This is a genomic window from Ancylomarina subtilis (assembly GCF_004217115.1).
Taxonomy (GTDB): Bacteria; Bacteroidota; Bacteroidia; order Bacteroidales; family Marinifilaceae; genus Ancylomarina; species Ancylomarina subtilis.
On sequence record NZ_SHKN01000001.1, the window covers coordinates 1 to 57,671 of the forward strand.

Here is a 57,671-nt window from a genome sequence, read left to right on the forward strand (position 1 = left end):
AATTTAAAACTATAAAAGACAGGCAAGCAAGGCTCAATTAATACCGCACCCCTAACAAAAGCTAAATTGCAGCGGGGGATATATAGTTTGCATAATATCTGCGTTTTATTAACTTTATGTTCGCTTTGATAAGGCGGTCGTTTTATATCCCGCCGACAACTTAGCAAGCCCGTTAGCACACATTAAAATGAAACAATTAATTCTTATACTAATAGTGGTGTCTCTCTCGTCATTGAATTCATATTCTCAGACTAATGTTATTGCTGACAATGATGATAACTTTTATAAGAAAGCATTTAGTGTGTACTTGGATAGTTTGGAAAGTTATTTCGCTCCAATCATAAAATTAGATTCTAAAGAACTTGATTCTGATTGGCACAGATTAAAAATCAAAAAAGATGAAGCAATAACTTATTTCTTAAAAGACACATTCAATAGCTACAAAGTCGAACTTTTTGACAGTGATACTTTAATTTCAATTCTCGATTCACCAGACAAGAAAATCATTTTGACAGAGATTACACCAATTAAGATTAAAAAGGATAAACTAGAAATAGACTTTATTGACTTTGAAGTGAGCTTTGTAAAAGACAGTCTGTCTGAAAGAATTGTGAGTGGTTGTTCTCTTGAATACCGATTTGATTGTGATTTAAATGAGTTTGTTTTATTTGAATCTGCTTTTTGGTTTATTGATGAATAACGTGTGCTAACAAAAGTAAGCGTTGCACATCCCCTTAATATTTTCTATTAAGGGGATATTTATTGTATTTAGCTTTCTATACTTGCGTTTTACGGTGCTGTATTTTATACAAATCAGTTCTAGATCTTAAATTATTTAGGGCTTAAAAGAGATCTAAATAAGCCGATTGTGTTGATTAAAATAGAAAAATAGTTATTTGCCTGATTTGCCATAGTTTCTGCCTTTTTTGTGACAAATTTCAATAGTTTTTTCAGGTTATAAGCCGTAGCTGACATGTGCATCACCTTATTGGCCTGCTGTATTCCTATGGTATTTATTTTACGAAGTCCCATGAATTGGGTGAGTATGCCAAAAACAGGTTCTACCGTTGATTGCCGCTTTCCTTTCATATAGCGGCCTAATTTACTTGCTACTCTCTTATTATTTCGTTCATATTCATTGACGTAGACGGTTATACCAATCTTCTTCTCAAAACCTTTTCCTATGCAATCTTGTTTGATGGGGCAATTTTTACAATCACTTCTTCTGGTTAGGTAATGGTTTTGCAGGGAGTTTTTCACCATTTTTTGTTTACGAAAGGTGACCTTTCTTCCCTGGGGACAAAGCCAGTAGTTTTCTTCCTTACAAAAGGTAAAGCCTTCGGGACCGCCCTTGTAGGTTCCGTGTTTGGGTATATAGCTAATCAAATTTTCTTTTTCTAAAAAGGCATAATTCTCACCGCTGCTGTAACCGGCATCTGCCAGTAGATTCCGCCAAAGCAGACCTTGATCTCTTAGTCTTTGTTTTAAACGTTTAGTGGCATCCTGTAGAATCTGGCTGTCCTTTTGGTCTGCATGATAAGCCTTCACATCCGTGATGACGTGACCTGCTGTATCAACGCTGATGTTGTTATGGTAGTTTAGCTTTCTGGCTTTGCCAGGCTTAACGCTAATCCGGGCATCGGGATCAGTAGGACTGTAGTGGGTTTTATTACTGGTGTATTTAGCTCCCTTATTGCTGGCTCCAGGGCGTTGATCCTGATTTTCCTGCCAGTTCTTGTTACGACTTTTCAGTGCTTGTAATTCCTGTTCACTTGCCGTTATAATTTGTTGTTGTTTAGGCGCTTTATTCCCTTTGGCTTTCCGGTCGGGACGACTTTGATAGCGTACTTTTTGCAGATGAGTTTCAAGTTCCTGTTCAGGAACCTTTAACTCGAGACTATCCATGCTGGCATTGGCTTTTATGGGAGCAGAATCCATGGCCTGGCTGTGTCCGGCCACCATGCCTTTTTCTACACACATGCTTAATACATATGTAAAAACCTGTTCAAATATAGTTTCTGGAAATAATTGTCGTGTACGGCTTACAGTACTGTGCCATGGCAGGTCTTCATCAATATCAAAGCCCAGGAAATAGAGGATGTCCAACCGCATGGAGCAATGCTCGATGAGTTGTCTGTCACTGATAATATTTTCCAGATAGCCAACCAAACAGAGTTTGTAGAAAACGATGGGATCAATACTCTTCTGTCCACATGTACCATAATAGGCATCAGTTTGCTTGTATAAGAACGATAAATCCAAAACCTCTCGTAATCTTCTATAGAAGTTGTTCTTTGGAACTCGTTTAGAGAGTTGGAAACTTGAAAACAATTTCTCTTGATAAACCTTTTTGCCTTGCATTTTTATTTGCAAGTATAAAACATGACAGTTGATTTAGAAAAAATATATTGTTAGATTTATCAACAGTTTATCAAGACTTGTGCAACAGGCACAAAAGCTAAATTTCATGGGCGTTGACGAGCAGTTCGAAAGTTTAGTACAATTAAGAAACACCAGCAAGCCAATCAAATTTGTGCTTGCTCAAAATATAAACAAATTTACTCGGCCTGCTTCTTTAGCGGTTTGATAGGACATTAGTTCTAAATCGCCCACGAAACTTAGCAAGCCCGTTATAGCCCATTATAAATGAAGCAACTAATAACTATATTAATCCTGATTTTGACTTCGATTGGTTTGCAAGCCCAAACGATTGACACATTTTTTTTGCAATATTCAATTTCAAAATACGATACGGTTGTTTACAAAAGAATAATTGAAAAATTGGATAAAAACAATTTGATTCATGTCCAAGATTATTATCCAAACGGACAGGTTCAAATGGATGCAACTTACTCAAATTTCAATAAAAAGGTAAAAGAGGAACTTCAATGTAATTACCGAACAAATACAAAACAAGGAAATTACAAAGAGTGGTCAAAGAATGGACAGCTTATTTACGATGCCAAATATAAAAATGGACTAAGAGACGGATTAGCCGTTTCATGGTACAACACTGGGATTATAGAATCTGAAAAAAACTGGAGTAATGGGCAATTAAATGGTATTTGTAAATATTGGAATGAGAAAGGCAATTTAGAGTATGAAATAACATTCAAAAATGGCATTAATCAATCCCCGGAAACAGTTTTTTACAAATACATTACTTATTTACCAGCCGATTATGCCAATGATTTATCTAAAGAATATCCTTTATTAATTTTTCTTCATGGAGGATCTGCTCGTGGAAAAGATACACTTGATTTATATAGTTCGGGACCATTTGACCAAATTTATAGAGGACGCAATTTCCCTTTTATAGTTGTTGCTCCACAATGTCCAAAACATCTTCGCTGGTCGACTGAAAACTGGTTTGAAAATTTCTATTCTGACTTGATAAAAAAATACAGGATTGATACAAACAGAGTTTATTTAACAGGAGCTAGTCTTGGTGGTTCTGGAACTTGGTATCTCGCAACAAAATATCCTGACAAATTTACTGCAATTGCCCCAATGAGTGGTTTCACCAGACACATGGATTATATTTCTAACAATGTTGAAAACTTAAAAAACATTTCTATTTGGGCTTTTCATGGAGAATCAGACAATGTTGTTCCAGTTGAAGAAACAGATTATTTGATAACCAAACTATCCGAAATAAACAACCAAATCAAATATACAAGAGAAAAAGATGTTGGTCATTCGATTCATTGGTTAGTATATCCTGAAACTGAAATATATGATTGGTTTTTAAAACATGAAAAATAACGGGCTATAACAAATTGTATATGGCAGGCGGGGGACTTAGCGGTCTGACAAGTCAGACCTTGCGCCCACTTTCCTGCGGGTCTGACAGGATTTCTCTTCGAAATCCCGCCCGACCACATACAAGTGACCGTTAGCGGCAATTATGTATACCCATATTTAAAGGGTCTACTTAATCAATTTAATAATTATTAATACAATATTATAAAATATGGAAAATGGGATAAAAGAACTTTGCAATTCTTGCAATAATAAAACAATTGACTTTTCTACTGGCATCCTATGTAAAGTAACAAAAGAAAAACCTGATTACTCTGGTAGGTGTGATAATTATGATGAGAATGCATTCCAATTACGGAAATTTGAAAATGAAAAAGAATATCGAAGTACATTTCATATTCGACAAAAAATCATTGCAATATTCTCTCTTGTGCTTGTTATAGATATTCTTTCAAAACTAATATCATACTATACTGACAATTATTATGACATTACCTATATTTTGATTTACATCATTAGTTTTTCTGTACAAGCAGGATTATTATATGGAACATATTTGGGTTTAGATAAAATTAAATCAGCATTAACATACTTGGCTATATGTGGAATTATAGTAGGTTGTTATATGACTTTCCTTATTGATAATAGCCACAGTTTTTTATTTCACACTATCTATATATCTAAACTACTCTTATATGCATATATAGTAAGGTTACTATTGTTCGATTTTGAGTTTAAGAGATTTTTTGAATATCAACATAAAAATCGCTAACAAAAGCTAAATTTCATGGGCGCTGATGAGCAGTTCGAAAGTTTAGTTCAATTAAGAAACACCAGCAAGCCACCTAGATTTGGTTTGCAAAAAATATAAACAAATATATGTGGCTTGCTTTCGTGCGATTTGAAAGGTCAGTTCTTTTAAATCGCCCAGGAAACTTAGCAAGCCCGTTAGTCAGAATTGCTATAAAACAATAGACTTATACAAAATGATTTTTTTTATAGAAACTTATAACTGAATCGAATATTTCATCTAAAATTCTAACAGAAAATGAAAAAACTAATACTCACTTTAACTACTATAATTAGTTTCAGTCTAATTAGCTTAAGTCAAGAAAGTCATTTATCCCTTATCTATGATTTTAAGGGCAACGATTTTGATTATGCAATAAAGGGAATGGTTGGTACAAATGATTCACTTTATATCATAAATAATACGCCCAATGGACAAGGTAAGTTATTTAGAATTGATGAGAATGGAGATGGGTATGAAGTCATTTGGGAATTTGATGATGTGAATTATGCACCCAACAGTCTTGTGGCAAATGATACAGTGATTTATGGAACTACTAGATTTAGTCCTAAAGGAGGTGGAACACTTTTTAAATATTCCTTAAAATCTTATTCATTCGAATTTATTACAGATTTTGATCCATTTGATGTTCGAGAAGTACAAGTCAAATATGTGACAGATAGTGTTTTGTGGTTAAGTTCTCAATTGTCATTTGTTGATGAGGGCAGCATTTTTACTATTGAAAAAGATGGGACGCAATTAAAAAAAATCTACAATGATACGGATTCTCAGAAGGGACAAAATCCAGTTGATTTTGTTTTCCATGGAGATAGCATTTACATCGCATGCTATAATGGTGGAGGGAATCCATATCCTGATGGCACTGGTTCAACTGTTTTAAGTGGGAGTTTTATACGTATCAAATCGGATGGTACCGGATACGAAAATCTAGTTAAGGGAGGAGATGGAATTGGAACCCAACCTCAATCCTTAATAATTAGGGAAGATAAGTTAATTGGACTTTTTGCTAACTCTGGAAGTAATTCGAAATTAGGGGGTCAGTTATTTCGAAGTGACTTAGATGGCTCTTCAATAGACTCATTAGGTGCACTTAAACATAGGACTCATACTAAAATGATATCCACCGATAGTTTAATCTATGGTATAAGTTCCTTACAAATATTTGGAATAAACCCTTTTGATGGAGAGATCCGGATTTTTGAGGATCTTCAAAGCGAACCTGATTTCGGTTATGATGTTGTTGCAAACCCCGCATTTTTGAACGGGAATATATTTTTAGCCACTCAACAAGGAGGACCCGACTTAGGTGGGACAATTCTTAAATGGACTAACCAAGATCCAGAAGTCAATGATACTAACACTAAGAGTAATCAAACATCAAGTGAGATAGTTTTGAATAATTTGTTTACTGATCCAGAAGGTGATCGTCTTACGTATGACTACGAGTTTGATAGTGATGCACTTAGTGTGAGTGAGTCAAATGGAAGGCTAACATTAATACCTCTTCAGTCGAGTGAAGTTAAAATCAAGATAACAGCTAATGATGGTTGGGGTGGGTACAAATCTGTTACTATAAACTTGGGGCCCGTTCTATCTGTTTTGGATAAAAAAGAAAATCCCAGCAATCTACTTATATACCCTAATCCTACAAACTCTATTTTGAATTTAGGTCTTAAAACAGTAGAATCAGTAGAGATCTTTACGATGGATGGAAAGCTTATCAAGTCCTATAATAACCCTGGAGATAAAATAAATATAAGCTCTTTGAATGATGGTGTCTATTTAGTGAGATGTCTAATTGATGGTGATTTCTATTCTCAAAAAATAATAAAAAATTAAACTGTAGGGGTAGAGTCTTTAGTCTGTAAGAATTATTGCTAAAACTCATCAAAACAGAAGAGTAATTTATATGACATATGGTTAAATATATTCATACCTATATGCTTGGTAATCTAGAAAATAGAGTCTTGGGTGAGAAGGGAAAGTGCCTAACAAAAGCTAAATTTCATGGGCGGTGGCGAGTCGCTTGAGAGTTTAGTTCAATTAATAAAGACCAGCAAGCCATATAAATTGGTTTGCTAAAAATATAAACAAAATTAAGCGGCTTGCTTATTTGGCGGTTTGATAAGATTACTCTTTGAAATCGCCCACGAAACTTAGCAAGACCGTTAGCGGTAATGTAACGATACACTACGAAACATGAATGAACTTGAACAAAATATAAAATCTTATTTTGGAGTTATTTAACAAGACGACTTAAAACGAATAAGTTCGCTATTCAACTTGTCAACAATTCAAAAGGGTGACTTCTTTTTAAAGACAGGAAGAAAGTGCGATAAACTCAGTTTTATTAAATCGGGGTATTTGAGAATTTATAGTATAACAGAAGACAAGGAAGTGACTCAATGGATTTCAACACAAGGATATTTTGTAACGGACCTTTCAAGTTTGTTATTTGGAAACCCTGTCTGCTGGACAATTCAAGCCTTGACAGATTCGGTTCTCTATATCATAAACAGAGAGGATTATAATAAAATCGGAAATTTAGTTCCTCAATGGCACGAACTTGAGAAATTGTTTATTGGAAAATGCTTTTCCATATTAGAAGATAGAATTTTTAGTCATTTATCTATGACAGCGGAGGAAAGGTATGAATACTTCTTTAAGAATAATAGAGACCTCTTTAATCAAGTTCCATTACAGTACATTGCTTCAATGCTTGGAATGACACCAGAAACATTTAGTCGGATTAGAAAGAAGCAACTTTTATGATTTCTTGATTTTTGTCGAGAGCAAAACAATTGGTGTGTGTGATATTTGTATCGTAATTCAAAAACGAAACTTATAAATTTAACCGCAATGGCAAAAGAAATCAAGACAGAAATTCTGATTCATGCAACACCTGATAAAGTCTGGACAATTCTAACAAACTTTGAAAATTATCCAAACTGGAATCCATTTATTAAATCTGTTATTGGAGAAGTGAAAGTTGGAAATAAAATCACAGTAAGAATTGAACCACCTAAAGAAAAAGGAATGACTTTGAAACCCACAGTTTTAATTTATGAAGCAAACAACGAATTGAGATGGATTGGGCGTTTGTTATTTCCAGGACTTTTTGACGGAGAACACAAATTTGAACTCATTGACAATGGAAATGGAACAATAACATTTAGACAAAGTGAAAAGTTTAAAGGTATATTCGTATGGTTTTTGAATGTTGAAAACACTAAAAAAGGGTTTGAAGAAATGAACGGAAAACTAAAAGAATTGTCGGAATAGTGATAAATATAACAAATAAACGTTCGAGTGATGGGAACCCCTGAACATATTTCGAAGAACAGGGGAGCTAACATTCGGTGGGTTGAAGCAAGCGTTATTTGAATTGCGACTTTATGGGGCAATATGATAACAGAATGGCTTGGCTGATGTTAAAATTAAAAAACAAGATTAGGGTGTGTGAGTAGGGGATTGAAAACGTTCTGTATTTTGGTCTTCTATCCGATAAAAATAAGTTTAAATATTGAAATAAAGAGATGTTAAAAGATATTGATCAAGTTATTGGGAATCTCTTAGAGTTTTATGATTTTCGAGATAAAACAATTGTCTCGGTTGGAGCCGGAGGTGGGCAGTTTATAGCTTATGCATGTGAGGCCAAACAGGTTGTTGCAATCGATCATGATAAAAATGCATTGGATGCCTTAAGTGCCAATATCAAGAGGCTGGGTTTGTCCGAAAAATTCAGCTTGATTCATTCCGATTTTACTGATGTTGGGATTAAGGGGGATGTTGTTTTTTTTGAGTTTTGTTTACACGAAATGTCTGAACCGAGACGATCGATTAATCATGCCTTTTTATTGGCTTCAGAGGTCATGATAGCTGATCATCATCCAGAATCGGATTGGGCTTATGTTGCTGATGAAGATGTCAAAGCACAAAACAGTTGGGCAGATGTTGAAGGTTTTTCTCTGAGATATGAGAGTTGTTTTGAGGCAGATCAGTATTTTGAAAATTACGATGAACTATATGAAAAAGTAAATGTTCAGGGAGAGAATTCTATCAGAAGGATAGAAAAGTATAGAGCTTGCGAGCACTTTATTATACCAATGAAGTATCAGTTTGCATTGCTTGAAAGATGAATGAGAAATCAGAAAATATAAACTGCATTTGTTTTAAATGATATTGTTTTTGAAATACACTTTCTCAAGTGAATCAGATTGAAGTTTTTCTAACGATTGCGTATGTTTGAGTCCAGTTTTATCAGACTTATGTTGGAAAGAATTCCATTTTTATAAGAAAAATTTAGAGAAATATTGTTTCTTTGACATACTGTTTTAAGAGGTCTATTGTGTGGTGAAAATAAATAGGGCTGGAATTAAACACTGTTTTAAAAAGAACTCAAAAAAAACATGAAACATGAGTAAACAAATTCTTGTTACCGGTGGTACCGGTTTTATTGGATCGCATACGGTTGTTGAACTACAGAACAATGGTTATGAGGTGGTTATTGTAGATAATCTTTCGAATTCGAAGATTGAAGTATTGGAACAGATTGAGGCAATCACAGGAGTGAGACCTAAATTCGAGGAGTTTGATTTGACGGATAAGCAGAAGGTCAATGATTTCTTTCAAAAGTATACCGACCTGGAGGCTATTATCCATTTTGCCGCTTCGAAAGCAGTTGGTGAATCGGTTGATAAACCATTGATGTATTATAATAACAACCTGAATTCATTGATGAATATCATGGCCTGCATGATTGATTATAAGGTGCCAAATTTGGTGTTCTCATCGTCGTGTACGGTTTATGGTCAGCCTGATAAGTTACCTGTAACGGAGCAAACACCTCGTAAAGAAGCAGAATCACCATACGGGAACACAAAGAGTATCTGCGAAGATATCATTCGTGATACACTGAAGGCTTATCCGGAGTTGAAGGGGATTGCCTTGAGATATTTTAATCCAATTGGGGCACACGAAACAGCAAAGATTGGCGAATTGCCACTTGGAGTGCCCAATAATTTAATCCCTTTCCTAACACAAACCGTGGCCGGTATTCGTCCCGAATTGAGTGTTTTTGGTGATGATTACAATACGCCTGACGGTTCGGCTATTCGTGATTACATTCATGTGGTGGATTTGGCTAAAGCTCATGTTGTGGCTATCGAACGTTTATTGAATGATAAGAACAAGGCCAATTGCGAGTATTTTAATGTAGGAACCGGAAATGGTGTTTCTGTATTGGAGATTATTGAATCCTTCGAAAGAGCAACGGGTGAGAAAGTGCCTCATAAGATTGTCGCACGTCGTGCTGGTGATATTGAGCAGATTTATGCCGATACGACATATGCCAACGAAGAGTTGGGTTGGAAAGCACAAAGTTCCTTAGATGAAACTTTGCTTTCAGCCTGGAAATGGCAAAAGAATATTAGTGAGTCGTAAACTCAATGATAAATAATTTCAACGCCTGTCATTTGTTTGACAGGCGTTTTTATTTTTTTGTTTTGGTATCATAATAAAAATATCTTATTAAATTTATGTGAATTTAATAAGATGAATATGTTCGTTTACTTATCTGTATTAGCCTTGCATCTTTATGTAATTATTGATGCTTTTTCTAATATGAGAGAAAGACAAGGCGTTTTTAGGTTAATATTAGCATTTATACCTCCCATAATTGGTCCACTTGTTTACCTGTTGACGCAAAAAAAGACCGATAGTTTGAATCGGAGACGATCTTATATGCAGGGAAAAAGAAGGTTTTCCTAAACATTTATATTGAGTAAAGCATGATATTTTAATAGAAAGAAAGATGGAAGAAGATAAAACAGCTATTGAAGAACTGAAAGCCTTTGCAAAAAGAACAAATAGAATAATTGATTTTAAGGATGAAACTTATAAAGCAAGTGGAATAAATCCTCGTAATCTGGTTAAACAGCATGTTATAATATCCGGATCGGATAATGATGAAGCTTATTTTGTAAATTATTGCGATATGGCGGGTATAGGAGATCGTGCCATGTATAGTGGTTTCTTTTTTCCAATTGCGTTTCCTGCATCAACACTGATTAAGGTTCGTCAGAAGAATATTCTGGATAAGGTGAATCCATTTTTCAGGAAGAGTGAATTTACAACCCAGTCGAAGCAATTTGATTCTAACGTTTTTATTGAAGAGAATGATGAACGCTCAGCAGGAAAACTGTTTTACAGCCAGAGTACACAGGCTTTAATTCTTGAAATTTTTGATTTGGATCCCAGAATTAAACTTTGTGTTAACCATATTAATGTGGATGTCGTTTCTGAACTGAAAAATAAATCCACATTGGGCGTTTATATAACAGAACAATGGTTACTTGACGAAAAACTTATTGAAAGACTCTACCAACTGATTGAGAAATTAAGAACGAAGCTGCATATTGCACATGAAATTAATTTTTGAAGCAGAGCGCTTGATATTAAGAGAATTCTTAGTGTGTCAGATGCAAAAGAATATACAAAGATGTGGTCGTGAGGCTGCATCTTTTTTTGATTATAGTCTTGATTTTCATAAATTTGATAGACTATGTATCTATATGTTGAAACGATGAAAACTTTTCTCCAAATCTTATTTCTTTTAAGTCTAAACTTATCACTTTTCGCACAAGACTGTTATACTGAGGCCACTCAGGAAAATATAAAGTCGGATTATTGTCAATTATGGCAGGAGAGAACTTTTCAAGGGACAATTGGAGAGGATAATCAACGAATAGAGATTCGTTTTGTTGAGATTGCCAAAGATTCAGAATCTCACTTTAAGTATCATGTCAAGGGGAAATCGAGAGTAAAGAATCATGTTTGCAATTTTCAGGGGACGATGCTCATCGACCAAATTATGCTACTTGATGAAGAAAGACGAGATTGTAATGAGCCAGATCTTTCCGAAGGTATTATCTATGGGACATACGTCCTGAACGAGAGTCCGGATGAAAACCATGCCGGGCAATTTACGGGTGATTTTAAAAGTATGTTTGATCAGTCGCCCTATGGATTTAAACTAAATACGGCCTGGTTTGGTCAGGATGGGTTTAATTCTTTTATGGGAACATGGGAGAGTTACATCAATACGGATTCGGGCTATTGTGCATGGAGTCTTCAAATTCCGCCATCTAAAAAAGAGAATTTGTTTAAACATTACGATGAAGAATTTTATTTGTTCAATTCCAAATATCTGAATAAAGGTTGGAAGACTTATGTGCTTGCGAACCTGAACACATTTTTAAAAGTTCCCAAAAACTTTGAAACAAATGAGACTCGGTCTGAATCAGACTTTATGGAATTCTCAGAAGATGAGATCAGCAAGGCTGTAGAAGCTGAGAATATAGTCTGGTGGAATTAACCTTTTCAATCTGCTTATCAATTAAAACAATATTGATTCGTCATGCCGCAGAAAGATTATTAAATGCCTTTCGCTATCTTTATTGAGAGTCAAAACAAAGACATCATAATTAGAAAAGAGACATTTTATGAGAAAACATATTATAGCATTCGGAGCAAGTAACAGCACAAAATCAATCAACAGAATTTTGGCACAGTATGCATCGAAAGAATTGAAAAATATAGATTTCGAATTATTGGATTTGAATGATTTTGAAATGCCAATTTATAGTGCAGACAGGGAAGATGAGTCCGGTATACCCGACTTGGCACATCAGTTTAAAGCGCTCATTCGAGATGCTGATGGTATCCTTATTTCTTTTGCAGAGCACAATGGAGCTTATTCAGCAGCCTTCAAAAATATATACGACTGGGTATCCAGAATCGAATCGAATGTGTGGGGAGATAAACCGATGCTTTTGATGGCGACCTCGCCGGGAGCCTATGGCGGAAAATCAGTTTTGGCTATAGCTATTGCAAGATACGAGCGTGCTAATACTCAACCGATTTTTAGATTTTCGTTACCTTCTTTTTATGAGAATTTTTCGAATGAAGAGGGAATTAAAGATGCTGAATTATTAAAAGAGTTTAGAATACAACTGAATCATTTTGAAAAAGCATTGTCATGAACCATTTGTCTAAAAAGAAGTGTACGCCTTGTCAGGGTGGAATCCCACCACTTGGCGAAACTGAAATCAATCCATATCTGATTAGACTTGCCAATTGGCAAGTGATTGAACAGCATCATTTATTGAAATCATTTACATTTCCTGATTTTAAATCTGCTTTAGCTTTTGTTAATCAAATTGGCGTACTGGCCGAAGAGGAAAATCACCATCCCAATATTAATTTTACCTGGGGAAAAGTTGAGGTTTCAATCTGGACCCATAAAATTGATGGATTACACGAAAATGATTTTATATTGGCAGCTAAAATAGATCGACTTTTGTAGGAGGTTTTAAATTAACACATATATAATTTTAGGCATAAAATGGTGAAACTATTTTCATACGGCACCCTTCAGTTTGAGAGGGTACAGTTAGATACATTCGGACGAATTTTAACAGGTAAAAAAGACGTGTTAAGAAGCTATACCTTATCAGAAATTAGAATTACTGATCCCAATGTCATAAAATCAAGTGGTACAGATATGCATCCTATGCTTGAATATACAGGAGATGAAAAGGATTTTGTAGAAGGAACAATATTTGAGTTGACTGATAAAGAGTTATTGATGGCCGATAGTTATGAAGTAGATGACTATAAAAGAAGTGAATTGATATTTGCATCAGGCGAATCTGGCTATGCCTACCTAAAGAAATAAGAATTTATCCTTAATAAACGTTACAATGAAATTAGATCTTTATCAGATAGATGCTTTCACGGATGAACTTTTTGCAGGGAATCCGGCCTGCGTGGTTCCCCTTAAAAATTGGTTGCCGGATGAGCTTTTATTTAAAATAGCAAAAGAAAATGCCGTACCCGAAACGGCATTTTTTATTATAAAAGAAGAAAAGGTGCATTTGCGCTGGTTTACTCCTGATGTGGAGATGGATTTATGTGGTCATGCAACTTTGGCAAGTGCTCATGTTTTGAAAGAGATTCTGAAATATCCCAAGGATGAAATCGTTTTTGAAAGCCTTAGTGGAGAATTGAAAGTCAAAGCAGAAAATGGGCTTTATACGCTTGACTTCCCAAGGAGAAAACCCGTTGAAGCGGAATTGCCACAAATTATTGAGGCGGCTTTAAATCTTCAGCCCCAAAAGGTTTTGAAGGCAAGGGATTACGTTTTGGTTTATGAAAATGAATCAGATATTCAGAATATTAAAATAGACAGGCCGATTTTCGATCAAATTAACCTCGATCCGGGTGGTGTTATTGTAACGGCAAAAGGAAATCATTGCGATTTTGTATCCCGCTTTTTTACCCCTCAGGCTTCTATCTTGGAAGATCCGGTAACGGGATCAGCGCATTGTTCATTGACCCCATACTGGAGTGAACAATTGAATAAAAAAGAGATGAATGCTAAACAAATATCAGAGCGGGGAGGGCAGTTGTTTTGTGTCGATTTAGGAGATCGTATTTTGCTTCGTGGGAGAGCTAAAACCTATTCGGTTGGTTCGCTATGGACAGAATGATAGGAGACTTCTCTTTGAAAAAATCATTAAAAACTTAAACGGCCCCAAAGCGTTATCATTCTTTGGGGCTGTTTCTTGAATTAGATGATTTGCTTAGTTTAACAAGGTTTTATTACCATCCTCGGTCAGACTATAGAATTTCCCATCTTCAATCAGCAGGGCTTGGTTGGGGATTGAATCTTCAGCCAGTGGAATGTTAACATCTATGATTCTGCCATTAAAAGAAGCACTAAGTTCATCGTTTTCGGTATGACCAACAACAATTATGGAAACCTTAAGAGCTTTAAGAATAGGAGTTAGTTCCTGCCCGGTGATTTTTTTGTATTGAGATCGATCCATAAAATAGCCACGGTACCAGAATGGACCAAAGCTTTTTAAAATTTGCTGCAGCTTGTCCTGATTATTAGGATTGCTCCCGGAAATCAAATACTGTCTCATCAGTTTGTTTATCTCCTCTGGGCTCATTCTGGAATCGATTTGTTTTTGTGAGATACCCCCATGAACAAAGAGTACATCATTTATTTTGGTCATCGAATTCTTGGATCGCAACCATTCGCCCAATACCGAATTGGGATGAAACAAGGCATTGTAATCCAGCCCTAGATTGTTGCACAGGTTTTTGTACGCACGGGCAATATACCTGTTATCCTTGTTCAGTACCATCAATTCATGATTCCCGAAGCTAATATGCACTTTCCCTCCGGCTTTGTCAGCTTCCTGCTCTAGTTTGTAAATCAGCCAAAGTGCTTCGGTTACTTTCTGACCTCTATCAAAGATATCGCCTACAAAAACAAGATGTCCCTTTCCCCAGCTCCATTTTAGTTGCTTGTCGATCACGCCATGAGCTTGCAGGTTACTTATCATTCTGTCGTACTGACCATGAATATCACCTAAAACAAATATGGGTTCTTGAGTGTTGAATTCCCATTTAGGAGTTTTGGTATTTCTGATAGTGTAGGTCGTCGTGTCCCCATCCCAACCTTTAAATTCGTTTACTCCTCTAGCGATAGTTTTGCCAGTCATGTAAGTCTTACAACTGAGAGAATCGTGTTTTAAATAATAGGCGTAAAGTCCATTCTCAGTCCAATCAACAAAAGGTCCATCGCTTAAATTGGATAAGCCCTTTTTATAAACCACAGCACCATTCTTCAGAAGTAAATGTACGATCTCATCATTATCGGCTTTTATGGCATAATTCAAGGGGGTGTAGCCTTGTGTATCCGTTAGATTGATGTCGCAGCCCTTTTTTATTAAGGCTTTTGCGATTTGTGGTAAAGCGCGTTTGGCTGCCCAGTGAATGGGGGCTAAACCCAATGAGTCTTGCTCATTTAAATTGTTAAGATGATCAATTATCTGAAGTGCACTTTCAGTCTGGCGGTTATCGATGGTTTGAATTAAATCAGATGTGTCTTGGTTTGTTGTGCACGAGATTGTGAATAAGAGGCATGAAAAGAGGAATCCTTTGTAAAGTGTTTTTAACATGTGACGGTTTTTAGTTGGTTGTTTAAGTTTAGTCACTTTAATACATTAAATGTTTAAAAAAGCGCAATGCAAGAATAATGAATCTATTTTATGATCCCTACTGTAGATCGATATTTGATTTCTGAATATTTCATCTTATATGTTTTACATGTTAATATTTTAACAAATATTCATATAACTGTTTTTTATTCTTAAAATATTGTAGTTTTGTCCTGCTGATTTAGGTTTTCAGCCTTCGGGCTGATTAAAGGGAATCCGGTGTGAATCCGGTACTGTCCCCGCAGCTGTAATTCCTGGCCCTTATGGGTGATGCTTATGGAAAATGACCACTGTTTCGTGATATCGGGATGGGAAGGTTTTCATAGGTGGGATAAGTCAGAATACCTGCCTGTTATCAGAAATTAAACATAAAACTTCGGGGAGAAAGTTGTAATTGTATGGTTTCATATGCTTACTCTGTTCTTTCCGGCAATTGAAGCATATGCAAAAGATCGTATTATTCATCTTTGTTATTCTGGTAGGCGGAGGATTTACCAGTTGTAAACACAAGATCAAGAAGCCACAGACAGAATCCACTCTGACTGCACAGAAGACAAAATCAATTAAGGCATTTAGTCCCGATATCCATTATGCCAAAGGCTTTCGGATAAAGCCCTTTGAGGGAGGGCAGATTATTGAATTGCTCAACCCATGGAAAGAAGGGGAGATTTCTCAGTGCTATTGCGTTTTGGACTCTCTATCCAAAGTCCCTGCTAATTTACCTAAAAATTGTATTAAGGTTCGTCGTCCTATTAATAAAATAGCGATTCTCTCATCGACTCATGTTGAACCTCTTAATATGCTGCATAGTCTCGATGTCGTTAGTTTGGTTAGCAATGGTAAGGTTATAAACAATGCTTATCTGAAAGAAAGAATCAAAACGGCTAAACTTACTGATTTGAAAACAACAGGCATGTCAAGACCCGATGCCGAGAGCTTGTTGGAAGGGGATCCTGATTTGGTTTTTGTTTCTGGATTCAAGAGTATCTCTCCTGAGGAAAAAAGGATGATGGATATTGGTCTTAAGCTTTGTTTTGTTTCTGAATGGATGGAAGCCTGTCCTTTGGCACGAGCCGAATGGATTAAGTTTTTTGCAGTCTTTTTGGGAAAAGATCAGGAGGCAGATCAAGCCTTTGATGAAGTTGTGAAATCATACCTCAAAGCCCGTGAATTGGCAAAACAAGTAAATAACTTACCCACAGTATTGCTGAATTACAATTTTCGTGGAACTTGGTATGTACCTGGAGGAGATAGCTATGTGGCACGATTGGTGAAGGATGCCGGGGCTGATTATTATTGGAAAAGAGAAAAGAAGACTGGCTCTTTACCTATGAGTTTCGAATGTGTTCTCGATAAGCAGCAGGATGCTGACTTTTGGCTAAATCCGGGAGCTGTCAACTCATTAAGCGAATTGAGTAATATGGATAAACGTTATTTAATGTTCGACGCTTTTAATCAGAAGCAGGTGTTTAATAATAATAAGCGATTAGGACCCGGTGGAGGTAACGATTGGTGGGAAAGTGGCGTGATGCATCCTGATATCATTCTTAAAGACATGATCTGTATTTTTCATCCCGAATTATTACCCAATCACGATTTATATTACTTCAGAAAATTATTGTAAGCTATTGCTATGTATAAACGATCGAGTATGAAATGGAAGATGCTGATGTGGCAGAGTTGTATATTAAGTGTTGTTTTATTGAGCCTGACAGCCTGTAGTGAAGGAGCTTCGACCTGGAAAAAGGAATCCTGTTTTGAAGACGATAGCATAACCTCTGATTTCAAGACAAAAGTAAAATATGCCAGGGGCTTTTCCATTAATGTTAAAGAAAGCTATAAGGAAATTACGGTTTATAATCCATGGAAGAATGATGTTGTGCTTTGTAAATATATTTTATTTCCCAAAGGCAAACCATTACCTTTTTTTGAGGCTGAAAATGTGACTTATATCCAAACACCCATAAATTCTGTGGCCGTATTTTCCAACACTCATATTGGGCCTTTGGTTGAGTTAGGGCTTGCTGATAAAATTGTGGGAATAACCCGTGCAAACAAAATTTATAATAAACGTTTATCTGTAAAGGTAAAGAATGGTGAAATTCCAAGTTTGGGAGGTGCTCACAATAAAAATATTGATATTGAAGCAATTGTTGATCTGAATCCTGAATTGATTATTCTTTCTGCTTTTAATGAGGTGAAATCAGGAGAGTCTCATTTGGATCAAATTGGTTTTAAACTGGCTTATGCTTTGAATTGGATGGAAGATACACCGCTGGCACGAGCTGAGTGGATTAAATTTGTTGCAGCCTTTTTCAATAAAGACAAGGAGGCTGATGAATTTTTCAATAAAGTAGAGGGGAATTATAATGAAATTAGGAAGCTTGCTGAAAAAGTAGAGAAAAAAGCATCTGTTTTAATGGGCTGGAGTTATAAAGGAATCTGGTACATGCCTGGTGGCCAAAATTATATGGTGAGTTATTTGCGAGATGCAGGTGCCGATTATTTTTTGTTTGCTGATAGCACAAGAGGAAATATTCCGATGAGCGTTGAAAATGTACTTGATAACTGTAACGATGCTGATATCTGGATTTATCCGGGGATATGTAAAAGCAGACAGGATATTGAAAATGCAGGAGAGGTTTTCACACAGTTTAAGGCATTTCGGGATCATGAAGTGTATAATATCTATAAAAGATCAAACGCAAGGGGGGGAAGTGATTGGTGGGAAACTGCTACAATACGTCCGGATATCGTTCTAAAGGACTTTATTAAAATTCTGCATCCCGAAATTTTGCCTCAGGATTCAACTTATTTTATATCAAAGCTACACTAGTCTATGCCTTCAAATTTTAAAATCGTATTTGTAACGGGTGCTTATGATAACACTTATGAAGTGAACAAAGCACAAAAATCGCTTAATGAGAAATTTCCTGAGATTTTTGATTTCCAGTTTTATAAACATACCAGTTTTGATGATGATGATCAATTGTTTGAGGCATGTATCAACCAATCCTTACAGGCAGATGTTGTCTTTATAACGAGTCACGGAGGTTTTACACGCTTCAATAGATTTAAGGAATTTTTCGATCGGGTTTCGTCAAAGAAAAAAATCTTCTTGGAATCAGGTATTCAGGATGAGGTAGATGAATTAAGGCACAGACTAAATATCAGTCAGGGTGAATTTGCGACTATTTATCGATATTATTCTATGAGTGGAACACAGAATTTGTGTAACCTGTTTTTGTGGATGATTAATAAATGGGAGGGAGGAAATTACCCGGTAGGGGAACCTATTGCTCCCGACTGGGATGGTATTTATAATATCAAAGGAAACGAAGAAGAGAAGAAGGCTTATCTCAAGCAAATTCAGGAGGATACAAAACCTGTAATTGGCGTTTTGTTTCATTCAACATTCTATCAAAATGGGAATGTGGCTCATGTGGAGGCTATAAAAGCCGAGATTGAAAAACAAGGAGCTATCCCCTTGCTTTGTTATACCGGAGTTTCAGCACAAAAGGAACTTGACAGAAAGGGCATTGACTATGTGATTGATGAATTGTTTATTCAGGATGGAAAACCTGTTGTTGATGCCATTATCAATACTTTAGGTTATTCACAAACCATATTGGGAAGTCCCGGAGATGGCAGTGCTGAAATGCTTGAGAAATCGGTTTACAGCAAGTTGGCTGTGCCGGTCATTCAAACTTATTCCGTTTGGTTTAGTGAGGAGGAATGGAAGGAGTCCCAACAAGGGGTAGACGGCATGACCCTGGTGTCGGGCATCTATTATCCCGAATTCGATGGTCAAATCATAGCCTATCCATCATCCTATACCCTTTTCGAAGAAGATGAATTTGGAACCAGGTATCGCTTTAAACCCATACAGGAAAGAATCGAAAAGATTTGCTCTTTGGCAAAGAACTGGGCTTCTCTTCGATATACAGCAAACGAAGATAAAAAGGTGGCAATTATTCTCCATAATATGCCTCCAAGGAACGATCAAATCGGTTGTGCCTGGGGACTGGATACGCCTGCTTCGGTTTGGCACATGATAGAATCATTAAAAGCAAATGGTATTCAAATAGAATCTTCTTTTCAGGATGGAGAGGAAATCATCAATAAAATTGTAAATGGTGTAACCAACGATACACAATGGAGTTCGCCCGAGCGGATGGTGGAGAAAAGCATTGATACTATTTCTGCTGGGAAATATCAGGAGTGGTTTCAAAAATTACCAGCTGAGGTTCAGGAAAAAATGGAACTGGATTGGGGAAAAGCGCCTGGTGAGTTTTTGGTGCATCAGGATAAGATGCCTGTTCCGGGAATTTTAAATGGGAATGTCTTTATTGGTTTGCAACCTGCCCGAGCCTATGAGGAAAAAGCGGAAGCGTGTTATCACAGCACCGATTTTGTTTGCCCTCACCAGTATGTGGCTTTCTATAAATGGGTCAAGCATATTTTTGAGGCTGATGTCATTCTGCACATTGGGACGCATGGTACGCTCGAGTGGTTGCCCGGAAAAGAAAAGGGTTTGAGCGATGCCTGTTATCCCGATATTGCCATTTCCGATTTGCCGCATTTATATCCTTACTGCATTTCGGTTGTGGGAGAAGGTATTCAGGCAAAGCGTCGTTCGGCAGCTGTCTTGAACGAACACATGATTCCATCGATGGTGGAAAGTGGAACTTACGATGAACTTTCTCAGCTTGATGAATTGCTGAAGGATTATTATCATGCCAAAGCGAATAATGAGAAGAAAGTAGAACCGGCCTCTCAGGAGATCTGGCAGATGGTAAAGGCTTTGGATTTGGATCAGGATTTAAAAATAACTGAAGAGAAAGCTTTTGCTGATTTTGAGCAATTTTTAGAAGAACTTCATATTTGGATGGAGAAAATTAAATCTTCTATCATCAAAGACGGCTTACATATTTATGGTCAGCCTGAAGAAAAGGATCGATTCCGTAATATGATTCGCTTGTTGACCAGAATTGGAAATGGAGAAGTGCCTGCTCTCAATGAAGGTATTGCCGAAGCTCTTAATTACGACTATCAATTGTTATTGGATGAGTCGGCAAAATTGTGGGAGAATGGTAAAACCAGTTTATATATTCTGGAAGAGATTACCGAAAAAGCTGTTGGTTTGATTGAAGCCTTGGGTGAAGAGAATTATCAGGCAATTGGAATTTCCTCTGTGATACAGAAAATTGGTTTCAATAAATCTGATTTAAAAAAATTAGAGCAGGTCTTGGCGTTTATCTGTGAAGAAATTGTTCCAAGATTACTGCAAACGACCGATGAGTTAAAACACTTAGTGAATGGTGTTGATGGAAAAATGGTAGATCCCGGACCAGGAGGCTGTCCATCCAGAGGAAATGCTTTGATTTTACCTACGGGGCGAAACTTTTATTCCATCAATCCTACGGCTGTGCCTACACGAGCATCCTGGAAGGTGGGACAAAAGATGGCAATGGATCTTTTGGAGCAATATAATAAAGATGAAGGAAAAGTGCCTGAGAGTATTGCTATCGTGATGTATGCAGGAGATATCATGAAAACCTATGGCGATGATATTGCTGAGATTCTTTATTTGATGGGGGTGAAACCCCTTTGGTTGGGCAATACAGCTCAGGTAAGTGGTTTGGAATTGATTCCTTTGGAAGAGCTTAATCGTCCTAGAGTTGATGTGACCTGTCGAATTTCAGGTCTATTCAGAGATACATTCCCTAATCTGATTGAAATGCTCGATGATGCTGTTAATTTGGTTGCTGCTCAGGATGAAGATATCGAAATGAACTACATCCGCAAACATGTATTGTCCGAGGTGGAGGAAATGAAGCAAAAGGGGATCGACCCTGAAATTGCAGAACAAGAAGCCCGATTGAGAGTATTTGGTTGTCCTCCGGGAACCTATGGAGGGGGTGTTGATATTTTAACCAGTTCCGGAAAGTGGGAAAACAATGAAGATTTAGCCACAATATCTACTACGTGGAGTTGTCATGCTTACGGACGTAAGGTGCATGGTGATAGCCGCCCCGATTTGTATGGAACGCGCTTGTCGAAAACTGATGTAACAGTTAAAAATGAAGTGTCGAAGGAATCTGACATTTACGATATCGATGATGAATTTATTTATCATGGCGGTCTGATTGCTGCAACCAAGAAATTTTCTGGTAAAACACCGCGATCCTATTATGGAAATTCGGCTGATCCTTCCCGAACTGAAATTGCATCGGTAGAATCGGAAACAGCAAGAGTTATGCGTGCGCGTATTTTGAACCCGAAATGGATTGATGGATTAAAACAGCATGGCTATAAAGGCGCGCAGGATGTTGCTTACATGATGGAAAATGTATTTGGTTGGGATGCAACTGCCGATGTTGTGGAAGACTGGATGTACAATAAAATTACCGATCACTATCTGTTGAATGAAGAAAACAGAAAGTGGATGGAAGAGGTAAATAAATGGGCCGCCAACAAAATGTCTGAGAGGCTGTTGGAGGCCATTCAGCGCGGAATGTGGAATGCAAGTGAAGCGTATCGGGAGCAATTGGTACAGATTTATTTGCAAACTGAAGGAGAAATTGAAAGTGGACTTTAAATAATAAAATACAATGCATACACGATATCCATTTGCCGGAATTGTTGGGCAGGAACAAATGAAAAAAGCTTTAATACTGAATGTGATTAATCCTAAAATTGGAGGCGTATTAATTCGGGGAGAGAAAGGAACAGCAAAAAGTACGGGCGTAAGAGCCTTAATCGATCTGTTACCCGACAATAGGGTGGTTGATCTTCCGGTTGGAGCAACTGAAGATCGTGTTGTTGGAACCCTTGATATAGAGCATGCTTTAAAGAATGGAGAGAAAAAGTTTGAACCAGGCATATTGGCGAAAGCCCATAACAATCTCCTTTATGTAGATGAGGTAAACCTTTTGGATGATCATATTGTGGATATCCTGCTGGATGTTGCCGCTATGGGGGTAAATGTTGTAGAGCGGGAAGGCGTTTCCTACTCTCATCCTTCTAAATTTATTTTGGTGGGTACCATGAATCCTGAAGAAGGAGATTTAAGACCTCAGTTGCTCGACAGATTTGGAATGACCATTGATGTGAAAGGAGAAAATAGCGTTGAGAAAAGGGTCGAAGTGATTAAAAGAAGATTGGCCTTCGAAGCAAATCCGGAAACGTTTATACAACAATTTAAAGAAGAGCACAAGCAGATTGTTTTACAAATCAAAGAAGCGCAGAAATTGTTACCCAAAGTGAAGATTTCAGATAAAATGCTGGAACTGACTGCGGAGATTACGCTGGATTTGGGCGTTGATGGACATAGAGCTGATATTACGATGATTAAAGTGGCTAGTACAATTGCAGCATATGAAAATGTTGATGAGGTGCAACGTGAACATATTTTGGAAGCGGCAGAATTGGTATTGCCACATAGAATGCGACGATTGCCATTTGATGATGGTTGTTTAAGCGCAAGTGCATTGGACAAATGGTTGGAAGAGAAAGTATGCTAATCGATCAGATGAGTATGGAAAATACAGGTATGCAGAACTTGTATCCCTTTACCGCCATAGTTGGACAGGAGGAGGTAAAGAGGGCTTTGTTTTTGAATCTGATTTGCCCACAAATTGGAGGTGTGCTGTTATCAGGACAGAAGGGAACGGCAAAATCGACCATTGTTCGTGCTCTGGCGGCTTTGTTACCTGACAAGGAAGTGGTGACTCTATCCTTGAATGCTACCGAAGATCGGATATTGGGAAGTATCGATTTGGAAAAGGCTTTAAAATATGGAGAGCAACATTTCGAAGCGGGAATTTTGGCCAAAGCACATAACCATATTCTCTACATCGACGAAGTGAACCTTTTGTCAGAATCTTTGGTGAATACCATATTGGATGTGGCAGCTTCAGGGGTGAATAGAGTAGAACGAGAGGGGATTTCCTATGAGCATCCGTGTCGTTTTATTTTGGTGGGTACTATGAATCCCGAAGAGGGCGGATTGAAACCTCAGCTGTTGGATCGTTTTGGTTTTTTTGTAGATGTAAATGCAAGTATCAATGTTCGTGAAAGAATTGAAATTATGACCAAGCGTTTGGCTTATGAAGCCGATTCTGAATCCTTTTGTCGAAAATATGCTGATAAAGAACAGGAATTATTAAGCCAGATTCTTCAGGCACAAAGCCAATTCGAAAGTATAGAGCTTAATGATAATATTTTGCACTTGATTGCTGATGTTTGCATGAAAGCGTCTTGTGCTGGCCATAGAGGCGATTTGGCTTTGGCTTTGGGCGCAAAAGCTTTGGCAGCCTTCAGAAATAAATCGAAGGTAGATTTAAAGGAGGTGATGGATGTGCGTGATCTGGCTTTAATACATCGCTTACGAAGTGCACAAGATGAAAAACAGGAACAGCAGGATGAAAATCAGCAAGATGAGCAAGACGAAAACCATGATTCAGCTCAAAATGAGAATCAAGATAAGAATCCCGAAAATGATTTTCCCTTAGATCAAGATCTGGAAATGGAAATCCCACCTTTTGATTTTGAAAATCCAGCTAAGGAGGAAGAAAACCAGAAAGAGGAGTTATTTGATATGGCTGAGGCTTATCAGGTTGGGAATATTCTGGAAATAGATAAAGATAAAATACAACGGTCGAAAGGGAATGGGAAGCGTAGTAAGACCAAGACCAATAGCAAATCGGGAAGGTATATAAAGGTAAAATACCCGAAAGGAAAAATTGAAGATTTGGCTTTTGATGCCACTTTGCGTGCGGCAGCTCCTTTTCAAGCTATCAGAAAAAAGAATGGACTGAAAGTCAATATTCAACAATCTGATTTTCGGGAGAAGGTCAGGGAAAAACGAATTGGGAATACCATTTTGTTTTTGGTAGATGCCAGTGGATCCATGGGCGTGCAGAAAAGAATGGTGGAAGCTAAAACAGCCGTTTTCTCCTTGTTGCAAGATGCATATAAAAAAAGAGATCGGGTAGCTTTAATGAGCTTCCGTGGGGAAGAAGCAGAAATGATTTTACCCCCAACACGAAGTATTGATTTGGCATACAGAATGCTACAAGATATAAAAACGGGAGGAAGAACCCCTTTGGCTCATGCTCTGGAGCAAATGAATACCAGTTTGAAAGCTTTGAGTTCGAAAGACAAAGAGTTGTTACCCGTAATTGTATTGCTTACCGATGGGAAGGCCAACTGGGTGGAAGGAAAGACAAATCCTCTGCAGGCAGCATACAAAAATGCAGAAAATCTGGCTAATGAATCTGCTAAAATCGTTTTAGTGGATACTGAAACAGGATTTTTGAAGCTTGGTTTGGGAAATAAACTGGCCGAAAAGATGGAGGCGGAATACATTCGTCTGGATCAATTGAAGGCAGGAGAATTAGCTCAGAAAGTGAAAGATATTTTAAATTAAAGAATACAACAATTTGCCATGATGATATTTGAGACTAAACGTGGAGATCAACTTCATTTTTATAAAAAATCACTGATACTCAATTTTGGAGGAAAGCGAAATACCATAAGCACATCGCCTTTAAATGGCGGCTATCATGAGAACCTAAGCTACATATACAACAACGATTGTAAGTTAGGTGCAGGCATGGGCTGTAAAATGAAAGCAGACACCTATGAGGAACATTTGATGGTTTTGGCCGAAGAATTGGGTTTGAAGCCTGATAAGTGTTCGGGTATGGGAACAGCAGCTTCCATGGAGAATGTTTCTATTAAAACTGAGCATCATGGCGACTTGTCGGTGACAGCAATTGCAACTGCAGGGATCGAGACCAATGGAGGACGAGTAGGTGATCCGGCCTCTTGGGATGAGTGGGCAAATCGGCACAAAAAAGTAAGTCATGGCACCATTAATATCATCCTTTTTATTGATGCGAATCTTCCTGCAGGTACGCTAACAAGAGCTTTGGTGACTTGTACAGAGGCAAAAACAGCTGCCATTCAGGAACTGATGGGAGGTAGCAATTATTCCAACGACCTGGCAACTGGTTCGGGTACCGATGGCAGTATCATCGTTGGAAATCTGGATTCGCCAATGACCTTGACCAATGCAGGGAAGCATTCAAAGCTTGGCGAAATCATCGGTTTGGCTGTAAAAGCAGCAGTAAAAGAAGCGCTTTATAAGCAAACGGGTTTGTCGTCTGAAAGTCAGCACTGTGTTTTGGCTCGCTTGAAACGATATGGCGTGAGTATCGATACCTTATGGGAACGATTTACAAAAGAGGAGAATGGAACGCTTTTAAAACCGAATTTCGTACATGAGCTTGAATCTTTAGCCAAATCTGCAGAATTGTTGGCGCCTGTGTCGGCAATTATTCATTTGATCGATCAATACAGATGGAATTTATTAAAGGCCGAAGAAACGATCTTTGCGGCGAATATGATATTATCCCCATTGGCAAATCATTTTGGAATAGATGAGAAAAAGTTAAGTGTTGGAGTAACTAATGGAGAAGTGGTTCAGGGCTTGGTTGATTATTTGACTGATTTGATGGTGAATATCTTAAAAGCACAAAACTAATATGAATCAAGGGATGTTTGATCAAGAGAAAAAAGCGTCACAGATAGCTATATACGGGAAAGGTGGAATTGGGAAATCAACCATTTCGGCCAATGTTTCCGCGGCATTAGCATCTTGTGATAAGAAGATATTGCAGGTGGGATGCGATCCCAAGCATGATTCCACCCGTTTGTTGATGAATGGGCGAGAGATTACAACCGTTTTAGATTACCTGAGGGATACCGAACCCAACGATTACAATTTAGACGATATCTTGTTTAAAGGCTATCGGGATGTGGCTTGCGTGGAAGCAGGAGGGCCAGAGCCTGGAGTAGGTTGTGCCGGAAGGGGAATCTTAAGCACTTTTAAATTGATTGAGGATTTGGGCGTAAGAGAAATGCATTTCGACTATACCATCTACGATGTGTTGGGTGATGTGGTGTGTGGTGGTTTTGCCGTACCCATACGCCGTGAATATGCCGATAGAATTTATGTGGTTACATCGGGAGAATACATGTCGATTTATGCTGCCAACAACATCCTGAAAGGTATCAAGAATTATGACCATGGTATGAAGCGGGTTGGGGGAATTATCTTCAACCAAAGAGGAATTGCTGATGAGGAAGGACGCGTGCAAAGATTTGCTAAAGCGGTGAACTTACCTGTTTGTGTTCATATTCCTCGGAGTGATGAGTTTGCGATTGCCGAACAGGAAGGAATGACCTTAACACAACGCTTCCCCAACTCACCTATCAGAGGGAAATTTGAAAACCTGGCTAATGAAATGATCCGGAATAGTGAATTGTTCGAGGCCAATCCATTAAGCGATATGGAATTGGAGGAAACCGTTTTGGGCTTTAAGGTTGAAGTTTCTAATCATGTTAATGAGGAAAAGACTCTGGCGCAAAAAAATGGAACCTACCAAACTGTAGCATCTGATTTACTGCTTGCCAAAGAGGATACTTGCAATTATAAGTCTGCGAAGAAAGTGACTGAAAGTAAAGTTGTAGAGAAAAAAGACCCTAAAAGCTTTATTTCAAAAGGTTTGTTATATAGAGAACCCCTGCATGGCTGCGCTTATAACGGAAGTATTGGTGTCACCATTCAAATAAAGGATGCCATCAGTTTATCGCACGGACCTGCCAGTTGTGTCCACATGGCGAATAATGCCATAACCAGCATTGGACGGAGAGCTCTTTTTGAGCGTGGATCGGTATTGGCAGCCAATATTATTCCTCCCCTGCAAAGCACGGATATGGATGAGAGTGTGATGGTTTTTGGTGGTATGGATTTGTTACGTAAAAAAGTAGAGAACTGTTTGCAACAAAAGCCCTCTGCAATATTTGTTACGACATCTTGTACGCCAGGAATTATAGGTGATGATCTGGATCATATCATCCAAATGGGAACCGACGCTTGTCCTGTTGTTCCCATAAAAGCTGATGGCGATATGGCTGGGGATTACATGCAAGGCGTTATTATGGCACATATCGAAATTGCCCGACATCTGATAGACAAAAGGGTGGAACCTAAGGGGAATAAGGTGAACATCATAGGAGAGCGATCGGTTGGCCGAAATGCTGAAGAGAATCATCGTATTGTGGAAGAATTGATTGCTTCATTGGGACTTGAAGTTAATTGCCGATTTGTTAAGAATACAACGGTTGATGAGATTCGTAATTTTATGATGGCTGAGTATAACATCCTTTCAAAGGATGATTATATGGGGCGCATGATGAAAGATTTTTTGGAGAAAGAGTTTGGTGCCAAATTTTTTCCACACCGTTTGCCTGTAGGATTCTTTGAAACACAACAGTGGTTAGAAGGATTGTCTGAAATATATAATAAGCAGAATCAATTTGTTGCTTTAATTGATCAGAAAAGAGAAGAATTTCAGCAACGTGTTGATGTGTTAAAACCTTATCTGAAAGGCAAGCGACTTGTTGTAGTGATGTACATGCGAAATATCGATTGGTTGTTGGAAACAGCCTTTGCTTTGGAGATGGAAGTCTTGCAAATCAATTTATTAAATTCCTGTATGGATGATCGATTTACGTCCCGATATGCTGAAGATATAAAGGTGGTTGAAAATTACGAGTTTGTAAATCAGGGTGAAGATTTATTAGAATTAAAGCCTGATATACTGCTAACCAATTACAATACTTCAACAATTAAAGGGGATTTCCTATGTGACACGATTCCCTACAGTCCAAGTTGTGGCTTTTTTAGTGGTATCGAATTAGCCAGTAGATGGAAAGAAATTTTTAGTAATCATATAAAGGAAAGTTGGAAGAACGATGGAGACCTTTTTACCAAGTATTTTGCCTGATGCCTTTTCGGGAGCTTTGTTTGCTCTTGAAGGTATAAAAGATAGTATTGTTGTATTGAATGGACCAACGGGATGCAAGTTTTATCATGCCGCCGTTTCAGGCGATCAATTGTGTCGGGGTTTTTCCTACGATCCGGTTTCAAATCCCGAACGCTACTATTTTCGACAGAACCGAATCCCCTGTACATTTCTCGACGATCATGACTTTGTGTATGGCGCGAAGGAAAAACTGGAAGGCGTCCTTAATTTTATAAAGGAGGACCAGTTTAATTATCTGGCTCTGGTGAATTCGCCGGGAGCGGCCTTAATTGGCGATGATTTGGAGGCCTATTTCAGGAATGCCTATCCTGATCTTGCGGGTGTTTGCATTGAAAATACAGGGTTTTCAGCTCCCTTTCATCAGGGCTTTAGCGATACGCTATTGCAAGTATTACAAAGTTTGGCTCCTCAACAAAAGTCCAAAACAGATCCACGAAGTGTAAATTTGGTGGGAATTTCCATTTACCACAAGTATTTCGAAGGAGAGGTTCAAGAGATGAAACGCTTGCTGTCCTTGTGTGGCATTTCAGTGAAAACAACGATGTTAGCGGGTGATTCTACAGCCCAATTGAGTCGTTTTGCCGAAGCGGAGCTGAATATTATCTTACAGCCTGAATTTGGCAAACCAGCCGCTATGTGGATGGAAAAAGAATACGGTATTCCTTACCTGGAACAGGAAACAGGTATGTGTATAGGTTTTGATGCCACTGAAAGTTTGGTACTTTCGGTTTGTAAACAATTGGGGGTAGATTTTCATGCTGCTTTGGAAGATATTAAAAGAGCCAGAGCCCGCGCTTTTGCAAATATCTACAGCTTTAACTCTTTAACAGGATTGCCTAAGGGAGCCTATTTTTCTATTAAGGCCGAAGCCTCATTCGCTTATTCAATGACTCATTTTTTGTATTCCTATTTGGGCATGTTGCCCGAGTGTATCGACTTAATTGATGTGATTCCTAATGATCCCTATCAGAAGAAGCTACTTCAGTTTTTGGAGGAGAAAGATCTGGGTGACCGACTGGGAAGTGTTGGGAAATTGGAGCTTTCCTCTTTACTTTTAGCAGATGCTAACAGCATCGCTCAGACTCAATTACAGAATGATAATTTGTTTGGAATAGAGATCAGTTTGCCTGGTTTTGGTTACACTCATGTTATTCCGCGAGCCTTAACAGGGGTGAGTGGTTGTCTGTATCTTTTAGAACAGATTATTAATGGCTTGAGGTTTATTAAGCGCTGATAATTAGAGAGTCTGTAGTGTTTGGTCACACCGTCTGAAAGGTGTCATATTAAAGGCCTATTTTACTTTATAAAGTTTAAAATTTATCTATATTTGCACCGCATTTGGTATTTCACTCCTCATTATTCAGGATTGAAATGAAAAGGGAATCCAGTTAGAATCTGGAACTATACCCGTAGCTGTAAGTTCTAAAAAAAGCTTTTTGAACGACCTATGCCACTGTTCGCTTTAAGCGGATGGGAAGGCCTCAAAAAGTAGAATAAGTCAGAAGACCTGCCTTTGCAATTAATACAAGTCATTGCTTTCGGGAAAAAGAGCAAGTGAACGAAAATAGACTCAATACAGATATTCAGGATTGTTTTTCCATAAGGGATCCTTTGTGTCATGTTGTCAAATTTTCTTTTAGCTCCCTGTTTGCATTGCATTAGTTAAAACATTTTTCATTTTATTAAACTCAAACATGAAAAGAACATTTTTAACGGCTTTTGCATTGCTTTCATTTATGAATTTTGCATCTCAAGCTAAGGATGAACCTGTTGTAGATACAACAGCAGTTCGTCATTTGAATCTAAACGAAGTACAGATTAATGCTTCACGTGTAAACGCAAAATTAAAGGATTTGCCTCAAAAAGTGGATGTGATTACCAGAAGGGTAATTGAATCAACTTCTGCGCTGGATATGGGGGAATTGCTTAAGAAGACAGCTGGTGTTGATATTATCCAATATCCTGGCGTGTCATCAGCGATTAGTATGCGAGGTTTTGCACCATCAACTTCGAATAAGTACAATGTCATTTTAATAGATGGCAGACCAGCAGGAACGACAAATATCGCTACAATTGATATGTCGAATGTTGAACGTGTTGAAATTTTAAAGGGGCCATTTTCTGCACAATATGGTTCATCTGCAATGGCAGGAGTTATAAATATTGTAACCAAAGAGAGCCATAAAGATATGAGTGGTTCGGTAGGTGTTGCTTATGGAAGTTTTAAAACGTTTAAAGGTAATCTTAGTGTAGGTGGTTCTTTGTCTGAATCGATGGATTTTGATGTGAGTTACAATTATCAAAAGCAAGGAGACGACTACAAAGTTGGTAAAAAGAACTTTTGGGGTAAAAGCGATGCTGAAAGTATTCTCGATCAGTCGACCTATGGTGAAAGAATGGAACATTCTCAGTTTGAAAGGCACAATGCCAATGCTCGTTTAGGTTTCATTTTGAATGAAAATTGGAAAATCAATATGAATCAGTCGGTGTTTATTGCCAACGGCATTGAAACGCCAGGTTCATTTTGGCACATTTATGGTATGAACTCAAAAGATATCAACCAATACAGAACCAGTGCAGATGTGTTGGGAACGATGGGGATTCATAATTTGAGTTTTTCTCCTTTTCACTCCAAAGAAGAATCTACAACCTTCAATTCAAAATATGGAAACACTGAAAGTACTCATAAGAATTATGGTTTTATTCTTCAGGATGCATTTAAATTGGGAGATCATTCTCTTGCTTTCGGTGTTGATAATAAAAATGATTTATACGAAACCAATAAGTGGAGTTTAGCTGGCGATGAAGCGGCACCATATCGTCCTAATTATTTGACTCAAACAACAGGATTGTTTGGACAGATTAATACCAAAGCAATAGATGGCAAATTAAATTTGGCAATGGGTGCTCGTTACGATCATATACAGTTTGAGCTAAAAAATAGTGAATTTTTCTTTGTAGACAACAGAAAAGAGGAATACGAAGTCTTTACTCAGAATGTAGGTGCTAAATATGAGATTATAGATGGGTTGAGCGTACACTCAGCATGGGGAAATGCATTCTTGGCTCCTGATGCTTTTCAGGTAGCAGGAGAGTATACTAAAGGATCTACTACTTATAAAGGAAATTCTAACTTGAAAGCTGAACAAAGTAATACGTTTGATATTGGTTTTGAATACAATAAGTTTGCTAAAGGAATTAAGTTTGATTTCACTTATTTCACGACCCATCATAATAACAAAATTGTTGGTAAAACAATTGACCCTGACGGAACATCTGGTACAGGTGATGAATATGAGTCGTATATAAATGCTGACAGAGCAGATATGGATGGTATTGAGATTGAAGCATCATATGACTTTGGAGCATTAGCAGATTACAACTATTCTTTAAAAATGTATGTTAATTATACACATCTTATCGATGCTACAGTTACTCAACATGTTAAAAAAGAAGATAGTACCTTTGGGAATGAGGAGAGCCCAATGAGATATGTTCGCGATAATAATGCCAATTTTGGTATTGAATTCGATAATTTAAAAGGCTTTACGACTCAATTGAATGCGCGTTACATTGGACATCGTTATGAAGATAATTACATGTATGAAGCGGATTATTCCAATTGGCCATCAGTAAGCAAAATGCCAATTAATTTTAATGGAACAGCTGTACGATCGGGATTAGAAAATGAAGATGTTCTTCGTCATCCGGAATTTATGGTGTTCGACTACTCAGCGTCATATACTTTTAAAGAAAAATATACATTTGGTTTGACCATTTCAAACCTTCTGGATGAAAATTATACCGAGAAAGATGGTTACAATATGCCGGGAAGATCGATAATAGCTAAATTGGCTTATCGATTCTAGCAACTTGTTTATTCACTTAAAAAGGGATGTTCCAATAAAGGAATATCCCTTTTTTTTAAACAGTGTGTTTGTTTTAAGTTTATTATCAGTGAGTTTTGTGGTGGATTACAAATAAGAGATTAGACTCTCTGATTTTGTTTTTTTTTATACATTTGCAACGTAATTGGTTCTCGTGAATCTGATTTTTGTCAGATAGAGATGAAAAGGGAATCCGGTGTGAGTCCGGAGCTGTTCCCGTAGCTGTAAGCTCAGAAAAAAGCTTTTTCACCACAATGCCACTGTTCGCCCAGGCGAATGGGAAGGCCGGAAAAGTTGAGTAAGTCAGAAGACCTGCCAATGCAAACTTAATTTTCAAAACATTCGGAGAAGATGTTTGGAAGACGATCGAATTTTTTATTTCTATTGGTCTATCCTGGTGTTTTCTTCTTTATCAGATATAAGATGAAGTTGAAATTTTTATTTGTGCTGTTAGGAAGCTTTGTAAGCTTATGTGGCTGGAGCCAAACTGTTGGGATCGATACGATTCAAATAAAGACCGTTGATATTTTGGCGCCTAGACTTCAGCATTTGTCTACTACTGAAAAGAAAGTGCAAATTGATTCAATTCTCATTCAGAGATATGGAGGAAGTGATTTGTCTAGCCTGCTTCAGAAAACTTCATTGGTAAATATTTCTTCAAATGGTTCATTGGGAGCTCTTTCAACAGTGGGGATGAGAGGTGCATCTGCGACTCAAACTTCAGTTAATTGGAATGGTATTCCAGTTAATTCGTTGACTACTGGTTCTGCTGACCTATCATTAATAAATGCTGGTTCTTTTGATAATGTTCAGGTGGTGTATGGTGCTACAGCATCCTTATACGGATCTGGAACTCTAGGTGGAGCTATTGAACTTTCGAATACTCCGGATTGGAAGAATAAATCTTCTGTTGGATTAATGTCTGAAATTAGCAGTTTCTCAAATTACAAAACTAAGCTTCACGGGAAATACTCAAATAAATGGATTTCCTATTCAGGACAAGCCTTTTTTCAGTACGGAAAGAATGATTTTACTTATACGGACAAATATGATTTTGGCTCACCCACTGAACGATTAAACCATAACCAGAACAGAGCTTTTGGAACCATCCAAAACTTGCATCTAAATATTAATAAAAATTACGTCGATTTGGGTGTTTGGTATCAAGTTAAAGAAAAGAATATTGCAGGTTTGATGGGGATAGGGAAACCAGTTAGTTTTCAAAAACAACGCGATTCTTCTTTTAAGGCTTTTGTGGGGTGGAAGAAGCTAATGGGTAAATTTAGAGTGGAAGCTAAATCGGCATACTTAAGTGATTATTTAAAATACACAGATAGAGGAAGTGCAAACAATACAGGCTACAAAGTTTTTTCAGAAATAGAATCAAAGCGCTGGTTAAATGATATGAACCTTAGATGGTATTTATCCGATCAGTGGAGTGTTGATGTAAATGGTAAATATAATTGGTTGAAAGGAATTACAAACAATTATATAAAGGATATCACCGAGAATGAATCACGATTAATGATTGCTGCCAAGTATACTCCGCAAATAGGAACTTTTATTTTTACTTATGGTAAGGAATGGAACTCAGAGGTAAATCCTCCTGATATGTACTCTTTAAGTTACTTAGTTCATCTTGTATCCAATCTTATAGATGTTAGAGGGAAGGCTTCGACTCATTATAGAAGACCAACTTTTAATGAGCGTTATTGGATTAATGCTGGAAACCTCAAACTGAAATCTGAAGAGGGATGGAATTACGAATTAGGTTTGGTTATGCTTAGTCAAAACGTTTTGTATGGAAGTCTTACTGTAGACTTGAATTTGTATAGGGCTCAAAATGATAATTTAATTGTTTGGAAACCGGTACATGGAACAGTTTGGAGTCCTGTAAATATTGGAAAGTCTCTTATTCAGGGAGTAGATATTGAAGCTACACATTTATTGGATGATATGAATTATAGCATAAGAACGTCTTTAAAATACGCTTATAATGATGCTTATGACAATGATAAGGAAGGTGAAAAATATCAAGAAACTCTAGGATATCGACCACATCATCTAATTAAATTTTCTTCTGATTATTTTAGAGGGAATTGGAACCTTGGAATTCTATCTACATTTCGCTCTGAAACGAATACATGGGAAGGTGATAAGGTTGATGAAAATGTACTCGTAGATATGAGTGTTGGCTATCGCTTTAACACAAAATTTGCAAATGTTAGGCTAACAGGAAGAGTAGAAAACCTGTTGGATAAATCATATGAAATTGTTAGGTTTTACCCCATGCCTGGCAGAGCTTTTCATTTTGGGGTAAATATAATTTTTTAATTAATTAACTATGAAAAAGGTTTTAAGTCTTGCGTTGGGATTATTGATTGCAAGTTTCTCATTGGTATCATGTTCTGATGATGACAATAATGAGATTCCTAGATTAAAAGGGAATTTTGTGTTAAATGAAGGAAGTACTAATGGATCAATTAGTTTAATTGATACGGAAGATAAGGTAACTCTTAACTACTTTGAGGCCGTTAATGGTATCCCATTGGGAAAATTCCCACAGTCGATGGCAATGAATGATAAATATGTATTTATTGTCGTAACCACAGATTCAGGTGCAGGTTATGTGGAAGTTGTAACAGCATCAGATTTCAAGCATTATGCGACTATTGAAGGACTTTCTTATCCAAGAGAAATTGCTATTGATGGTAATAAAGCATATTTATCGAATGGAACAGGAGTTACAGGTACTTATCCAAATCAAGTAAAACAGAATAATGAGATTCATGTTATCGATTTAAATACAATGGCCATTACTTCTGAAATAGCTGTAGGAGCAGGTCCAGAAAAAATAATCATCTCAGGTGATGAATTATATGTTGCAAATAGTGGTGGATGGTCGAATGATGATAATACAGTTTCTGTGATTGATCTTGATACTGATAAAGTGATTAAAACCATTACTGTTAAATCTTGTCCAAAGGATATGGTTAAGGATGCTAATGGAGATATTTGGGTTTATTGTTCAGGTGTAGCGGATTATTCAAGCTGGCCAAATGTAGCTTATACTAACTCTGGTATTTCTAAAATTGATGCTAATACACATGAGGTAACATCATTTGCATTAACAAGTTTAAGTACAGCAGGAATCAAAAATATTGCGATCAGCAAAGATAAGAAGACTGTTTATTATATGTCAGATGCTGTTTATGCAATGAATATTAATGATACTGCTTTACCAACAACAAAATTTATCGATGCAACATTTTACGGAATGGATGTAAACCCTAAGAATGGTAATCTTTGGATGTGTGCAGCGGTTGATGCAACAACTTCAGGTAAAGTTATTGTTTATTCAAATAAGGCTGAAAAGTTGAAAGAATTTACAGTTGGAAGCATGCCTAACTCAACAACGTTTAGCAACTAGTACAATAAAACTCATTTCAATATATTAGGGAATTTCCACAGGGAGTTCCTTTTTTTATATCCTCTAAAGGCTCATCTCTCTATTCAATTTTAGAGTTGAATAGGAGTGGTGCATCTTTCTCAAGATTATAATGACTTTTGTTATGTGTTTATAGGCTCCCTTTTTATAAATTCGAACGGTCTGGATCACGACAACCAACCGATCTGGCAAACTTAAACTCAATCAAATACCTATGAACAAAACATTTTTATTTTTCTTAATTGTACTTTTTCAAGCGACTTCGATTACGAATGTTTTCGCCTGTACAAATTTTATAGTCACCAAGGGAGCATCTAAAGATGGCTCTGTGATGGTGGTTTATACCTGTGATGGGGAGTTTCATCCCCGCTTACGAGTTGTTCCGGCAGCCGATTACAAGCCCGGTGAAATGCTTCAAATTAAAGATTGGAGTGGCAATGTACTTGGAGAAATCAAACAAGCTTTGCATACTTATGCCATTGTTGGTCCGCATATGAATGAGCATCAGGTCTCTATAGGAGAAACAACATTTGGGGGAAGAGCTGAGTTGGTTAACCCTTCGAATCTACTGCATTACTGGACCTTGATGCAACTGACTCTTAAACGATCAAAAACGGCCTTAGAAGCTGTGAAAACCTTGACTGCATTGGCAGAGGAATATGGCTATAAGAGCGAAGGGGAGTCCTTCTCGATTGCTGATCCGAATGAGGCTTGGATTCTTGAGATGATTGGCACTGGTAAAAAAGGGAAAGGTGCCATATGGGTTGCCAGAAGAATCCCTGACGGCTATGTTTCAGCACATGCCAATAAATCAAGAATTGGAGAATTTCCATTAGATGATCCCGAAAATTGTCTTTATTCGAAGAATGTGATAGACTTTGCCATCAAAAAAGGCTATTACAATCCCGAATCCGGAGAGACATTTCGATTCAATGAGGCGTATGATCCTTCTAATCCCTCAAACTTGAGATATTGCGAATCACGAGTTTGGAGTTTGTTTAACAGATGCGCACCTTCCTTGAAATTATCAACGGATTATCATCGGGGTGTTGAAGGGGCCGATCGATATCCCTTGTGGATAAAACCGGATTCAAAGCTGGATGTTGATGCCGTTTCCTATCTGATCAGAGATCATTATGAAGGAACCGAATTTGATATGACAAAGGGCATTGAAGCAGGTCCATTTGGGAGTCCTAATCGTTGCCGACCACTCGTGCTGGATGTAGATGGAAAAACCGCTGTTTGGGAACGCCCCATCTCGACTCGTAATACAGCTTTTTCTTTTATTGCTCAGTCTCGATCGTGGCTGCCTAACGAAATTGGCGGCGTTCTTTGGTATGGTTATGATGATACCTATTACACCTGTTATACGCCTGTTTACTGTTGTACTAAGGAGATACCGGATGTTTGGAGTCAGGGAAGTCTTGATAAATTCTCGTGGGATTCTGCTTGGTGGATCTTCAATTTTGTCTCTAATTTCTCTGACTTGAGGTATTCTGATATGATTCAAGATATTCAAAAGCTACAAAGAGAACTGGAGCAGAAGTTCTTTGCATATATTCCTGCTATGGATAAGGCGGCAGGCGAGTTGTATAAAGTCGACCCGAAACTGGCTGCGAATTTTCTTTCCGATTTTTCCAATGATCAACTCGAGATGGTTGCTGAAAGGTGGAAGACATTAGCTGAACATTTAATCACCAAATACAATGATGGTTACATAAAAGATGAAAATGGGAATGCTCAAACTGTTGGTTACTCTGAGGAATGGCTTAAGAAAGTTATGAAGGATAAGGCAGGTCATTTTTTACCTGTTTGGGAGAAAGAAAAAGCGGTTGAACCCAGTAATTATTAATAGCAATTAGCTGACGCAATATATCTATCTTGAAGAAGGGACTTTCACTAGAAAGTCCCTTCTTTATTTGTTGAGTAATTTAAAAATACCAAAATGTAGGGATTTTTAATATTTTGATGATAATGGGCGAGTATTTATGCTTGTATTCTAATTTTTATATTTAGATTTAATCTAAATAAAGAATCGATTAAAGCTGTGCAATAAGGAGAGAGAAAGTTTCTTTTAGAAACTTGTTTTGTGAAAAGTTCATAAGAGTAATTTTAATTGTGGCTATTATGAACTATATTTATTGGACAATGCTTTATAAATGAAGCGATTCTACTGTGGAAATATCAATCGGAATTAACTATAAACAAAGCCTATGATTTTAGGATTATTGAAGGAGCAAGGCGCAGAACAACGCGTGGCTCTCTTACCGGAAATTGTCTCAAAGCTGGTTCAAGCAAAAGTGGAGGTTTATGTAGAGAAAGATGCGGGTGTATCTGCTTTTCAAACCAACGAAGCATATGAGAACGTTGGGGCAAGTATTTTAGATCGAACTGAACTTTTAAAAAAGGCCGAGGTTCTTGTTCAGATTGGCGAACCGGGCCTCGAACTCATCAAACAATTGAATGACAAACAGATTTGGATCAGTCAGTACAATCCCCTTTGGAATACCGATTTGGTAAAAGCATTCCTTGCGAGTGGCGTAACCAGCTTTAGTATGGATTCTATTCCCAGAACAACTCGGGCTCAGTCTATGGATGTACTCTCGTCAATGGCCACGGTTGCGGGGTATAAAGCGGTGCTACAGGCAGCCAATGAGCTACCTAATTTTTTCCCCATGTTTATGACAGCTGCTGGGACCATTCGTCCGGCTACGGTTTTGATTCTTGGAGCCGGAGTTGCTGGTTTGCAAGCCATCGCTATTGCGCGTAAGTTAGGCGCTCAGGTTGAAGCTTTTGATGTTCGGGCAGCTGTTAAAGAAGAGGTGAACAGTCTTGGAGCTAAATTCGTTGAGGTCGAAGGGGCAATTGACGATTCAGCAGCGGGAGGTTATGCTGTTGAACAAACGGATGAATTCAAAAAGAAACAGCAAGAAGCCATTAACGATCATGCAGCCAAAGCTGATGTGGTGATATGTACGGCTCAAATTCCCGGAAGAAAGGCGCCACTTTTAATTCCTACCGAAGCTGTTGAACGCATGCGCCCTGGTGCTGTGATTATCGATTTGGCAGCTTCGACAGGAGGAAACTGTGAGCTGACCCGAAATAATGAGACCCTGGTTCATAAGGAAATTAAGATTATCGGACAGTCAGATTACCCATCCTTAATGCCTATTGATGCCAGTAAGATGTTTGGAAAAAATGTGTTTAATTTCTTACAACTCTTAATAAACGAAGAGGGAGGCCTAAACCTGAATTTTGAGGATGATATCGTTAAAGGAACTTGCATTACGCATCAGTCCGAGATTTTAAACGAACGTGTCAAATCAGTTGTTGAATCATAAATCAGATTAAATGGAACAAATATTAGCATACTTTTTTACATATAAGGAGGCAATCTTTATCATTGCTCTATCCATTTTTGTGGGGATTGAAGTTATTTCCCACGTCCCATCAGTTCTTCACACACCTCTCATGTCGGGGGCCAATGCCATCAGTGGCGTCATTATTATTGGCGGTATTATTTTGGTTGGTCATGCTGATACATCGACTTTGTCGCTGGAACTCATACTCGGCTTTTTCGCTGTTATTTTCGCGACACTAAATGTTGTAGGAGGATTTGTTGTAACAGACCGCATGTTGGAAATGTTTAAAAAGAAGAAAAAATAGGACGATATGGAACAAGTTATTGGAAATTTAAACGGTATTGATTTTACCCTGGGCGAATCAATACTCGAACTGAGTTATTTAATTTCAGCTCTGCTTTTTGTTTTTGGATTGAAGCTTTTATCTCATCCTGAAACGGCCAGACGGGGAAATTTTTATGCGGGATCAGGTATGGTTTTGGCCATGTTTACCACTTTGCTTTTGCATAAGGATTCGGGAGGAAACGGCATTGCATTGACCAACGTTTGGATTATTTTATCGGCATTAACCATAGGCTCAGTTATTGGCTGGGTGGTTGCCCGACGGGTTAAAATGACAGCTATGCCGCAATTGGTGTCCTTTTTTAATGCTACGGGTGGTGCGGCTTCGGCTTTGGTCGCTTTGCTCGAATTCCCAAATGCGGACATGGGGAATTATGAATCTGTTTTAGTTACCATTCTGGGTTTAATTATTGGTAGTGTTGCTTTTAGTGGTTCTATGATTGCCTACGGCAAGCTTGATGGCAAGGTGAAGGATATCACTTCCGGAATGATGACTTATATCAACTTACTTCTGTTGGTGGCTGTTGTGGCTCTTTCAGCTTATATCATGATTTCAGGTCAAACACCCGAACAACTTAAGTGGGCCATCTATTTACTATTGGGTATTTCTTTATTCTATGGGGTCATGTTTGTGATGCCGATTGGAGGGGCTGATATGCCTGTGGTGATATCTTTATTGAATAGTTTTACGGGAATCGCAGCAGCTATGGCTGGTTTTATCTACAGCAATCAGGCGATGATTTTGGGTGGTATTCTTGTTGGTGCTGCGGGTACCATTCTGACTTTATTGATGTGCAAAGCCATGAACCGCTCCTTGATGAATGTTATTATTGGAGCTTTTGGAGCAAGTGGCGCTGCGGCTGCTGATAAAGAAGGTGGTGTGATGAAGGAAATCAGTTTGAGCGATGCGTCTATTTTACTTTCCTACTCAAAATCAGTTGTAATTGTTCCCGGTTATGGACTGGCTGTTGCACAGGCACAGCATGTTTGCCATGAGCTGGAAGAGCTTTTGAGTGGGAAAGGGGTTAATGTTCGTTTTGCCATTCATCCAGTTGCGGGGCGTATGCCGGGACATATGAATGTGCTTTTAGCCGAGGCCGACGTACCTTATAACCAGTTGGTAGAAATGGATAATATCAATCCAGACATGCCAAATACCGATGTGGTGATGGTTATTGGGGCTAATGATGTGGTTAATCCGGCTGCCATTAATGATCCCGGGAGCCCAATTGCGGGAATGCCTATTATTAACGCGTATCAGGCTAAAAATATCATCGTGATGAAAAGAGGTAGAGGTAAAGGTTATGCGGGTATCGAGAATGAATTGTTCTTTGGTGAAAAAACCCGTTTGCTTTTTGGTAATGCTAAAGACAGTCTACAGAATTTAGTGAATGAAATTAAGAGTTTGTAGTTTTAATTTTCAATTATATCATTAAAATAAACCGCGATGAAACAGAAGTTATTTGTGAGTATTTTACTGAGCTTGTTTTTGACCATGCCTATACTTAAGGCCTCTGAGCCAGAGACTGAAAGTGATTTTTTTAAAGATAAGACAGAGATGAAAGAAGCAGATAAGTTAGTTGTTGTTTGGACCAGTGGCGATAAGGATGTTGCCATGAAAATGGTGTTTATGTATACTTATAATGCTAAGAAACAAGGCTGGTGGGATGACGTCACTCTTCTGGTTTGGGGCCCCTCTTCAAAACTGCTTTCCGAGGATAAGGATTTACAAGATTATGTGAATAAAATGCTTGATGCTGGTATTCATGTGATGGCTTGTAAAGCTTGTGCCGACCTGTATGGCGTTGCCGATAAGTTGCAAGCCTTAGGTGTAACAGTGAAGTATGCCGGTCAGGATCTGACGAAGTTTATTAAAGAACGGAAAGTTGTGACTTTTTAAAAAATAATTCAACTCCCGGGGCTAACGATTCCGGGAGTTTCTTTGTTTATATAATTGGATTAGATGTTCTGTATTAGGCTTTTATTGATTAATAAATATTATTGTTGTAAATTAAGGCTTCAATAATTTATTAATCACTAATAGAGTCATTATGAAAATTAACATCACACATTTGTGTATTCCCGTGTTAGCTATATTCATTTTTGCCTGCACACCCAAAGAAAAAAAAGTAGAGCGCCCTCCTAAAATTGCTCTGGAAGACTTTTTTAAGAACCCACCCAAAACCTCTTATCGAATTTCTCCGGAAGGAACAAAGTTTTCGTATCGTGGTCCATACAAGGATCGTATGAATATTTTTATTCAAGAAATTGGCAGTGAGGAAGCTGTGCAAATTACTTTTGAAACGGATCGTGATATTGCAGGTTATTTCTGGGCTAACGATAATCGTATTCTGTATCTAAAAGATAATGGAGGCGATGAGAATTTCAAATTGTATGGGGTTGATATCGACGGAAAGAACCCGGTTTGTTTTACCGATTTTGAAAATGTTCGTGTTGGCATAATCGATCGTTTGGACGATATTCCTGATGAGATTATCATTTCCATGAATAAGAGAAACCCACAAGCTTTTGATCCTTATCGTTTAAACATTGTGACGGGTGAATTGACCATGCTCTATGAAAATCCAGGGAATATTACCAGTTGGATGACTGATCATGAAGGCAAATTACGTGTTGCAACGGCTGTAACAGATATGGTGAATACCACTGTTCTTTATCGTGATACTGAAAAAGATAAGTTTAAGCCAGTGATTACGACCAGTTTTAAAGAGAGCATGTCGCCTCAGTTTTTCACCTTTGATAATAAAAAACTGTATGCCAGTTCTAATATTGGACGCGATAAGGCCGAAATTGTCATTTTTGATCCTCTTACTGGTAAGGAGACTGAAAGTTTATTTGCCAACGATATGGTGGATGTAGAAGGTTTGGCGTATTCGAAGAAACGTAAAGTGCTTACCAAGGCGATTTATACAACCGATATGGTTAAGTTTAAGTTTTTTGATAAGGAAAGCGAAGACATGTATAATCGTGTGAAGAAAGAGTTACCTGATTATGACTGTTATTTTACAAGTAGTAATACCAATGAAGATAAGTTTTTGGTTCGTACTTATAGTGACAGATCTTTGGGGGCTTATTATATCTACGATAAAAATACCGATGAATTAAAATTGATTTCAGAAGTGAGTCCATGGATGAATGAATCTCAAATGGCTCCTATGAAACCGATACAATACACCAGTCGGGATGGGAAAACCATTCATGGTTATCTGACGCTTCCTGTGGGTGTTAAAGCTAAAAATCTACCTATGGTGGTTAATCCTCATGGTGGACCTTGGGCAAGGGATAATTGGGGGTTCAACCCTGAGATTCAATTCCTGGCTAATCGGGGTTATGCTGTTTTACAGATGAACTTCCGAGGTTCGACAGGTTATGGTCGTGAATTCTGGGAGTCCTCATTCAAGCAGTGGGGCCAGAGCATGCAGGATGATATTACCGACGCTGTACAGTGGGCGATTGATAAGGGCTATGCTGATAAAGACCGTGTTGCAATTTATGGTGGTAGTTATGGTGGTTATGCCACTCTTGCAGGATTGGCTTTTACACCAGACTTATATAAGTGTGGTGTGGATTATGTCGGTGTGAGTAATATGTTTACTTTCATGAATAGTCTGCCTCCATATTGGGAGCCTTACCGTCAGATGCTTTACGAAATGGCTGGCGATCCAGTAAAGGATAGTTTGATGCTTGCTAAAGTTTCTCCGGTTTATCACGCTGATAAAATAAAAGCGGCTTTATTTGTTGCACAGGGCGCTAATGATCCAAGAGTTAATCTTGCAGAATCGGATCAAATGGTTGCTGCAATGAAGGCTCGCGGAATTGATGTGGAGTATATGGTGAAGGAAAATGAAGGCCATGGTTTTAGAAATCAGGAAAACCGATTTGATTTTTATCGCGCTATGGAAAAGTTTTTGGATACTCACCTGATGAATGAAAAACAGGACTAGTTTAATAAGAATGAAAATGCCCAAACTTAAGGTTTGGGCATTTTTTATATCTGGTGTTTTTAATTTTCTAGTAGTATAAAAAACGTTTGATCTTATGTGTTGCTGTTTTTTGGAAAGGATGTGTCTGAGCGATCACCATCTGGACCTGTGAAAACTTGTTGACTCTAGCATTTACATATTCATGCAGCTCCTTCATCAATTCATCAATTTGTTGATCGACGTAATTTTCCACATCTTTTTTAAGTGTTTTGTATTGTTGTTCCAGCTCTTCGTAATTGAAGTGAACCATAGCAACCAATTTCCCTTTTTTCTCGATAACAACAGATTCAACTACATGTTTGAAATTGTTGATGACCGACTCAATTTCTTCAGGATAAATGTTTTCACCACTGGCTCCTACAATCATATTTTTTAGTCGACTCTCAATATAGAGGTAATTGTTTTGGTCCATTCTTGCCAAGTCACCGGTTCTAAACCAACCATCCTCAGTCATAACTTCTTTGGTTTTTTCGGGATCTTTAAAGTAACCCAACATCACATTATCACCTTTGGCCCAAACTTCTCCAATTTGAGTATGAGGATCAGGATTATGGATCTTCAGTTCAATTCCAGCCAAAGCAGGGCCTGTAGATCTGTATTGGGTATGTGCAACTCCAATACCTGCAAGCAGAGGAGAGGTTTCAGTCAGCCCATAACCAATGGCGTAAGGAAACTTAGCTTCACGTAAAAATTGTTCGATTTTGTCGCCCAATTTTGCTCCGCCAATACCAAAGAAAGTCAGTTCGCCACCAAAGGTTTCCATTAATTTTTTTCCAGCTATGGCATTCAGCCTTTTTCGGAAAAATGGAATCTTATAAAGATTTCGAGTGATGGCTTTCCCATTGATTGTAGGCAGTATTTTACCCTTATAAATTTTCTCAATAATCAGAGGAACTGAAAACATGATCGTTGGTTTGACCTCCTTTAAGGCAGATATCAACAATGATGGAACAGGTGCTTTCCCCAGATAATAAATGCAGGAACCCGCTAACATGGGAATGATAAATCCCAAGGTGTTTTCGTAGGTATGCGATAGGGGCAAAATGGATAGGAAACGATCGGTTTCATCGATGGGATGAAGCTGTCGGGCACTTGTCGCATTTGAACAAATGTTTTTGTGCGAAAGCATCACACCCTTTGAACTGCCTGTTGTGCCTGATGTGTAAATGATAGCTGCCATATCATCTTCTGCAACTTGATAGGTTTTATCCGGAGTAGCAGAGGCATCATACTGAGCTGTATTATTGTTGGCGTTGATTAGTTCAAAGTTTTCAACAGCAATAGTGTAATCAAGAGTGTCAATATTCAAGTCCTTAATTTTTGCAAATAGAGCTTTTGACACAACGATTGCTTTCGATTCAGAATGCTTTAAAATGTTTTCAATTTCCATGACCGAAAAATCGGGCAGAATGGGAACAACAACAGCCCCCATAAAAGTGGTGGCATAATAGGTAATCCCCCAGTTGGGCATATTGCTGCTTAAAATCGCAACTTTGTCCCCCGGTTTAATTCCTAGCTTTTCGTAAAAAGCAATAAGGGTTTGTATTTTTGAGTTGACTTCTTTGTAGGTAATAGGTGACTGTCCTACAAGTGCCATGGCATTTGAGGAGCCAAACTTTGCAACTGTTTCCGAAAAAAGTGAAGGAAACGTTAAGTTATTATATGGTTTCATTATGCTTGATTTTTAAAGGTGTTGTGTGGCTTGGTAGGCCTTCTAATGCACAAACACAGCCTGCAATTTAATGAATTTTTGAGATACCTTGTCATTTTACCCAGTTTGCTTTTATCTGGAAATGAGGATAATCTTCAAAAAAACAGATGATGAATGCATAACCCGTTTATACATATGTTGTTCCAGATGCTTTTATGATGTGATGTATGCTTGTTTTTATTATCGAAATAAATCTATAAATAAGGCGTTTTAGAGCTCTTATACAGTGACTCGTTCACATATTTTAGTTTTCATATTAATTATGCGATATAAAAATATCTGTTATTTAACGCAACCTATTTCATCGATTTACGTCTACATTATGCAGTTAAAAGTGAAATAGTCTTCTAATGAAAAAATTACTAACAGTTTTTATCTTGATGTGTTTCTTTACATCCTGTTCTGATAAGGATGAGAGCCGTTTGGTTGTATCTGAACTGGTCAGCCGTTGGAAGTGGGTGGAATCATCAGGTGGAATTGATGGCAGAACTGAAACACCGGAGTCTACAGGCAAAGAAATTACTTTGATCTTTTCTCTAAATACTTATCAGCAATACGTAAATGACGAACTGGAACTTGAAATGACTTATCATTTGGAGGAAGCTGAGTCTATGATTTTTGGTGAAAAAAGGTTGATGATTGTTTACGAGAATGGACGGAGACAATCTTTTGACCGCTGCGATGGCAAGTTGATCTTATACGATGAGTGTTTTGATTGTTTTACCAGTACCTATATTAGGTTTTAGGTGTTTCATGAACTTAACAAACAAAACAGCCTTATTATATGCTTTCTTTGTATAATCTAAGACGTCTGTACTTAAAAGTTTAGGCGTCTTTTTTATGCCTAAAAATCAAATTCAAATTTCAATTCTTCAGACATCTAAAATTCCATTTTTTAATTTGGAAAATACGTATGTTTGTACTCAAATTTAGATATACAATGAGATATTTTTTGATGTTATTGGCCCTGATTGCGGGTTGTTTATTACCTGTTCAAGCAAGTATAAATGCTAAATTGGGATCTTTTTTGAAAGCCCCTCTTATGGCAGCCCTGGTCAATTTTATGGTGGGTGGTTTTATATTACTGATGGTTATCATTGGAACAAGAACTCCTAATAATATCATGCAGGCTGTAAAAGAAGCACCTGTTTATTCCTGGATTGGCGGTCTGATGGGCTGTATTTACGTAAGTTCTATCATATTTCTGGTTCCCCGATTGGGCGCAGCCCTGAGCTTTGGTTTGATTGTTGCCGGACAGCTGGTCTTTTCTATGATATTAGATCATTATGGCTTATTTGGCGTTCCTGTTCAACCTGTAAACTGGGGGCGTATTCTTGGTATTCTTCTCATATTTGCTGGCATATTTCTGATTCAAAAGTTTTAATTGTATTGGTTCTACTTCAACAAATTTAGATTGATCTATTTATCTTGAAAATAGTCTGTCTAAATTTTTTCGTTTCCAGAATTCAGTTAGGTTTGTTCAAAACTAAAAATTATACAGCGTTTATTCAGGAATATCGATGTCTTATATTTGCCCTATTGGCAGGTGAAATTCTAGTTGAACTTTGGTCGTTTCTTTTTATATTAGTTATATTAAAAGCTTAATCCACTTCTACACGATATGATCTCTAGATTAATCAAACACCTTTCTGAAAGTATTGATAAAGGCCGGTTTACAACTGCTCTGAATACAGTCCTTGTTTTTATTCCCGTTTTTTCAATTATTTTAATTGTGACAACACTTATTTTGAGGACACAAGAAAAGATGGAACTGAAATTGGTCAGGAATGCTGAGGAGAGTATTGTTGATACCAAGTTTAAAAGTGTTGAGTCAGCAATAAATCATGTTATCAATGATTTATTTATCCTTAAATCAGAGACACATATACAGGAATTTTTGGCTGATGCTGAACCTGACATTATAGAGGATTTATCTCAGGATATGCTTAATATCGTTAAGTATAAAAAAATATACGATCAAGTTCGTTTATTGGATGAGAATGGTATGGAGATCATTCGGGTAAACTACAATAAGGGAAATCCGACTATTGTTTCTAAAGAGAATTTGCAAAGTAAAAGCAACCGCTATTATTTTACTGAGGCAATTTGCTTGAGTGAGAATGAGGTTTTTATTTCACCACTTGATTTAAATATTGAGAATAATCAGATAGAACAGCCACTTAAACCCATGATTCGCGTTGCAACTCCTGTTTTTGATCAGGCAGGAGTTAAACGTGGGATTTTGTTATTCAATTTCTTTGGGCAAACAATCTTGGATGCTTTTGATAACTATTCAGATTTAATGGTTAACAACAAGCTAATGTTGTTGAATGCAGAAGGCTACTGGTTGAAAGGGGAATCAGCTCAGAATGAGTGGGGCTTTATGTATGAGGATAGAAAGGATATCAAATTTTCAAATCTGTATAAGGATGCCTGGAATAAGATAATGAGCAAAGAGTCTTTTCAGTTTGAAAATAATGATGGCTTATTTACATTTCAAACCATATATCCCTTAATGGGAGGACTAAAAAACGATAGTTCGGAAAAAACATTTGTGTCCAATGAATCAGACTTGCTTTCAAAAAGCTATTATTGGAAAATTGTTTCTTATGTTCCTTCTGAAATTCTTTATGCCAAGCAAAATAAACGTCGTATCTACGTTGCTTTTTTATTGGTTATAATTTCCGCAAGTCTGTTTTTAATATCATGGAAATTGGCAAAGGTTAAAGCATCCAGAAAAAAGGCTCTGCAGTTACTGAAAGTAAATAACGATACAAAAGATAAGTTTTTTTCTATAGTTGCTCATGATTTAAAAGGTCCTTTTAATGCCTTGTTGGGTTTTAGTGATTTGTTGATGAGTGAAGTAAGAGAAGAAGAAAACTCAAGTATTAATGAGTATAGTACAATAATTCATTCAACTCTGAAGAATACCTATGATTTTCTAATCAATTTATTGGATTGGTCAAGGTCGCAGACAAACGGAATTGAATATGAGCCCGAAGTGTTCTTTTTATCTGACTTAGTCGATGAAATATTTGCCTTACTTAAACTCCAGGCCGATAAAAAGGAGATCCGGATGGAGAACATCGTTTCGGATCAATTAAAGATTGTAGCAGATAAAAATATTTTAAGTGCCGTCATTCGAAATATTGTAACCAATGCTCTAAAATACAGTAATAGTGGAGATGCTGTTAAAGTTTCAGCATCAATTAAAAATCATCGCTTATTCTGCTCAATTTCCGATAATGGTGTTGGAATTGATAATGAAACCATTGATAAACTCTTCCATTTGGATTCTAACAGAAGTACATTAGGAACAGATAATGAAAAAGGGACAGGGCTGGGTTTAATTCTTTGTAGGGAACTTATAGAAAAGCACAATGGTCTAATTGGTGTTGAAAGTGAAATCGGTAAGGGCTCTAACTTTTGGTTTGATATTCCTCAGCCTATTAAATAAGTAGCTCAGTTATTGATCGAAAATGTGTTTTGAAACCACCAACGCCACAAAATCCAACTTAAGGAATAATCCCCCAATATAAGTATGATAGAACTCGAAGGCTTTTGTTTTATAAAATAACGATATATACTGTTTTGTATTGAAATTACAATACAGGCTTGCTGTTGTTGAAATTCATGAGGTTGAGTCTTGTGTGTAACACAAAAAAGAAGAGGATTTAACGGCATTGTATCATATGAATGAAAATTCGTTTATTTTTGTTCTACTAAAAATGAATAATATATGAATATGGAAATAGATTGGTTATTAGATTATAATCCTGTGTTACTGGCATTGGGAGCAACGCTTTTTACCTGGTTTGTAACAGCATTAGGTTCTGCAATGGTTTTCTTTTTCAAATCGATTAATAAGAAAGTCCTAAATTCGATGCTGGGTTTTGCTGCCGGCGTCATGATTGCAGCCAGTTTTTGGTCTTTGCTTAAGCCAGCTATTGAAATGTCTGAAGCTAATGGTACGACATCATGGATGCCTGCAGTGGTCGGATTTTTAGCAGGGGGTGCATTTTTGTTTATGGTGGATAAGATTTTACCCCATTTGCATATGGGTTTATCAACAGATAAAGCAGAGGGGATTAAAACTACCTGGCAAAGAAGTGTATTACTTGTACTTGCCATTACCTTGCATAATATTCCGGAAGGTTTAGCCGTTGGTGTTGCATTTGGAGCGCTAGCCAATAACCCGGATGCGGGTATGCTCGCAGGGGCGATTGTTTTAGCTATAGGAATTGGTTTGCAAAACTTTCCTGAGGGAGCTGCCGTTTCAATTCCTTTGCGACGAGAAGGATTTTCAAGATTAAAAGCCTTTAATTATGGGCAACTTTCGGGTATTGTTGAACCCATTGCAGGTGTTATAGGTGCGTATTTGGTATTGACAATAACGCCTTTGTTGCCTTATGCGCTTTCGTTTGCGGCAGGAGCCATGATTTTTGTAGTTGTTGAGGAATTGATACCTGAATCTCAAACGGGAAATGAGACCGATTTATCTACAATTGGAGCCATGCTTGGTTTTGCAACAATGATGTTTTTAGATGTTGCTTTGGGGTAATCGTTATACGATGTTACTATCTTGACGCTTCATTAAGGAGATATATTCTAAGACCTAATCGAATAAAATACGATTAGGTCTTTTTTTTGCTTTTCATTTTATAGATTGAATAGATTTGTCTATTTTGAAGGATCATTTTGATTATCAGATAATATTGAAACTATGAAAGGCATACAAGATTATTATCCCGATCATTTCGGACAGTGCTATGGTTGTGGACGTTTAAATGAACATGGCTATCAATTGAAAACAGCTTGGGATGGGGATGAAACACTTACTCGATTTACACCAGCGGCCTATCATACTGCAATCCCTGGTTCGGTATATGGTGGTTTGTTGGCATCTTTAATTGACTGTCATGGTACGGGATCAGCTGCCTTAGCTCTTGCAAAAGAGAAAGGTATTCAATTGAAAGATTTTAATGCGCCACGCTGTGTCACCGGATCACTTCAGGTCTCATACAATAAGCCAACGCCTATAGATAGTACGCTTGAGATTCGGGGAATCATTAAGGAAGTGAAAGGGAAAAAAGTGGTGGTTGAAATTCGTTTGTTATCAAAGGGGGAAATTTGTGTGACGGGGGAGGTGATTGCCATTCAGGTACCCGATGATTTTGGAAAATGATTATGTGTATATTCAAAAATAGAGAGGCCTTACTGAACTGTATGGCCTCTTTTTTATATGCATTATGTGGTTTTGGGTTTTGCTTTTTTTTGAGGATACTTACCCGGTAAAATAACATTGAGTAACTTTTTGCCAATCAGACCTAAAATAACAGCAAAGGTTAATCCCAAAGAACTTAATAGAAGAAATATTACTTTCTGATCTGCCATATTTTTCATGAAGAAAAGCAAGATTGATATAAGAATAATTAAGCCGCCAAAGATGAGTTTATTTCTTAGTAAAGGCGGTTTAAGACTTTTAAAACGGGTTATCCCATCGATCATGCCTGTGACAAAAGCAAGTAGCATACATAAGGGGAGTAGTGTGATACAAAACTTAATGACGACAGCTGATTCGTTATAATAGAAATCTGGAAAAAGTATTTGGTTGACTAGTAAAAGCGGAATAAGTGCCATAAAACTTTGTGAGAGGTGAATGGCAATGGGATGCAAATCTAAATTAAGAATCATTAAGCGGTTTAAAGAGACTTTTTCCCGATAGGGTTCAAAGACTTTGTGGGGTAGGCCGCAGGCAGGACACACATCACCCAGCTTGTCTTTTTCCATGACATAACCACAGGGGCGACAACGTACGAGTTCTTTCATAAATCAGGTGTTTTGTTTACAAGTATAAGATATGATAAATTGTTTAATTATAGAAGTTTATCTGTTTTTATGTCTACTTGTTGTGTCAGAATTATTTAACTTTAGAAAAGCTATTTTTTATAAGTGAACTCGTTTAAAATGAAATTCAGATGAAGAAAGCGATTATAATTGGTGCAACTTCGGGGATAGGTAAGGAACTTGTTAAGTTATTTATTGGCAACAATTATAAGGTTGGCCTAACGGGTTTAGAGAGAAATGGTGAGGAGGAATTACAACGACAATATCCCGGGCGTTTGGATCTCAGGTATTTCGATTGTACAAAAGATAAAAATTCTGAAATAATTAAGGAATTGGTTGTGTCATTGGGCGGATTGGATGTGTTGATTTTTAGTGCAGGTATTGGGCATTTGAATCATAATCCGAGTTTTGAAGAGGAAAATCATGCCAATAAATTAAATGTGCTGGCTTTTACTGAGATCGCCAATTGGACTTATCGCTTTTTTGAAAAACAGGGTAAGGGTCATTTTGTGGCTATCAGTTCGATAGCTGGATTGCGCGGATACAGAGTTGCGCCTGCTTATCATGCTGCAAAATCCTATCAAATAAGTTATTTGGAGGCCTTAAAACAAAAAGCTCACCAGTCAGGCAAACCTATATTTATAACGGATATTCGCCCTGGTTTTGTTGATACCGGATTGTCGGATACGAAAAGAAAATTTTGGATTGCTACAAAAGAAAAGGCTGCAAGGCAGATTTATGACATAATCAAAAGGCGAAAGCCAACAGGATATGTTACAAAACGTTGGCAGATTGTTGCCGTTATCATGATGCTCTTGCCAAGTTGGCTTCTTAAACGAATGTGAAAAAATAAGGATGACTGACCTGCACTGATCAATATTACTAAGGTTAATTAACTTTATTCTTTTCATAGACGTAAAAGGATTTTGTAGTTTTGATGTTTAACTGTGACGAATCACAAACTGATTATTATTTAACACAAACACAATTAATACAATGCAAAAAATGAATTTTAAGCTGACTGCTTTTCTTCTCATCTTTATGGGACTGATTGGCAGTGCAAATGCACAGAATGATGTTCGCTTAATGCGATATCCCGATGTGAATAAAGACTTAATCGCCTTTGTGTATGCCGGCGATATTTGGACGGTAGATGCAAAAGGTGGAGATGCGACTCGTTTAACTTCGCATAAAGGGATGGAGTTGTTTCCCAAAATTTCACCTGACGGGCAGTGGATTGCTTTTTCAGGAGAATATTCGGGCAACCGTCAGGTTTATGTGATGCCGGCTAAGGGTGGCACACCTCGCCAGTTGACTTATTATAATTCGGTTGGTTTAATGCCTCCACGTGGTGGTTTTGATAATGTAGTTTTAGACTGGACACCGGATAGTCAATCCATATTGGTTCGTATGAATCGCACCCCTTTTGGTGAACGAAATGGAACCTATTACAAAGTGAGTTTAAAGGGTGGTTTGGAGCAGCCGTTGCAAATTCCTGAAGGAGGGATGGGTGTTTACTCGCCTGATGCTAAGAAAATTTGTTTTGCCCCAATTAGTCGTGAGTTTCGTACCTGGAAACGCTATAAGGGTGGACGTGCAGCTGACCTTTGGATTTACGATTTAGAGAAAGATCAATCGGAACGCATCACTAAGTTTGTCGGTTCGGATCAGATTCCATCCTGGTATAAGGATGCGATTTATTTTGCTTCAGATCGTGACTTGAAGTTGAATATCTATAAATATGATATCCCAACAAAAACAATTACTCAAATGACTCATCACAAAACGTTTGATGTGATGTGGCCTTCTGGTGAGAATGGACAAATTGTTTACGAAAATGGTGGACAACTGTTTAAGTTGGATCTAGAGACGGGGAAAGAAGAGCGTGTTATTGTCAATATTCACTTCGATAATCCGAATATCCTGCCTTATTATAAGAATGTGAAAGATTTTATTCAAGGAGTAGCGGTTTCGCCATCGGGAAAACGTGCCTTGTTTGATGCAAGAGGAGATATTTTTTCAGTTCCAGCTAAAAATGGTCCAAGCATTAATTTAACTCAAACACAAGGTGTGCGTGAAACTTCACCAAGTTGGTCGCCTGATGGTAAATACATCTCGTATTATTCAGATGCGACAGGTGAGTATGAAATCTATTTACTTGAGAATAAAAAGGGAGCCAAGGCCAGACAAATTACATCAGGTTCATCAGCCTGGATGTATGATGCCCAATGGTCAGCCAATAGTAAATATCTCTTGTTTTTTGACCGAAGCCTGAAACTGAAATATCTCGATATTGAAAGTGGAAGGGTGAAGGTGGTTGATATTGCCAAGCGTAATGAAATTACAGACTACGCTTTTTCACCTGATTCGGAATGGATTACCTATTCAAAAGAGAGCAAAAATGGTCAGTCTGCTGTGTGGGTCTATCAGCTTTCAAGCGGAAAGAATCACCAACTAACTGATGATACCTTTAGCGATTATGCGCCGGTTTTTTCAGCTGATGGTCAATTCATCTATTTTATGTCGAATCGTGATTTTAATTTGAGTTTTTCAAGCTTCGAATTTAATTATCTGTACAATAAGGCAACACGTATTTTTGCTTTATCGCTTAAAGCAGATGGTCCTAAACTTTTTGCATTGAAGAATGATGTTGAAGAAGTGAAAAAGGAAGCGTCTAAAAATGATCAGAAGTCTGAAGATAAGTTGAAAGTTGGGATTGATTTTGACGGAATCTCAAAGCGAATTTCTGTTTTCCCTATGGCATCAGGAAATTATGGAGACCTGACAGCTGTTGAAGGTGGCATTTTGTATTCGAATAAAGGAAGTTTGTATCGATTTAATATCGAGAACGAAAAGGATGAAGTTATTCTGGATAAGGTTTCGGATTATTCTCTTTCGGGTAATGGCAAAAAGATCATGTATCGTTCAGGTTCTACCTATGGCATCATCGATGTAATTGCGGGTCAGAAAGTAGGCGATGGTCAGTTGAATTTGGATGATTTGCAAATGAAGATTGATCCTAAGAAAGAATGGAATCAAATTTATACTGATGGCTGGCGTATCTTCCGTGATTACTATTATGTAGACAACATGCAAGGTGTTGATTGGGATCAAATTAAAGCCAATTACAATCTTTTGATGCCTTATGTGAGCCATCGTGCTGATTTGGATTATATTATTGGTGAAATTATTTCGGAAACCAATACAGGACACGCTTACGACAATTATGGCGATTTTGAAAAAGTGAAGCCAATGGAAACAGGTTTGTTGGGAGCTAAATTAAAGGCTGATACGAAGGCTGGTAAGTATGTTATTTCAAAGATTTATCAAGGTGAAAATTGGACACCAAACCGCAGATCACCATTAACCGAACAGGGTGTAAACGTGAAGGAAGGGGACTATCTTTTGAGCATCAATGGGCACGATTTGAGTTTGGATGTGAATCCTTATTTATATCTTGAGAATACGGTTGATAAGATGGTTGACATTACCGTGAATTCAAAACCAAATTTCGAAGGGGCAAAAACGTACACCATTAAGCCTATCGCCAGTGAATTGGAGCTAATGTATCTGAATTGGGTAAACGAACGTCGTGAGATGGTAGACCGTTTGTCTGATGGTAAAATCGGTTATATTCATGTGCCAAATACGGCTGTAGAAGGGAATCGTGAATTGCATCGTGGTATGTACGCTTATCATGACAAACAGGCTTTGATTATTGATGATCGATATAATGGAGGAGGATTTATTCCTGATCATATGGCTGATTTGCTTGACCGTGATGTGCTTTCGTATTGGCATCGTCGAGGTTTAGAACCAACTCAAACACCTGGTATTGCCCATGATGGACCTAAAGCCATGTTGATCAATCATTATTCTTCATCTGGAGGAGATGCTTTCCCATACTACTTTAGAAAGAAAGGACTCGGTAAACTAATCGGAACCCGTACCTGGGGTGGATTGGTTGGAATGTCAGGTAATGCTGGTTTGGTAGACGGTGGTTATATCGCTGTGCCTCGTTTCGGTATTTTCGATGAAAATCAGAAGTGGATTATCGAAGGGGTTGGTGTTTATCCGGACGTTGAAGTGTATGATGAACCTCATAAAGTGGCTAAAGGAATTGATCCTTCTATTCAGAAAGCAGTAGAAATGCTGTTGAAAGAATTGAAAGAGAATCCAGCTAAAAAAGTAAGTGCGCCTGCTAATCCGAATCGATCGAAATGGGTTGAGGAAGACGTGAAGTAGTTCAGCTTAAAACAAAATATGAAAGGCTGTTTCAGGATTTATCTTGAAACAGCCTTTTTTAATTGGCCGATTTAGAAGAAACGATCGAGTATAACTTCATTGTCTGTTTCGGCATGAGGATCTTCTAATAATTTAAGCATTTGTTCAGAAAAATAGGGGGCAAGCATCACGCCTTTGGTTCCTAATCCGTTGAATATAGCTAAGCTCGAATTTTGTGGATGGATGCCTAAAATGGGGCGTCTGTCTTTTACCGTTGGTCTGACACCGGCCCAGTGGTTGAGAACCGTATAATCTGTATCAATCAGTTTATCCAGTTTTGTGAGTAATTCTGATTTCCCTTCTTCACTGGTTTCTGCATTAATATTATCCCATTGATAAGTTGCTCCAACTTTGAAGCGATGATTGCCTGTGGGCAAAACAAACAGGTTTTTATTTAAAATATAGTCTTCACATAAGGCTTTGGCTTCAATTTCGATTAATTCGCCTTTGGTGAGGTAAAAACTGCCCTCAGGGAAAAGTGCATTTTTGGCATCCTGATAGCCTCGGCAAAATATGATTTTTTCAGCTGCATGATTTTTCCAATAGACGTGATTGTTTTCAAATGTCACATCTTCAATCTTAAGGTGATCCTTAATCAGATAATTCTGCTGTCGTAGAAAGTTGCGCATGCCCTGAATCATGAGATTCAAATTACAGGATCCGGTTTGCGTGAGTGCCCCATAATGTTCGATAGGTTTAAAACCTTCCAATTTTAGATTCTTATTAATTCGCTTGATATAATGATTCATTTTCCCCTGTTCGATTCGTTTTTGCCACATAGGTAGATCTTGTTCGGTCAGGGGTTTAATCATCTCTTTTTGTTCGATAAATTTTGTCGAAAGCAAGTTCTCAATCTCCGCATAGGTTTCATACATTTTGGGAAATAAAGCGTCAGCCATCCAGGTTTTGGTGAGGCGTTTAAAGACAAGCGGATTGATAAGACCAGCTGCCACTTCTGATGCCGATTTTTGTGTGGGATCAACAATAATTTTAAAAGGGATTTTATGCTTGTGCATTTGGAAGGCCAAAAGTGTTCCTGCTAAACCTTGGCCAACAATGATGTATTTGGTCATTTTTTTTAACTTGATTTATTCAAATATAAGGAATATGATTTTTGAAAAATAATTGTTGATCTGAAACTCCCTTATTTAGAATGGGGAATTGTAGAGGCTTAAAATTTACAAAAGGTCCTATTTAAGCTGTAATTGCTCATTTTTTAATCCTTTTTGAAAAAAATGTCCCCCCTTATTTCCCCTCTTAGCAAATATCTTTGAGCATCAAGTTGAGAGATTTGGAAGGATTAACAAAAGCTTAATCTTTTGAGAGTAAATTCAGTTTTTAGCCTGAATGAATAATTTAAATAGAAAATTAGTAATATAGAAGTATTAAACAGTAGAAGTTTTTTTTGTAAAAAAATCTAAATACTCTTTAAAGATGAGATTACTGTTTTTTAAATTGTATGAATAACATAAAAGGATTAAAATAATTAAATTATGGCAACCACCCGAAGATCATTTTTAGGCAATCTGGCTCTTGGAGCCGGGGTCCTTGCAGCGGCGCCAATGGCAGCTTGCTCAAGTAATAAAGACGAAAGCAATTTGGCTTATATTAAAGCTGCGGCTTCAAGGAATCCATCCATGAATTTTAATATGTGTGGCTACGCGGCTCCGAAACTCGATACGGTTCGAGTTGGTTTTGTAGGCATAGGCGACCGTGGTTCAGGGGCTGTAAAACGTATGACTTATATTGATGGTGTTGAAATTACCGCACTTTGTGATACCAGACAAGCTGCTGTTGATGGGGGGCAAAAAATCCTTTCAAATGCAGGACTGCCCAAAGCAAAGGAATTTGTTGGTGGTGATTTAGGTTTCAAGGAGTTGTGTGAGAGTGGTTTGGTTGATTTAGTTTATATTGCGACACCATGGGAATGGCACGTGCCAGTTGCGATTGCTGCCATGGAGGGTGATAAGCATGCAGCAGTTGAGGTATCTACAGCAAAAACTATTGATGAGTGTTGGCAAATGGTGGAAACCTCAGAACGTACACGTAAACACTGTGTTATTCTTGAAAACTGTTGCTACGATTTCTTCGAGATGTTGACCATTAGTATGGCACAGCAAGGTGCTTTTGGTGATTTGATTCATGGTGAAGGGGCTTATATTCACAATTTGGATTATTGGCACTTCAACAAGCCTAAGGATAATCAAATGACGGATGGTGCCTATACAAAGATGTGGCGTTT

Annotated in this window: 44 protein-coding genes and 3 riboswitches (1 of these 47 running past the window's edge); of the genes, 39 read left to right on the forward strand and 5 right to left on the reverse strand. The window is 37.7% G+C overall.

Annotated features, from left to right (window positions below; translation table 11 throughout):
• The first annotated feature begins 187 nt into the window (after positions 1-187).
• Positions 188-700, forward strand: coding sequence for a hypothetical protein (locus EV201_RS00005; protein ID WP_130305361.1), 513 nt, complete (start codon positions 188-190; stop codon positions 698-700).
• 131 nt (positions 701-831) lie between these two features.
• Here EV201_RS00005 and EV201_RS00010 read toward each other — a convergent pair whose 3' ends face one another.
• On the reverse strand, positions 832-2,361 hold the full coding sequence (locus EV201_RS00010) for an IS1182 family transposase (RefSeq protein WP_207224352.1): 1,530 nt from the start codon (positions 2,359-2,361) through the stop codon (positions 832-834).
• A 420-nt stretch (positions 2,362-2,781) separates the two neighbouring features.
• Here EV201_RS00010 and EV201_RS00015 point away from each other — a divergent pair, with 420 nt between their 5' ends.
• From EV201_RS00015 to EV201_RS00075, 13 genes are all read left to right on the forward strand, one after another.
• A complete protein-coding gene (locus tag EV201_RS00015) occupies positions 2,782-3,765 on the forward strand; it encodes a prolyl oligopeptidase family serine peptidase (protein WP_165389542.1) in 984 nt (327 codons plus the stop codon).
• A 208-nt stretch (positions 3,766-3,973) separates the two neighbouring features.
• On the forward strand, positions 3,974-4,534 hold the full coding sequence (locus EV201_RS00020) for a hypothetical protein (protein ID WP_130305363.1): 561 nt from the start codon (positions 3,974-3,976) through the stop codon (positions 4,532-4,534).
• Positions 4,535-4,810: 276 nt separating this feature from the next.
• Positions 4,811-6,412: a T9SS type A sorting domain-containing protein gene (locus EV201_RS00025; protein ID WP_130305364.1), complete on the forward strand. Its 1,602-nt coding sequence runs from the start codon at positions 4,811-4,813 to the stop codon at positions 6,410-6,412.
• A 444-nt stretch (positions 6,413-6,856) separates the two neighbouring features.
• Complete coding sequence (locus tag EV201_RS00030; protein WP_207224353.1) at positions 6,857-7,345, forward strand: Crp/Fnr family transcriptional regulator; 489 nt, start codon at positions 6,857-6,859, stop codon at positions 7,343-7,345.
• A gap of 87 nt (positions 7,346-7,432) precedes the next feature.
• Entirely contained in the window at positions 7,433-7,855 is a 423-nt protein-coding gene (locus EV201_RS00035) for an SRPBCC domain-containing protein (protein WP_130305365.1), read from the forward strand.
• A gap of 254 nt (positions 7,856-8,109) precedes the next feature.
• Complete coding sequence (locus tag EV201_RS00040) at positions 8,110-8,712, forward strand: methyltransferase domain-containing protein (protein ID WP_130305366.1); 603 nt, start codon at positions 8,110-8,112, stop codon at positions 8,710-8,712.
• Between the two features lie 277 nt (positions 8,713-8,989).
• Complete coding sequence (gene galE, locus EV201_RS00045) at positions 8,990-10,015, forward strand: UDP-glucose 4-epimerase GalE (protein ID WP_130305367.1); 1,026 nt, start codon at positions 8,990-8,992, stop codon at positions 10,013-10,015.
• Positions 10,016-10,385: 370 nt separating this feature from the next.
• Positions 10,386-11,012 (forward strand): hypothetical protein, encoded by a 627-nt coding sequence (locus EV201_RS00050; protein ID WP_130305368.1) that lies wholly within the window; start codon positions 10,386-10,388, stop codon positions 11,010-11,012.
• A 144-nt stretch (positions 11,013-11,156) separates the two neighbouring features.
• Complete coding sequence (locus EV201_RS00055) at positions 11,157-11,948, forward strand: hypothetical protein (RefSeq protein ID WP_130305369.1); 792 nt, start codon at positions 11,157-11,159, stop codon at positions 11,946-11,948.
• 127 nt (positions 11,949-12,075) lie between these two features.
• Positions 12,076-12,615, forward strand: coding sequence for an NADPH-dependent FMN reductase (locus tag EV201_RS00060; RefSeq protein WP_130305370.1), 540 nt, complete (start codon positions 12,076-12,078; stop codon positions 12,613-12,615).
• Complete coding sequence (locus tag EV201_RS00065) at positions 12,612-12,938, forward strand: 4a-hydroxytetrahydrobiopterin dehydratase (RefSeq protein ID WP_130305371.1); 327 nt, start codon at positions 12,612-12,614, stop codon at positions 12,936-12,938. The genes EV201_RS00060 and EV201_RS00065 overlap by 4 nt, the downstream gene beginning before the upstream one ends.
• Before the next feature lie 39 nt (positions 12,939-12,977).
• On the forward strand, positions 12,978-13,310 hold the full coding sequence (locus EV201_RS00070) for a gamma-glutamylcyclotransferase family protein (protein ID WP_130305372.1): 333 nt from the start codon (positions 12,978-12,980) through the stop codon (positions 13,308-13,310).
• A 25-nt stretch (positions 13,311-13,335) separates the two neighbouring features.
• Positions 13,336-14,124: a PhzF family phenazine biosynthesis protein gene (locus EV201_RS00075; RefSeq protein ID WP_130305373.1), complete on the forward strand. Its 789-nt coding sequence runs from the start codon at positions 13,336-13,338 to the stop codon at positions 14,122-14,124.
• Positions 14,125-14,217: 93 nt separating this feature from the next.
• Here EV201_RS00075 and EV201_RS00080 read toward each other — a convergent pair whose 3' ends face one another.
• The gene (locus tag EV201_RS00080; RefSeq protein WP_130305374.1) at positions 14,218-15,606 is read right to left on the reverse strand and encodes a metallophosphoesterase; all 1,389 of its coding nucleotides are present in this window, start codon (positions 15,604-15,606) and stop codon (positions 14,218-14,220) included.
• Positions 15,607-15,811: 205 nt separating this feature from the next.
• A riboswitch (cobalamin riboswitch) is annotated at positions 15,812-16,013 on the forward strand.
• A 74-nt stretch (positions 16,014-16,087) separates the two neighbouring features.
• Here EV201_RS00080 and EV201_RS00085 point away from each other — a divergent pair.
• From EV201_RS00085 to EV201_RS00165, 17 genes are all read left to right on the forward strand, one after another.
• The gene (locus EV201_RS00085; RefSeq protein WP_130305375.1) at positions 16,088-17,269 is read left to right on the forward strand and encodes an ABC transporter substrate-binding protein; all 1,182 of its coding nucleotides are present in this window, start codon (positions 16,088-16,090) and stop codon (positions 17,267-17,269) included.
• 27 nt (positions 17,270-17,296) lie between these two features.
• Positions 17,297-18,481 (forward strand): ABC transporter substrate-binding protein, encoded by a 1,185-nt coding sequence (locus EV201_RS00090; RefSeq protein WP_165389543.1) that lies wholly within the window; start codon positions 17,297-17,299, stop codon positions 18,479-18,481.
• Between the two features lie 3 nt (positions 18,482-18,484).
• The gene (cobN, locus tag EV201_RS00095) at positions 18,485-22,246 is read left to right on the forward strand and encodes a cobaltochelatase subunit CobN (RefSeq protein WP_130305377.1); all 3,762 of its coding nucleotides are present in this window, start codon (positions 18,485-18,487) and stop codon (positions 22,244-22,246) included.
• A 13-nt stretch (positions 22,247-22,259) separates the two neighbouring features.
• Positions 22,260-23,171 (forward strand): magnesium chelatase ATPase subunit I, encoded by a 912-nt coding sequence (locus EV201_RS00100; RefSeq protein WP_130305378.1) that lies wholly within the window; start codon positions 22,260-22,262, stop codon positions 23,169-23,171.
• A complete protein-coding gene (locus EV201_RS00105) occupies positions 23,147-25,078 on the forward strand; it encodes a VWA domain-containing protein (protein WP_130305379.1) in 1,932 nt (643 codons plus the stop codon). The genes EV201_RS00100 and EV201_RS00105 overlap by 25 nt, the downstream gene beginning before the upstream one ends.
• A gap of 18 nt (positions 25,079-25,096) precedes the next feature.
• The gene (locus EV201_RS00110) at positions 25,097-26,197 is read left to right on the forward strand and encodes an adenosylcobinamide amidohydrolase (protein WP_130305380.1); all 1,101 of its coding nucleotides are present in this window, start codon (positions 25,097-25,099) and stop codon (positions 26,195-26,197) included.
• A gap of 1 nt (position 26,198) precedes the next feature.
• Positions 26,199-28,505, forward strand: a complete 2,307-nt coding sequence (locus tag EV201_RS00115; RefSeq protein WP_130305381.1) for a nitrogenase component 1 — start codon at positions 26,199-26,201, stop codon at positions 28,503-28,505.
• Positions 28,474-29,778 carry a nitrogenase component 1 gene (locus EV201_RS00120; protein WP_130305382.1) on the forward strand — a complete coding sequence of 435 codons (1,305 nt, stop codon included), beginning with the start codon at positions 28,474-28,476 and terminating at the stop codon, positions 29,776-29,778. The genes EV201_RS00115 and EV201_RS00120 overlap by 32 nt, the downstream gene beginning before the upstream one ends.
• 87 nt (positions 29,779-29,865) lie before the next feature.
• A riboswitch (cobalamin riboswitch) is annotated at positions 29,866-30,073 on the forward strand.
• A 165-nt stretch (positions 30,074-30,238) separates the two neighbouring features.
• Positions 30,239-32,413, forward strand: a complete 2,175-nt coding sequence (locus tag EV201_RS00125; RefSeq protein WP_130305383.1) for a TonB-dependent receptor plug domain-containing protein — start codon at positions 30,239-30,241, stop codon at positions 32,411-32,413.
• 147 nt (positions 32,414-32,560) lie between these two features.
• Positions 32,561-32,765, forward strand: a riboswitch (cobalamin riboswitch).
• 17 nt (positions 32,766-32,782) lie between these two features.
• On the forward strand, positions 32,783-34,765 hold the full coding sequence (locus tag EV201_RS00130; protein WP_130305384.1) for a TonB-dependent receptor plug domain-containing protein: 1,983 nt from the start codon (positions 32,783-32,785) through the stop codon (positions 34,763-34,765).
• 10 nt (positions 34,766-34,775) lie between these two features.
• A complete protein-coding gene (locus EV201_RS00135; protein WP_130305385.1) occupies positions 34,776-35,861 on the forward strand; it encodes a YncE family protein in 1,086 nt (361 codons plus the stop codon).
• A 232-nt stretch (positions 35,862-36,093) separates the two neighbouring features.
• Positions 36,094-37,731, forward strand: coding sequence for a dipeptidase (locus EV201_RS00140; protein WP_130305386.1), 1,638 nt, complete (start codon positions 36,094-36,096; stop codon positions 37,729-37,731).
• 361 nt (positions 37,732-38,092) lie between these two features.
• Complete coding sequence (locus EV201_RS00145) at positions 38,093-39,220, forward strand: Re/Si-specific NAD(P)(+) transhydrogenase subunit alpha (RefSeq protein ID WP_130305387.1); 1,128 nt, start codon at positions 38,093-38,095, stop codon at positions 39,218-39,220.
• 10 nt (positions 39,221-39,230) lie between these two features.
• On the forward strand, positions 39,231-39,545 hold the full coding sequence (locus EV201_RS00150) for an NAD(P) transhydrogenase subunit alpha part 2 (protein ID WP_129254981.1): 315 nt from the start codon (positions 39,231-39,233) through the stop codon (positions 39,543-39,545).
• A gap of 6 nt (positions 39,546-39,551) precedes the next feature.
• Complete coding sequence (locus tag EV201_RS00155) at positions 39,552-40,994, forward strand: NAD(P)(+) transhydrogenase (Re/Si-specific) subunit beta (RefSeq protein WP_242610434.1); 1,443 nt, start codon at positions 39,552-39,554, stop codon at positions 40,992-40,994.
• A gap of 36 nt (positions 40,995-41,030) precedes the next feature.
• Positions 41,031-41,483 (forward strand): DsrE family protein, encoded by a 453-nt coding sequence (locus tag EV201_RS00160; protein WP_242610435.1) that lies wholly within the window; start codon positions 41,031-41,033, stop codon positions 41,481-41,483.
• A gap of 151 nt (positions 41,484-41,634) precedes the next feature.
• Positions 41,635-43,548 carry a S9 family peptidase gene (locus EV201_RS00165; RefSeq protein WP_130305388.1) on the forward strand — a complete coding sequence of 638 codons (1,914 nt, stop codon included), beginning with the start codon at positions 41,635-41,637 and terminating at the stop codon, positions 43,546-43,548.
• A gap of 67 nt (positions 43,549-43,615) precedes the next feature.
• Here EV201_RS00165 and EV201_RS00170 read toward each other — a convergent pair whose 3' ends face one another.
• Entirely contained in the window at positions 43,616-45,259 is a 1,644-nt protein-coding gene (locus tag EV201_RS00170) for an AMP-binding protein (protein WP_207224354.1), read from the reverse strand.
• A gap of 389 nt (positions 45,260-45,648) precedes the next feature.
• Here EV201_RS00170 and EV201_RS00175 point away from each other — a divergent pair, with 389 nt between their 5' ends.
• From EV201_RS00175 to EV201_RS00195, 5 genes are all read left to right on the forward strand, one after another.
• The gene (locus tag EV201_RS00175) at positions 45,649-46,044 is read left to right on the forward strand and encodes a hypothetical protein (RefSeq protein WP_130305390.1); all 396 of its coding nucleotides are present in this window, start codon (positions 45,649-45,651) and stop codon (positions 46,042-46,044) included.
• Between the two features lie 194 nt (positions 46,045-46,238).
• Complete coding sequence (locus tag EV201_RS00180; RefSeq protein WP_165389544.1) at positions 46,239-46,682, forward strand: DMT family transporter; 444 nt, start codon at positions 46,239-46,241, stop codon at positions 46,680-46,682.
• Positions 46,683-46,919: 237 nt separating this feature from the next.
• A complete protein-coding gene (locus EV201_RS00185; RefSeq protein WP_130305392.1) occupies positions 46,920-48,755 on the forward strand; it encodes a sensor histidine kinase in 1,836 nt (611 codons plus the stop codon).
• 282 nt (positions 48,756-49,037) lie between these two features.
• Entirely contained in the window at positions 49,038-49,859 is an 822-nt protein-coding gene (locus tag EV201_RS00190; RefSeq protein ID WP_278043085.1) for a ZIP family metal transporter, read from the forward strand.
• A gap of 162 nt (positions 49,860-50,021) precedes the next feature.
• Positions 50,022-50,483 (forward strand): PaaI family thioesterase, encoded by a 462-nt coding sequence (locus EV201_RS00195; protein ID WP_130305393.1) that lies wholly within the window; start codon positions 50,022-50,024, stop codon positions 50,481-50,483.
• 62 nt (positions 50,484-50,545) lie between these two features.
• Here EV201_RS00195 and EV201_RS00200 read toward each other — a convergent pair whose 3' ends face one another.
• Positions 50,546-51,127: a rubredoxin-like domain-containing protein gene (locus EV201_RS00200; RefSeq protein ID WP_130305394.1), complete on the reverse strand. Its 582-nt coding sequence runs from the start codon at positions 51,125-51,127 to the stop codon at positions 50,546-50,548.
• 149 nt (positions 51,128-51,276) lie between these two features.
• Here EV201_RS00200 and EV201_RS00205 point away from each other — a divergent pair, with 149 nt between their 5' ends.
• Both EV201_RS00205 and EV201_RS00210 read left to right on the forward strand, forming a co-directional pair.
• Positions 51,277-51,990, forward strand: coding sequence for an SDR family NAD(P)-dependent oxidoreductase (locus EV201_RS00205; protein WP_130305395.1), 714 nt, complete (start codon positions 51,277-51,279; stop codon positions 51,988-51,990).
• A 160-nt stretch (positions 51,991-52,150) separates the two neighbouring features.
• Positions 52,151-55,390, forward strand: a complete 3,240-nt coding sequence (locus EV201_RS00210; RefSeq protein ID WP_130305396.1) for a S41 family peptidase — start codon at positions 52,151-52,153, stop codon at positions 55,388-55,390.
• Between the two features lie 71 nt (positions 55,391-55,461).
• On the opposite strand, the gene EV201_RS00215 is transcribed toward EV201_RS00210, so the two are convergent.
• Entirely contained in the window at positions 55,462-56,502 is a 1,041-nt protein-coding gene (locus EV201_RS00215; RefSeq protein ID WP_130305397.1) for an NAD(P)/FAD-dependent oxidoreductase, read from the reverse strand.
• 420 nt (positions 56,503-56,922) lie between these two features.
• Between EV201_RS00215 and EV201_RS00220 the strand changes: the two genes are divergently transcribed.
• On the forward strand, positions 56,923-57,671 hold the 5' portion of the coding sequence (locus EV201_RS00220; protein WP_130305398.1) for a Gfo/Idh/MocA family protein. 736 nt of this gene lie beyond the right edge of the window; only the first 749 of its 1,485 coding nucleotides appear in the window; its start codon is at positions 56,923-56,925; the stop codon falls past the right edge of the window.

Bases quoted from the DNA above. Each gene is read 5' to 3' on its own strand.
- EV201_RS00005 (WP_130305361.1), top strand. From the start codon at position 188: ATGAAACAATTAATTCTTATACTAATAGTGGTGTCTCTCTCGTCATTG.
- EV201_RS00010 (WP_207224352.1), bottom strand. From the start codon at position 2,361: ATGCAAGGCAAAAAGGTTTATCAAGAGAAATTGTTTTCAAGTTTCCAA.
- EV201_RS00020 (WP_130305363.1), top strand. From the start codon at position 3,974: ATGGAAAATGGGATAAAAGAACTTTGCAATTCTTGCAATAATAAAACA.
- EV201_RS00025 (WP_130305364.1), top strand. From the start codon at position 4,811: ATGAAAAAACTAATACTCACTTTAACTACTATAATTAGTTTCAGTCTA.
- EV201_RS00035 (WP_130305365.1), top strand. From the start codon at position 7,433: ATGGCAAAAGAAATCAAGACAGAAATTCTGATTCATGCAACACCTGAT.
- EV201_RS00040 (WP_130305366.1), top strand. From the start codon at position 8,110: ATGTTAAAAGATATTGATCAAGTTATTGGGAATCTCTTAGAGTTTTAT.
- galE (WP_130305367.1), top strand. From the start codon at position 8,990: ATGAGTAAACAAATTCTTGTTACCGGTGGTACCGGTTTTATTGGATCG.
- EV201_RS00050 (WP_130305368.1), top strand. From the start codon at position 10,386: ATGGAAGAAGATAAAACAGCTATTGAAGAACTGAAAGCCTTTGCAAAA.
- EV201_RS00055 (WP_130305369.1), top strand. From the start codon at position 11,157: ATGAAAACTTTTCTCCAAATCTTATTTCTTTTAAGTCTAAACTTATCA.
- EV201_RS00060 (WP_130305370.1), top strand. From the start codon at position 12,076: ATGAGAAAACATATTATAGCATTCGGAGCAAGTAACAGCACAAAATCA.
- EV201_RS00065 (WP_130305371.1), top strand. From the start codon at position 12,612: ATGAACCATTTGTCTAAAAAGAAGTGTACGCCTTGTCAGGGTGGAATC.
- EV201_RS00070 (WP_130305372.1), top strand. From the start codon at position 12,978: ATGGTGAAACTATTTTCATACGGCACCCTTCAGTTTGAGAGGGTACAG.
- EV201_RS00075 (WP_130305373.1), top strand. From the start codon at position 13,336: ATGAAATTAGATCTTTATCAGATAGATGCTTTCACGGATGAACTTTTT.
- EV201_RS00080 (WP_130305374.1), bottom strand. From the start codon at position 15,606: ATGTTAAAAACACTTTACAAAGGATTCCTCTTTTCATGCCTCTTATTC.
- EV201_RS00085 (WP_130305375.1), top strand. From the start codon at position 16,088: ATGCAAAAGATCGTATTATTCATCTTTGTTATTCTGGTAGGCGGAGGA.
- EV201_RS00090 (WP_165389543.1), top strand. From the start codon at position 17,297: ATGAAATGGAAGATGCTGATGTGGCAGAGTTGTATATTAAGTGTTGTT.
- cobN (WP_130305377.1), top strand. From the start codon at position 18,485: ATGCCTTCAAATTTTAAAATCGTATTTGTAACGGGTGCTTATGATAAC.
- EV201_RS00100 (WP_130305378.1), top strand. From the start codon at position 22,260: ATGCATACACGATATCCATTTGCCGGAATTGTTGGGCAGGAACAAATG.
- EV201_RS00105 (WP_130305379.1), top strand. From the start codon at position 23,147: ATGGTTGGAAGAGAAAGTATGCTAATCGATCAGATGAGTATGGAAAAT.
- EV201_RS00110 (WP_130305380.1), top strand. From the start codon at position 25,097: ATGATGATATTTGAGACTAAACGTGGAGATCAACTTCATTTTTATAAA.
- EV201_RS00115 (WP_130305381.1), top strand. From the start codon at position 26,199: ATGAATCAAGGGATGTTTGATCAAGAGAAAAAAGCGTCACAGATAGCT.
- EV201_RS00120 (WP_130305382.1), top strand. From the start codon at position 28,474: ATGGAGACCTTTTTACCAAGTATTTTGCCTGATGCCTTTTCGGGAGCT.
- EV201_RS00125 (WP_130305383.1), top strand. From the start codon at position 30,239: ATGAAAAGAACATTTTTAACGGCTTTTGCATTGCTTTCATTTATGAAT.
- EV201_RS00130 (WP_130305384.1), top strand. From the start codon at position 32,783: ATGTTTGGAAGACGATCGAATTTTTTATTTCTATTGGTCTATCCTGGT.
- EV201_RS00135 (WP_130305385.1), top strand. From the start codon at position 34,776: ATGAAAAAGGTTTTAAGTCTTGCGTTGGGATTATTGATTGCAAGTTTC.
- EV201_RS00140 (WP_130305386.1), top strand. From the start codon at position 36,094: ATGAACAAAACATTTTTATTTTTCTTAATTGTACTTTTTCAAGCGACT.
- EV201_RS00145 (WP_130305387.1), top strand. From the start codon at position 38,093: ATGATTTTAGGATTATTGAAGGAGCAAGGCGCAGAACAACGCGTGGCT.
- EV201_RS00150 (WP_129254981.1), top strand. From the start codon at position 39,231: ATGGAACAAATATTAGCATACTTTTTTACATATAAGGAGGCAATCTTT.
- EV201_RS00155 (WP_242610434.1), top strand. From the start codon at position 39,552: ATGGAACAAGTTATTGGAAATTTAAACGGTATTGATTTTACCCTGGGC.
- EV201_RS00160 (WP_242610435.1), top strand. From the start codon at position 41,031: ATGAAACAGAAGTTATTTGTGAGTATTTTACTGAGCTTGTTTTTGACC.
- EV201_RS00165 (WP_130305388.1), top strand. From the start codon at position 41,635: ATGAAAATTAACATCACACATTTGTGTATTCCCGTGTTAGCTATATTC.
- EV201_RS00170 (WP_207224354.1), bottom strand. From the start codon at position 45,259: ATGAAACCATATAATAACTTAACGTTTCCTTCACTTTTTTCGGAAACA.
- EV201_RS00175 (WP_130305390.1), top strand. From the start codon at position 45,649: ATGAAAAAATTACTAACAGTTTTTATCTTGATGTGTTTCTTTACATCC.
- EV201_RS00180 (WP_165389544.1), top strand. From the start codon at position 46,239: ATGAGATATTTTTTGATGTTATTGGCCCTGATTGCGGGTTGTTTATTA.
- EV201_RS00185 (WP_130305392.1), top strand. From the start codon at position 46,920: ATGATCTCTAGATTAATCAAACACCTTTCTGAAAGTATTGATAAAGGC.
- EV201_RS00190 (WP_278043085.1), top strand. From the start codon at position 49,038: ATGAATATGGAAATAGATTGGTTATTAGATTATAATCCTGTGTTACTG.
- EV201_RS00195 (WP_130305393.1), top strand. From the start codon at position 50,022: ATGAAAGGCATACAAGATTATTATCCCGATCATTTCGGACAGTGCTAT.
- EV201_RS00200 (WP_130305394.1), bottom strand. From the start codon at position 51,127: ATGAAAGAACTCGTACGTTGTCGCCCCTGTGGTTATGTCATGGAAAAA.
- EV201_RS00205 (WP_130305395.1), top strand. From the start codon at position 51,277: ATGAAGAAAGCGATTATAATTGGTGCAACTTCGGGGATAGGTAAGGAA.
- EV201_RS00210 (WP_130305396.1), top strand. From the start codon at position 52,151: ATGAATTTTAAGCTGACTGCTTTTCTTCTCATCTTTATGGGACTGATT.
- EV201_RS00215 (WP_130305397.1), bottom strand. From the start codon at position 56,502: ATGACCAAATACATCATTGTTGGCCAAGGTTTAGCAGGAACACTTTTG.